Here is a 54,738-nt window from a genome sequence, read left to right as displayed (position 1 = left end):
GCTTCCGCGCGTCCTCCACGGCCTTCTCGGCCAGGGCCTTGTCGGCGTCCGAGGTGCCCTCGGGCAGCTCGGCCAGGGCCTTCTCGGCCTTCTTCAGCGCCTCGTCGGCGGCCGTCTTGGCCTCGGCGGCGAGCTCGGCCGCCTTCTTCGCGTTGTCGAGGGCGACGGCGAGCGGGTTGCCCGGCTTCTCGAAGTCGACCATGGCGCGCTGGGCGTCCGCGGCGGCCACGACCGTCTTGTCGTACTCGGCCTGCGCCTTGGCGACCGCCAGGCGCAGGCCCTCGATCTTGGCGCTGTCGGCGTGGGGCGCGGCGCCCTTGTCCTGCTTGGTGTCCTGCGTGGTGCCCGGCTTGGTGTCCGGCTTGGTGTCCGCGAACGCGGGGGCGGCGGACAGGAGCACGACCGGGGTGGTGACCGCGGCGGCCACGGCGGTCGCGAGAATGCGACGGAGCTTCAAAATGGTCCTTCTCCAGGTCGGACTGGGATGGGGAACGCGTGTGTGGGGGCCGCGCGCGCGGATACCTCACGCGGCGCGACGACCTCATGATCGTATGGCCGGAACCCGACCTGGAGTAGACCAGTTTCCGCGCCCGCCTCCCCAGAGCGAACGCACAGTGAACACACAGCGAGAGCAAAAGACTTAAACCAGGACAGTTGCCCACGGAGGCCGCACTTTCCGTGTGACTCATGTCATCCGCGCCTCGGCGCCCGCCCCGTAACGTGTCCCCCACACACCTGGAAAGCGAGGCAAGCACCGATGCCCGAGCAGAGCCCGCTCGACCTGGCCGAGGGCGATCCCTTCGGCCCGCACAACCTCCCGTACGGCGTCTTCAGCACCGCCGACGAGCCCGGCAGGCGGCGGCTCGGCGTCCGGATCGGCGGCCACGTACTCGACGCGGGCGCCGCGGCCCACGCGCTCGGCTCCCCGTACGCCGCGCTGCTCGCCCAGCCGAGCCTGAACCCGCTGCTCGCCGCCGGCCGCACCGCCTGGCGCGACGTGCGCCGCGCGCTCACCGGCTGGCTGACCGTGCCCGCGCACCGCCCGGTCGTCGAGCCGCTGCTGCACCCGCTGGACGCGGTCACCCTGCACCTGCCGTACGAGGTCGCGGACTACGTCGACTTCTACGCGAGCGAGCACCACGCCACCAACGTCGGCCACATCTTCCGCCCCGACGGCGACGCGCTCACCCCGAACTGGAAGCACCTGCCGATCGGCTACCACGGCCGCGCCGGCACCGTCGTCGTCTCCGGCACCGACGTGATCCGGCCGGCGGGCCAGCGCAAGGCACCCACCGACCCGGCGCCGGTCTTCGGGCCCTCCGTGAAGCTCGACATCGAGGCGGAGGTCGGCTTCCTCGTCGGCACCCCCTCCACCCTCGGCACCCCGGTCGCGCTCGGCGACTTCCGCGAGCACGTCTTCGGCCTGACCCTGCTCAACGACTGGTCGGCCCGCGACATCCAGGCCTGGGAGTACGTGCCGCTCGGCCCGTTCCTCGGCAAGTCCTTCCAGACCTCCGTCTCCGCCTGGGTCACCCCTCTGGAGGCCCTGGACACGGCCCGGGTCGCGCCCCCCGCGCGCGACTTCGGCCTGCTGCCGTACCTGGACGACGCCGCCGAGGAGGAGCCCGGCGGCTTCGACCTGCGGATCAGCGTCGCCATCAACGGCGAGGTGGTCTCGGAGCCGCCGTTCTCCACCATGTACTGGACCGCCGCCCAGCAGCTGGCCCACATGACGGTGAACGGCGCCTCCCTGCGCACCGGCGACCTCTACGGCTCCGGCACGGTCTCCGGACCCGAGGTCGGCCAGCGCGGCTCGCTCCTCGAACTCACCTGGAACGGCCGCGACGCCCTCGAACTGCCCGACGGCAAGCGCACGTTCCTGGAGGACGGCGACGAGGTCACGCTGACCGCCTGGGCCCCCGGCCCGGACGGCACCCGGGTCGCGCTCGGCGAGGTCACGGGCCGGATCGCGCCGAACGCGGGCTGAGACCCGGCGGCCCCGGGGCCCGGCTCAGGGGCCCCGGGGCCGCCGGCCCAGCCGCCCCGGGCCCCCGGCTCAGGCCGCCCGCCACAGGGCGGGCACCGCCGGCGGCTCCCAGCCGGGCTGGGCCGTGTGCGCCTGGAGGCACACATAGCCCCGGCCGCCGTAGGTGACCGCGTCCCCCGCCCGGTAGGCCCGGCCCACCGTCCAGGTGCCGCCCGGTGTGGTGGGGGTCGGGGTCGGCGTGGGCGTCGGGTTCGGTGTCTGCGGCACGTCCAGCACGAAGTCGAACGCCGCCTCCTTCGCCCCGCCCGCGTCCCGTACGGTCATCAGCAGCCGCGCGTCGAAGATCGAGTCCGTGTTGTTGCGCGGCTCCCCCGGGAAGTACAGCTGCGTGGTCAGGATCGGCCGGCCGGGGGCCTGCACCTTGACGTGGAGGTGCCGGGTGCGGCCCGGGTAGAGCCCCGGCACGATCGTGGTGAGCTTGAAGGAGCCATCCGCGCCGGTGAACTGGTGCCCCCGGAAGCGGAATCCCGTGTTGTCGTACGCGCCGTTGGTGTCGGCCTGCCAGAAGTCGAGCAGCGCGCCGGAGATCGGCAGACAGGCCCGCCCGAAGACATAGCCGCTGACGGTGAGCCGCACCCCGACCGTTCCCGACTCCAACAGGCTCGATCGCAGCGGGGAGTTGGGCTTGAAGTACGGTCCCTCGATCTGCTCGACGGTCGGGTGGTCGCCGTCGTCGCACTCCGGCGTGAGCGCGGGCGCGACCGGCCCGTCGCCGAGGGTACGGGCGAGCGCGGGAACGCCCACGAACGCCGTCGGCACCGCCATGCCGGCCGCGATCGCCGCGCGCAGCACCGCCTTGCGGGTGACGTGCCCGGTACTGGTCTCGCTGTCCATGCCTGCTCCTCGTGTGGGGGGCGGAACGATCGAGCAGAAACCTAGGCGGCTTACCGGTCCGCTTCGATGGACGCAGCCCGGTGGTCGTGGTGCTTTCGGAAGTCCCCCGGGCTGGTGCCGACCTCGCGGCGGAAGAAGCGGCAGAAGTACGCCGGATCGTCGAAGCCGGTCCGGGCGGCGACCTGGCGGACCGACAGCCCGGTGCGGGCCAGCAGCCGCTGCGCCTCCTGCACCCGGGCCTCGCGGAGCAGCGCGGCCGGGGTACGGCCGGTGGCGGCCCGGACCGCCTCGGCGAGGTAGCCGGGGCTGACCCCGATCCGCTCCGCGCACTCCCGTACGGAGCGGGGCGCGTCGGCGCCGGTCCGGGCGGCCAGCCGGGCGAACTCCTCGGCGACGGCCGCGTGCCGTCCGGGCGGCGGGCGGTGGCGGCCGGGCGCGCGGGCGCCGAGCCGGGCCGTGCGGACCAGGAACACGTGCAGCAGCGAGCGGAGCACCGTGGCGAAGCCGGTGTCCACCCGCCCGTACTCCTCGGTGAGTTCGGCGAGCAGCCGGGTGGTGCGGGCGTGTTCGGCCGGATCGAGGCGGAGCCAGGGGTGTTCGCCGAGGCGGCGCAGCAGTTCCCGGTCGTCGGGGTGGTCGAGCAGGAAGTCGGGGGTGAACAGGACGACGGTGCCGTCGAGGCCCCGGGCGTCCTCCCAGTGGTGGACCTGGCCGGGCAGGATCAGGCCCAGGTGGGGCGGGCGCAGCTCCCAGCGGGCCAGGTCCACGACGTGGGTGCCGGTGCCCCGGGTGACGTGGACGAACTCGTAGAAGGTGTGGCGGTGCGGGAAGGCGGCCCGGGACATCGGGCCGATGCTGTCGAAGCTGCCGACGGCGAAGGGGACGCCGTCGGGGAGCCGGACCTCCAGGCGGTGCAGGGGTAAGGCTCCGGGCTCGGGCGACGCGGTGGTCCCGCGCATGGCGCTGCCTCCCTCAACTGGTCGAGACCAATCCGGTCCCTCACGATGGCACAGCGCCCCCGATGGGTCACCCCACGTGCGCCCGCCCGCCGCCCGGGCGACGCTGCTGTCATCCCCCCGCGCACACCCGAGGAGCGCAGCATGACCACTGGATCCCGCCGGAACCGCCCGCTCATAGCCGGGGCCGGTCTCCTGGCCCTCGTCCCGTCCCTGCTGGCCGCGGGCCCGGCCCGGGCGGACGACGCCTCCGTGTCGCGCGACCTGGCGACGGCGTACGAGGTGACGGCGCGGTACGCCTACGAGCCGCTGGCGGTGAAGGACGGCTTCGCGCGCACCGGCACCTGTGTGGCGGACCCCGGCATGGGCGGCATGGGCGGGGCGGGCGGCATGGGCTACCACTACGTCAATCCGGCCAACGTCGGCTCGACCGACCCCCGGCGCCCCGCCGTGGTGATCTACGCGACGGGCGAGGACGGCAAGCGGCACCTGGTCGCCGTCGAGTGGGTGGTCCCGGCCACCGGGCAGCCCGCGCCGCGCATGTTCGGCCGGGACTTCGACGGCCCGTTCTCCAACGCGGTCCTGGGCAGGGTCTACGACCGGCACGTCTGGCTGTACAAGGACAACCCGGCCGGTCTCTTCGCCCGCTACAACCCGGACGTGACCTGCCCCTGAGCCGCGTCCCCGCGCACGCGGAGGGGCCCGGCCGCCCCTCGGCGACCGGGCCCCTCCGCGTCGTACGACGGCGGCGCTCCGCGCTAGCGCACGAACACGCCCGCCTGGTTGGCCAGGTCCAGGAAGTACTGCGGCGCGAAGCCGAGCACCAGCGTGACCACGACACCGGCGGTGATCGCCACCGAGGTGAGCCCCGAGGGCACGGCGACCGTGGGGCCGTCCGCCTTCGGCTCGCTGAAGAACATCAGCACGATCACCCGGATGTAGAAGAACGCGGCGATCGCCGAGGAGATCACGCCGACCACGACCAGCGCGCCCGCGCCGCCCTCCGCCGCCGCCTTGAAGACGGCGAACTTGCCGGAGAAGCCGGAGGTCAGCGGGATGCCGGCGAAGGCGAGCAGGAAGACCGCGAAGACCGCGGCGACCAGCGGCGAACGGCGCCCGAGCCCGGCCCACTTGGAGAGGTGGGTGGCCTCGCCGCCCGCGTCCCGCACCAGGGTGACCACGGCGAAGGCGCCGATCGTCACGAAGGAGTAGGCGCCCAGGTAGAACAGCACCGAGGAGACGCCGCTGGGCGTGGCCGCGATGACACCGGCCAGGATGAACCCGGCGTGGGCGATCGAGGAGTAGGCGAGGAGCCGCTTGACGTCGGTCTGGGTGATGGCGACGATCGCGCCGCCCAGCATGGTGACGATGGCGACGCCCCACATGACGGGCCGCCAGTCCCAGGTGAGGCCCGGCAGCACCACGTACAGCAGGCGCAGCATCGCGCCGAACGCGGCGACCTTCGTCGCGGCGGCCATGAAGCCGGTGACGGGGGTCGGGGCGCCCTGGTAGACGTCCGGGGTCCACATGTGGAACGGGACGGCGCCGACCTTGAACAGCAGCCCCATCAGCACCAGCGCGAAGCCGATGAGGAGCAGCACGTCGTTGCCCATGGTGTCGGCGAGCGCCGGGTCGATCCCGGGCACGTCGCCGTCGACGACGTCGGCGATCGCGGCGTACGAGACGGAGCCCGCGTAGCCGTAGAGCAGGGCGATGCCGAAGAGCAGGAACGCCGAGGAGAAGGCGCCGAGCAGGAAGTACTTGACGGCCGCCTCCTGCGAGAGGAGGCGCTTGCGGCGGGCGACCGCGCAGAGCAGGTAGAGCGGGAGGGAGAAGACCTCCAGCGCGATGAACAGGGTCAGCAGGTCGTTGGCCGCCGGGAAGACCAGCATGCCGGCGACCGCGAACAGGGCGAGCGGGAAGACCTCGGTGGTGGTGAAGCCGGCCTTGACGGCCGCCCGCTCCTGCTCGCTGCCGGGGACCGCGGCGGCCTCGGCGGCGAAGGAGTCGACCCGGTGGCCGTGGTCGGCCGGGTCGAGCCTGCGCTCGGCGAAGGTCAGCACCGCGACGACGGAGGCGAGCAGGATGGTGCCCTGGAGGAACAGCGCGGGGCCGTCGACGGCGATGGCGCCCATCGCCGCGAGGTGCGCCTTGGTGGTGCCGTAGCCCCCGGCGGCGAGGCCGACGACGGCCGCGAAGGCGGCGACGAGGGCCAGGACGCTGAGGAAGACCTGCGTGTAGTGGCGCCCCTTGCGCGGCACGAAGGCCTCGACGAGGACACTGAGGATCGCCGCGCCCACCACGATGAGGACGGGTGAGAGCTGGGTGTACTCGATGTGGGGTGCCGGGATCTTGTTGACCGGCTCGGCGGCCGTCGTCCACAGGGTGTGGACAGCGGGTGCGACGGCGAACGTGCTCACTTGGCCGCCTCCACTTCAGGCTGGGGGTCCTTCTGCTGGACATCGGACATGGTGTGCTGGACCGCCGGGTTGACGACGTCGGTCAGCGGCTTCGGGAAGACCCCGAGGAAGATCAGCACCGCGATCAGCGGCACGACCACGGCGAGCTCGCGCGGCCTGAGGTCCGGCAGCTCCCGCACCTCCTCCTTCACCGGGCCCGTCATCGTCCGCTGGTAGAGGACGAGGACGTACAGCGCGGCGAGGACGATGCCGGTGGTGGCGATGATCCCGGCCACCGGGTAGCGCGCGAAGGTGCCGACGAGGACCAGGAACTCGCTGACGAACGGCGCGAGTCCGGGCAGCGACAGGGTCGCCAGGCCGCCGATCAGGAAGGTCCCGGCGAGCACCGGGGCCACCTTCTGCACGCCGCCGTAGTCGGCGATGAGCCGCGAGCCGCGCCGGGAGATCAGGAATCCGGCGACCAGCATCAGCGCCGCCGTCGAGATCCCGTGGTTGACCATGTAGAGCGTGGCGCCCGACTGGCCCTGGCTGGTCATCGCGAAGATGCCCATGATGATGAAGCCGAAGTGCGAGATCGACGCGTAGGCCACCAGGCGCTTGATGTCCCGCTGGCCGACGGCGAGCAGCGCCCCGTAGACGATGCTCACCAGCGCCAGGGCGACGATCACCGGGGTGGCCCACTTCGACGCCTCCGGGAAGAGCCCGAGGCAGAAGCGGAGCATCGCGAAGGTGCCGACCTTGTCGACGACGGCGGTGATGAGGACGGCGACCGGAGCGGTCGCCTCGCCCATCGCGTTCGGCAGCCAGGTGTGCAGCGGCCACAGCGGGGCCTTCACCGCGAAGGCGAAGAAGAAGCCGAGGAACAGCCACCGCTCGGTGTTCGTCGCCATCTCCAGCGAGCCGTTGGCCCGCGCCTCGGCGATCTCCGTGAGGGAGAAGTTCCCGGCGACGACGTAGAGGCCGATGACGGCGGCCAGCATGATCAGGCCGCCGACCAGGTTGTAGAGGAGGAACTTGACCGCCGCGTACGAGCGCTGGGCCGCCGCGTTCTCGTCGGTGCCCGCGTGGGCGCGGTCGCCGAAGCCGCCGATGAGGAAGTACATCGGGATGAGCATGGCTTCGAACAGGATGTAGAAGAGGAAGACGTCGGTGGCCTCGAAGGAGAGGATCACCATCGCCTCGACCATGAGGATCAGGGCGAAGAAGCCCTGGGTGGGGCGCCAGCGCTTGGAGGACGACTCCAGGGGGTCGGCGTCGTTCCAGCCGGCGAGCACGATGAACGGGATGAGCAGCGCGGTGAGCGCGATGAGCGCCACCCCGATGCCGTCCACGCCGAGCTCGTAGCGGACGCCGAAGTCCTTGATCCAGGCGTGGGATTCGACGAGCTGGTAGCGCTCGCCGCCGGGCTCGAAGCGGGCGAAGACGACGCCGGCGAGGACCAGCGTGGCCAGCGAGACCAGCAGCGCCAGCCACTTGGCGGCGGTGCGGCGGGCGGCGGGGACGGCGGCGGTGAGGATCGCACCGACCGCCGGCACCGCGGCCGTCGCCGTAAGGAGCGGGAAGGACATCGGGATTACACCGCCCTCATCAGCAGGGTCGCGGCGATGAGCACCGCCGTACCTCCGAACATGGAGACCGCGTACGACCGGGCATAGCCGTTCTGCAGCTTGCGGAGCCGGCCGGACAGTCCGCCGACCGAGGCCGCGGTGCCGTTGACGACCCCGTCGACGAGGCTGTGGTCGACGTAGACCAGGGAGCGGGTGAGGTGGGTGCCGCCCCGGACGAAGACGACGTGGTTGAAGTCGTCCTGGAGGAGGTCGCGGCGGGCGGCCCGGGTGAGCAGCGAGCCGCGCGGGGCGACGGCCGGGACCGGCCGGCGCCCGTACTGGAGGTAGGCGAGGCCGACGCCGAGGACCATCACGGCGACGGTCGCCGCGGTGATCGCCCCGGCACTGATCGGCGGGTGCCCGTGCTCGAAGGAGGTGACGGGCTCCAGCCACTTCACGAAGCGGTCGCCGATGCCGAAGATCCCGCCGGCGAAGACGGAGCCGAAGGCGAGCAGGACCATCGGGATCGTCATGGACTTCGGCGACTCGTGCGGGTGCGGCAGCTCGCCCTTCTCGTCGGGCTGCCAGCGCTTCTCGCCGAAGAAGGTCATGAACATCACGCGGGTCATGTAGTACGCGGTGATGGCGGCGCCCAGCAGGGTGACCGCGCCGAGGATCCAGCCCTCGGTGCCGCCCTTGGCGAAGGCCGCCTCGATGATCTTGTCCTTGGAGAAGAAGCCGGACAGGCCGGGGAAGCCGATGATCGCGAGGTAGCCGAGGCCGAAGGTGACGAAGGTGACCGGCATGTACTTCCGCAGGCCGCCGTAGCGGCGCATGTCCACCTCGTCGTTCATGCCGTGCATGACCGAACCGGCGCCGAGGAAGAGCCCGGCCTTGAAGAAGCCGTGGGTCACCAGGTGCATGATCGCGAAGGCGTAGCCGATCGGGCCGAGGCCCGCCGCGAGGATCATGTAGCCGATCTGCGACATCGTCGAGCCGGCCAGCGCCTTCTTGATGTCGTCCTTGGCGCAACCGACGATCGCACCGAAGAGGAGCGTGACGGCGCCGACGACGGTGACGACGAGCTGGGCGTCCGGCGCCGCGTTGAAGATGTCGGCGGAGCGGACGATCAGGTAGACGCCGGCGGTGACCATGGTGGCGGCGTGGATGAGGGCGGAGACCGGGGTCGGGCCCTCCATCGCGTCGCCGAGCCAGGACTGCAGCGGCACCTGGGCGGACTTGCCGCAGGCCGCGAGGAGCAGCATCAGGCCGATCGCCGTCAGCTTGCCCTCGGAGGCCTCGCCGGTGGCCTCCAGGACCGGCCCGAAGGCGAAGGTCCCGAAGGTGGTGAACATCAGCATGATCGCGATCGACAGGCCCATGTCGCCGACCCGGTTGACCAGGAAGGCCTTCTTGGCGGCGGTGGCCGCGCTGGGCTTGTGCTGCCAGAAGCCGATCAGGAGGTACGAGGCGAGGCCGACGCCCTCCCAGCCGAAGTACAGCAGCAGGTAGTTGTCGGCGAGGACCAGCAGCAGCATCGCCGCGACGAACAGGTTGAGGTAGCCGAAGAAGCGGCGGCGCCGCTCGTCGTGCTCCATGTACCCGATCGAGTAGACGTGGATGAGCGTGCCGACCCCGGTGATCAGGAGCACGAAGGTCATCGAGAGCTGGTCGAGCTGGAACGCGATGTCCGCCTGGAAGCCCTCGACCGGGATCCAGGTGAACAGGCGCTGGTGCAGGGCCCGGTCGTCGGCGCTCTTGGAGAGCATGTCGGCGAACAGGGCGAGTCCGATGCCGAAGGAGACGGCGGCGAGCAGGGTGCCGAGCCAGTGCCCGGTCTTGTCGAGCCGCTTCCCGCCGCAGAGCAGGATCGCGGCGCCGAGCAGGGGCGCCGCGACGAGCAGCGCGATGAGGTTGTCCACGGTCAGCCCCTCACAGCTTCATCAGGCTGGCGTCGTCGACCGAGGCCGAGTGGCGGGCACGGAAGACGGACACGATGATCGCGAGTCCGACGACGACCTCCGCGGCGGCCACGACCATCGTGAAGAAGGCGATGATCTGGCCGTCGAGGTTTCCGTGCATACGGGAGAAGGTGACGAACGCGAGGTTGCAGGCGTTGAGCATCAGCTCCACGCACATGAAGAGCACGATCGCGTTGCGCCGGATGAGGACGCCCACCGCGCCGATGGTGAACAACAGCGCGGAGAGGTACAGGTAGTTGACCGGATTCACCGCGAAGCCTCCTCTGCGTCCCGGCCGAGCCGCTCCTCGGAGCGCTGTTCGAGGGCCTTGAGGTCGGCGATCGCCTCACCCGACACGTCCCGGATCTGGCCCCGCTTGCGCAGGGTCGAGATGACGGTGAGCTCGGCCGGGGTGCCGTCCGGCAGCAGGCCCGCGACGTCCACCGCGTTGTGCCGGGCGTAGACGCCGGGGGCGGGCAGCGGCGGGAGGTGCTTGCCCTCGCGCACCCGCTGCTCGGCCAGCTCGCGCTGGGTGCGGGCGCGTTCGGTGCGCTCGCGGTGGGTGAGGACCATGGCGCCGACGGCAGCGGTGATGAGCAGCGCGCCGGTGATCTCGAAGGCGAAGACGTACTTGGTGAAGATGAGGGCGGCGAGGCCCTCCACGTTCCCGCCGGAGGCGGTGTTCGCGGTGCCCAGCCCGTTGAACTCGGTGAGCGAGGCGTGGCCGATACCGGTGAGCAGCAGGACGCCGAAGCCGGCGCCGCACAGGGCGGCCCACCAGCGCTGCCCCTTGATGGTCTCCTTCAGGGAGTCCGCGGCCGTGACGCCGACCAGCATGACGACGAAGAGGAAGAGCATCATGATCGCGCCGGTGTAGACGACGATCTGCACGATGCCCAGGAAGTAGGCGCCGTTGGCGAGGTAGAAGACCGCCAGGACGATCATGGTGCCGGCGAGGCAGAGCGCGGAGTGGACGGCCTTGCGCATGAGGATCGTGCACAGCGCGCCGAGGACGGCGACCGTGCCGAGCACCCAGAACTGGACGGCCTCACCCGTGGACGTCGTGTAGGCGGCGAGGGTCGTGGCGCTCATGCGTCCGCCCCCTCCGGCTCGCCCTTCTCGCCCTTGGACTCCGCGACCTGGCGCACGGTGCCGGGCGCCGCCTCGGTGACCAGGCCCCGGTAGTAGTCCTGCTCGTCCATCCCGGGGAAGATCGCGTGCGGGGTGTCCACCATGGTGTCCTCAAGCCCCGCGAGGAGCTGCTCCTTGGTGTAGATCAGGTTCTCGCGGGAGGAGTCGGCCAGCTCGAAGTCGTTGGTCATCGTCAGCGCGCGGGTGGGGCACGCCTCGATGCACAGCCCGCACAGGATGCAGCGGGCGTAGTTGATCTGGTAGACGCGGCCGTAGCGCTCGCCTGGGGAGTAGCGCTCCTCCTCCGTGTTGTCCGCGCCCTCCACGTAGATGGCGTCGGCGGGGCAGGCCCAGGCGCACAGCTCGCAGCCGACGCACTTCTCCAGGCCGTCCGGGTGGCGGTTGAGCTGGTGCCGGCCGTGGAAGCGGGGCGCCGTCGTCTTCTGCTGCTCCGGGTACTGCTCGGTCAGCCGCTTCTTGAACATGGCCTTGAAGGTCACGCCGAAGCCGGCCACCGGATTCTGGAAATCAGACACCGTCCGTCTCCCTTCCGTCACTCTCTGTAGCAGTATCGGGGCCGCCACTGACAATGAGCTCCCTCTCGGCGCGAGGCCTGCGCCTCGGCACGGCCGGCAGCGTCTGTCCGGGCTTGGGCGGTACGGGGAAGCCGCCCGCCATCGGGTCGAACGGCGCGGCCTCCGCGGCCTCCTCGGCCGCCGCCTTGCCCTTCTTGTCGCGGAAGACGTCGAACACGAAGGACAGCAGCAGCACGCCGAGCACGGCCCCGGCCACGTACAGCACGATGGTCTGGAAGTCGTAGTTCTCGTTGCGCAGCGCCCGGACCGTGGCGACCAGCATCAGCCAGACCACGGAGACCGGCAGCAGCACCTTCCAGCCCAGCTTCATCAGCTGGTCGTAGCGGACGCGGGGCAGCGTGCCGCGCAGCCAGATGAAGAAGAAGAGCAGCAGCTGCACCTTGAGGACGAACCAGAGCATCGGCCACCAGCCGTGGTTGGCGCCCTCCCAGAAGCCGGAGATCGGCCACGGGGCGCGCCAGCCGCCCAGGAACAGGGTCACGGACACCGCCGAGACGGTCACCATGTTCACGTACTCGGCGAGCATGAAGAGCGCGAACTTGATGGACGAGTACTCGGTGTTGAAGCCGCCGACCAGGTCGCCCTCGGACTCCGGCATGTCGAAGGGGGCGCGGTTGGTCTCGCCCACCATGGTGACGATGTAGATGATGAAGGAGACCGGCAGCAGCAGGACGTACCAGCGGTCGGCCTGCGCCTCCACGATCGTCGAGGTCGACATCGAGCCGGAGTAGAGGAAGACCGAGGCGAACGCGGCGCCCATGGCGATCTCGTACGAGATCATCTGGGCCGCCGAGCGCAGCCCGCCGAGCAGCGGGTACGTGGAGCCCGAGGACCAGCCGGCGAGCACGATCCCGTAGATGCCGACCGAGGCGACCGCGAGGATGTACAGCATCGCGATCGGCAGGTCGGTCAGCTGCATCGTGGTGCGCTGACCGAAGATCGACACCTCGTTGCCGGCCGGGCCGAAGGGGATGACGGCGATGGCCATGAAGGCGGGGATGGCGGCGATCACCGGGGCGAGGACGTAGACGACCTTGTCGGCCCGCTTGACGATCAGGTCTTCCTTCAGCATCAGCTTCACGCCGTCGGCGAGCGACTGGAGCATCCCCCAGGGGCCGTGCCGGTTGGGGCCGATGCGCAGCTGCATCCAGGCGACGACCTTGCGCTCCCACACGATGGAGAAGAGCACCGTCACCATCAGGAACGCGAAGCAGAAGACCGCCTTGACGAGGACGAGCCACCAGGGGTCGCGTCCGAACATCGACAGGTCTTCGGCGGCGAGCAGCGTGTTCATGCCTCCACCTCCGTGAGGCCGGCGGGGCCGATGCGGACCAGGTCGCCGGGGCGGGCGCCGGTGCCGGCGAGGACGCCGCGCCCGGCCGAGTTGAGCGGCAGCCAGACCACCCGGTCGGGCATCTCGGTGACCTGGAGCGGGTAGCGGACCGCGCCGGCGGGCCCGGTCACCTCCAGGGCGTCGCCGTCCTTGACGCCGGTGGCGGCGGCGGTCCCGGCGGAGAGCCGGGCGACGGCGGCGTGCCGGGTGCCGGCCAGCGCCGTGTCGCCCTCCTGGAGCCGCCCGAGGTCGAGCAGCAGCCGGTGTCCGGCGAGGACGGCCTCGCCGTCGCCGGGCCGGGCGGCGGCCTGGCCGGGCTCGGCGGGCTCGGAGGCCCGCTCGCCGGTCCAGCCGCCGAGGCGGTCCAGCTCGCGGCGGGCCGCGCGCAGGTCGGGCAGGCCGAGGTGGGCGTCCATCGCGTCGGCCAGCATGTGCAGCACGCGGGCGTCGGCGGGCGGCAGCGTCCGGGTCATCTGCTCCGGCTTCAGCGCGGCCTCGAACAGGCGCGCGCGGCCTTCCCAGTTGAGGAAGGTGCCGGGCTTCTCGGCGACCGCGGCGACCGGCAGGACCACGTCGGCGCGCTCGGTGACCGCGCCGGGCCGCAGCTCCAGCGAGACCACGAAGGCCGCGTCGAGGGCCTGGCGGGCGCGCGCCGGGTCCGGCAGGTCGTCGACGTCGACGCCGCCGACGAGCAGGGCGCCGAGCTCGCCGGTGGCGGCGGCCTCGACGATCTGGCCGGTGTCGCGGCCGTAGCCGTGCGGGAGTTCGCGGACGCCCCAGACGGCGGCGACCTCCTCCCGCGCGCGCGGGTCGGTCGCGGGCCGCCCGCCGGGCAGCAGCGCCGGGATGGCGCCCGCCTCGACGGCGCCGCGCTCGCCGGCCCGGCGCGGGATCCACACCAGCGCCGCACCGGTGGCGGCGGCGGTCCGCAGGACGGCGGTGAGCGCCCCGGGCACGGCGGCGAGCCGCTCGCCGACGGCGATGACGGCGCCGTCCTGGCGCAGCGCCTCGGCGGCGACGGCCCCTTCGGCGGAGAGCCCGACCCGGGAGGTGAGGGCGTCGAGCCACTCGGTCTCGGTGCCGGGGGCGGCGGCGAGCAGGGTGCCGCCGGTCTTCTCCAGGCCCCGGGTGGCGAACGCGGCGACGGCGAAGGTCCGCTGGCCGTGCTTGCGCCAGGCCTTGCGCAGCCGCAGGAAGACGCCGGGGGCCTCCTCCTCGGACTCCAGGCCGACGAGGAGCACGGCGGGCGCGGCTTCGAGCGAGGTGTACGTGACGCCCGTGCCGTCCAGGTCGCGGCCCCGTCCGGCGACGGCGGAGGCCAGGAAGTCGGCCTCCTCGCCGGAGTGGACGCGGGCCCGGAAGTCGACGTCGTTGGTGTCGAGGGCGACCCGGGCGAACTTGGCGTACGCGTAGGCGTCCTCGACGGTCAGCCGGCCGCCGGCCAGGACGCCGGTGCGCCCGCGCACGAGTCCGCGCGCGGCGGCTTCGAGCGCCTCGGGCCAGGAGCTCTCCTCCAGGGCGCCGGTCTCGGGGTCGCGGACCAGGGGGACGGCGAGCCGGTCGCGCTGCTGCGCGTACCGGAAGCCGAACCGGCCCTTGTCGCAGATCCACTCCTCGTTGACCTCGGGGTCCTCGGCGGCGAGCCGCCGCATGACCTTGCCGCGCCGGTGGTCGGTGCGGGTCGCGCAGCCGCCCGCGCAGTGCTCGCAGACGCTCGGCGTGGAGACCAGGTCGAAGGGGCGGGAGCGGAAGCGGTAGGCGGCCGAGGTGAGCGCGCCGACCGGGCAGATCTGGATGGTGTTGCCGGAGAAGTACGACTCGAAGGGGTCGCCCTCGCCGGTGCCGACCTGCTGGAGGGCGCCGCGCTCGACGAGCTCGATCATCGGGTCGCCGGCGACCTGGTTGGAGAAGCGGGTGCAGCGGGCGCAGAGCACGCAGCGCTCGCGGTCGAGCAGCACCTGGGTGGAGATGCCGACCGGCTTCTCGTAGGTCCGCTTCTTCCCCTCGAAGCGGGACTCGGACTGCCCGTGGGACATGGCCTGGTTCTGGAGCGGGCACTCGCCGCCCTTGTCGCAGACCGGGCAGTCCAGCGGGTGGTTGATGAGCAGCAGCTCCATCACGCCGTGCTGGGCCTTCTCGGCGACCGGGGAGGTCAGCTGGGAGCGGACCACCATGCCGTCGGTGCAGGTGATGGTGCAGGACGCCATCGGCTTGCGCTGGCCCTCGACCTCGACGATGCACTGGCGGCAGGCGCCGGCCGGGTCGAGGAGCGGGTGGTCGCAGAAGCGGGGGATCTCGATGCCGAGCTGCTCGGCGGCGCGGATGACCAGGGTCCCCTTGGGGACGGAGATCTCGATGCCGTCGATGGTCAGCGTGACGAGGTCTTCCGGCGGCACGGCCGCGGCCCCGCCCCCTCCCGGGGCGGACGTGGTGACGGTCATGCGTTCACCTCCCGGTGCTTGTCCGCCCAGGCGGTGGACTTGGCGGGGTCGAAGGGGCAGCCCTTGCCCGTGATGTGCTGCTCGTACTCGTCGCGGAAGTACTTCAGGGACGAGAAGATCGGCGAGGCGGCGCCGTCGCCGAGGGCGCAGAACGACTTGCCGTTGATGTTGTCGGCGATGTCGTTGAGCTTGTCGAGGTCGCTCATGACGCCCTTGCCGGCCTCGATGTCGCGGAGCAGCTGGACCAGCCAGTAGGTGCCCTCGCGGCAGGGGGTGCACTTGCCGCAGGACTCGTGGGCGTAGAACTCGGTCCAGCGGGTGACGGCCCGGACCACGCAGGTGGTCTCGTCGAAGCACTGGAGCGCCTTGGTGCCGAGCATGGAGCCGGCGGCGCCGACGCCCTCGTAGTCGAGCGGCACGTCGAGGTGCTCGTCGGTGAACATCGGGGTGGAGGAGCCGCCGGGGGTCCAGAACTTGAGCCGGTGCCCGGGGCGCATCCCGCCGCTCATGTCGAGGAGCTGGCGCAGGGTGATGCCGAGGGGGGCCTCGTACTGGCCGGGCGAGGTGACGTGCCCGCTGAGCGAGTAGAGCGTGAAGCCGGGGGACTTCTCGGTCCCCATGGAGGTGAACCAGTCCTTGCCCCGCTGGAGGATCGCGGGAACCGAGGCGATGGACTCGACGTTGTTCACCACGGTGGGGCAGGCGTACAGACCGGCGACCGCGGGGAAGGGGGGACGCAGCCGGGGCTGGCCGCGGCGCCCTTCGAGCGAGTCGAGCAGCGCGGTCTCCTCGCCGCAGATGTACGCGCCGGCGCCGGCGTGCACGGTGATGTCGAGGTTCAGGCCGCTGCCGAGGATGTCCCGGCCCAGGTAGCCGGCCTCGTAGGCCTCGCGGACCGCCTCGTGCAGGCGGCGCAGGACGGGCACGACCTCGCCGCGCAGGTAGATGAACGCGTGCTCGGAGCGGATCGCGTAGCAGGCGATGATCATTCCCTCGATGAGGGAGTGCGGGTTGGCGAAGAGGAGCGGGATGTCCTTGCAGGTGCCCGGCTCGGACTCGTCGGCGTTGACGACGAGGTAGTGCGGCTTGCCGTCGCCCTGCGGGATGAACTGCCACTTCATCCCGGTGGGGAAGCCGGCGCCGCCCCGGCCGCGCAGGCCGGACTCCTTGACGTACGCGATGAGGTCGTCGGGTGTCATGGCGAGCGCCTTGCGCAGGCCCTCGTAGCCGTCGTGCCGCCGGTACGTGTCCAGGGTCCAGGACCCGGGCTCGTCCCAGAAGGCCGACAGGACGGGCGCCAGCAGCTTCTCGGGGCTGCTGTTGTTGATCTCGGCCGCCAAGGTCATCACTCCCCCTCCTCACGGGCCGACTCGCTCCGCGGGTGGCCGATCCGGCGCTGGGGGGTCTCCCCCTTGGCCAGGCGCAGTCCGACGAGCGAGGCGGGGCCCGCCCCGCCGGTGGCCTCGACGGCGCCCTCGCGCTCGTCGGGGAAGCCCGCGAGGATGCGGGCGGTCTCCTTGAAGGTGCACAGCGGCGCCCCGCGGGTGGGGGCGACGGGGCGGCCCTCGCGCAGGTCGTCCACGAGCCGCTTGGCGGACTCGGGCGTCTGGTTGTCGAAGAACTCCCAGTTGACCATCACGACGGGCGCGAAGTCGCAGGCCGCGTTGCACTCGATGTGTTCGAGGGTGACCTTGCCGTCGGCGGTGGTCTCGTCGTTGCCGACGCCGAGGTGCTCCTTGAGCTCCTCGAAGATGGCGTCGCCGCCCATGACCGCGCAGAGCGTGTTGGTGCAGACGCCCACCTGGTAGTCGCCGGACGGCTTGCGCCGGTACATCGTGTAGAAGGTGGCGACGGCGGTGACCTCGGCGGTGGTCAGGCCGAGGGTCTCGGCGCAGAACCGCATCCCGGTGCGGGTGACGTGCCCCTCCTCCGCCTGGACGAGGTGCAGCAGCGGCAGCAGCGCGGAGCGGGACCCCGGGTAGCGGTCGATGATCGCCTTGGCGTCCTCGTCCAGCCGGGCGCGGACCTCGGCGGGGTAGTCGGGCGCGGGCAGTTGGGGCATCCCGAGACTGGTGTGTCCGTCCGTCATCGGTCGACGCCTCCCATCACGGGGTCGATGGACGCGACGGCGACGATGACGTCGGCGACCTGGCCGCCTTCGCACATCGCGGCCATGGCCTGGAGGTTGGTGAAGGACGGGTCGCGGAAGTGGACCCGGTAGGGGCGGGTGCCGCCGTCGGAGACGACGTGCGCGCCGAGTTCGCCCTTGGGCGACTCGACGGCCGCGTAGGCCTGCCCGGCGGGGACCCGGAAGCCCTCGGTGACCAGCTTGAAGTGGTGGATCAGGGCCTCCATGGAGGTGCCCATGATCTTCTTGATGTGGTCGAGGGAGTTGCCGAGCCCGTCGGGGCCGAGGGCCAGCTGGGCGGGCCAGGCGATCTTCTTGTCGCCGACCATGACCGGGCCGGGGGCGAGCCGGTCGAGGCACTGCTCGACGATCCGCAGGGACTGGCGCATCTCTTCCAGGCGGACGAGGAAGCGCCCGTAGGAGTCGCAGCTGTCGGCGGTGGGGACCTCGAAGTCGTAGGTCTCGTAGCCGCAGTACGGGTCGGCCTTGCGCAGGTCGTGCGGGAGGCCCGCGGAGCGCAGGATCGGTCCGGTGGCGCCGAGCGCCATGCAGCCGGTGAGGTCGAGGTAGCCGACGTCCTGCATCCGGGCCTTGAAGATGGGGTTGCCGGTGGCGAGCTTGTCGTACTCCGGCAGGTTCTTCTTCATGGTCTTCACGAACTCGCGCACGGCGTCGACGGCGCCGGGCGGCAGGTCCTGGGCGAGGCCGCCGGGGCGGATGAACGCGTGGTTCATGCGCAGACCGGTGATCAGCTCGTACAGGTCCAGGATCATCTCGCGGTCCCGGAAGCCGTAGATCATGATCGTGGTGGCGCCGAGCTCCATGCCGCCGGTCGCGATGCAGACCAGGTGCGAGGAGAGCCGGTTGAGCTCCATGAGGAGCACCCGGACGACGCTGGCCCGGTCGGGCACGTCGTCGGTGATGCCCAGCAGCTTCTCCACGCCGAGGCAGTACGCCGTCTCGTTGTAGAACGAGGTGAGGTAGTCCATGCGCGTGACGAAGGTGGTGCCCTGCGTCCAGGTCCGGTATTCGAGGTTCTTCTCGATGCCGGTGTGGAGGTAGCCGATGCCGCAGCGGGCCTCGGTGACGGTCTCGCCGTCGATCTCCAGGATGAGCCGGAGCACGCCGTGGGTGGAGGGGTGCTGGGGGCCCATGTTGACGACGATGCGCTCGTCGTCGGCCTTGGCGGCGGACTGGACGACCTCGTCCCAGTCGCCGCCGGTGACCGTGTAGACGGTCCCTTCCGTGGTCTCCCGCGCGGAGGCGTTGGGGGTGTTCACGAGTACGACCTCCGCTGGTCCGGAGCCGGGATCTGGGCGCCCTTGTACTCGACGGCGATGCCGCCGAGGGGATAGTCCTTGCGCTGCGGGTGGCCCGGCCAGTCGTCCGGCATCATGATCCGGGTGAGGGCGGGGTGGCCGTCGAAGACGATGCCGAAGAAGTCGTACGTCTCGCGCTCGTGCCAGTCGTTGGTCGGGTAGACCGGGACCAGCGACGGGATGTGCGGGTCGCCCTCGGGGGCGGAGACCTCCAGGCGCAGCAGCCGGCCGTGGGTCAGCGAGCGCAGGTGGTAGACGGCGTGCAGCTCGCGGCCCTTGTCGCCCGGGTAGTGGACGCCGGAGACGCCGGTACACAGCTCGAAGCGCAGGGCGGGGTCGTCGCGCAGGGTGCGGGCGACCCGGACGAGGTGCTCGCGCTCCACGTGGAAGGTGAGCTCGTCCCGGTCGACGACCGTCTTCTCGATCGCGTTCTCCGGGACCAGGCCCTGCTCCTCCAGGGCGCCCTCCAGCTCGTCGGCGACCTCGTCGAACCAGCCGCCGTACGGGCGGGAGGCCGGTCCGGGCAGCCGCACCGAGCGGACCAGGCCGCCGTAGCCGGAGGTGTCGCCGCCGTTGTTCGCGCCGAACATGCCGCGCTGGAGGCGGACCTCCTCGCCGTGTTCGCCGCGCTGTCCCGGGAGGTTCTGCGCGTTGAGCTCCCTCTCCGGGTTCGGGGTGTCGTCGCTCACCGGAGCAGACCCTTCATCTCAATGGTGGGCAGCGCCTTGAGCGCCGCCTCCTCCGCCTCGCGGGCCGCCTCCTGGGCGTTCACGCCGAGCTTGGAGCCCTGGATCTTCTGGTGGAGCTTGAGGATCGCGTCCATCAGCATCTCCGGGCGCGGCGGGCAACCCGGCAAATAGATGTCAACCGGAACAATGTGGTCAACGCCCTGCACAATTGCGTAATTGTTGAACATTCCGCCCGAAGACGCGCAAACCCCCATGGAGATGACCCACTTGGGGTTCGGCATCTGGTCGTAGACCTGCCGCAGGACGGGCGCCATCTTCTGGCTGACGCGGCCGGCCACGATCATCAGGTCGGCCTGGCGCGGCGAGCCGCGGAAGACCTCCATGCCGAAGCGGGCCAGGTCGTAGCGGCCGGCGCCGGTCGTCATCATCTCGATGGCGCAGCAGGCGAGGCCGAAGGTCGCCGGGAAGACGGACGCCTTCCGGACCCAGCCCGCGGCCTGTTCGACGGTGGTCAGCAGAAAACCGCTGGGCAGCTTCTCTTCGAGTCCCATGGGTGCTCCTCAGCCCCTCAGTCCCATTCCAGGCCGCCGCGCCGCCACACGTAGGCGTAGGCGACGAAGACGGTGAGCACGAAGAGCAGCATCTCCACGAGCCCGAAAAGCCCCAGGGCGTCGAAGGTGACGGCCCAGGGGTAGAGGAAGACGATCTCGATGTCGAAGACGATGAAGAGCATCGCCGTCAGGTAGTACTTGATCGGGAAGCGGCCGCCTCCGGCCGGAGTGGGCGTCGGCTCGATGCCGCACTCGTAGGCCTCAAGTTTTGCCCTGTTGTACCGCTTTGGCCCGATTAGCGTGGCCATGACCACGGAGAAGATCGCAAACCCCGCACCCAGGGCACCGAGCACGAGGACGGGCGCGTACGCATTCACGCTCCTCGCTCCTTCCAGTCGTCCTTGACCGTTGGACCGCACTGCCGGACGCTCCCCGGCACGGAAGATCGCTCCCATGTGAGGCAGTTCACAAGCCCGGCTGCCCCGCATCTTAAGCCCGCCCCTCTGTGATCTGCGACACGGGGTACGCCAACTAGTTTGTGATCTCCACCACCTGACGAACGATCATGAAGTCGGATGAGCGGTGATCTTGCCACGCGAAGCGCCCAGGTGATCACCAGATGTGACATCCGCACCGGAAAACGCTGGTCGGAGGGGGTGGCGCACTATCAAGACATGGGCAGTACAAGCAAATTGGCGACGAGACGCACACGGGTGATAAAGGATCCGCCCATCGCCCGGTCGGGGGGTCGGGCGTACCGGGGTGGACGCGTGCGCCCGTTCACGAGCCCTGATGTGACCTGCGCCACATCGAGAACCGGCCGAAAGAACGGGGCTTGGCCACCGAGGTGAAGAGGTGGTAGGTGACGGGCAATTCGGACTTTTCATTGAAAACACGTGATCAAGGCCCGATCGGACCGTGCCCGTTTTGCCCGTTACGGCGTCAATAAAGGCGCCAAGGAAGCGGATTATGGGCTTCCGAACGTAACTGTGGCGCAACCCACGTTTCTTGAAGGGAACCGGGAAGCCCTGATAGCGGTTGTACCCATGTCCCACACCGCTCACATACCCAGCCACCGGAAGCCCCGCCGCAGTGGCTCGAAGATGGCGCTCCGCGCCAGCGTCGCCACCGGCGTCTTCAGCACCCTCGCGGTGGCCGGCGCCGCTGCCCCGGCGAACGCCGAGCCGGTGACCGAGACGACCCTGGAGATGCCCACCCTGGGCTCGCTCGACGCCGACCTCGTCAGCGCCGTCTCCGCCTCCGCCGAGGCCAGCCAGCAGGAGGCCCTGGCGCAGAGCCTGGAGACCCAGGAGAACGCCGCCCTCAAGAAGGCCGCCGCCGACGCCAAGAAGGCCAAGGCCGAGGCCGACCGCAAGGCCGAGGCCGAGAAGGCCGAGAAGGCCCGCGCCGAGGCCCAGGAGCGCGCCTCCCGCACGGCGTCGCGCACCTCGCTCTCCGCGACGAAGTCGTCCAGCGGCTCCTCCGCCGCCGTCGGCGGCTCGTCCTCCTCGTCCTCCAGCGGCAACTCGCAGGTCGCCACCGGCTCCGCCGCCGCGATCGTGGCCTTCGCCAAGGCCCAGGTCGGCGACGCGTACGTGATGGGCGGCACCGGCCCGAACTCGTGGGACTGCTCGGGCCTCGTCCAGGCCGCCTACCGCGCCGCCGGCATCGACCTGCCGCGTATCTCCGGCGACCAGTCCAGCCGCGGCACCGCCGTCTCGCTGAGCAGCCTCCAGCCGGGCGACATCCTCTACTGGGGCAGCCGCAGCGGCTCGTACCACGTCGCCATCTACGTCGGCGGCGGCAAGTACGTCGGCGCGCAGAACCCGTCGACCGGTGTCGTCGAGCGCTCCCTCGACTGGGACACCCCCTCGGGCGCCGTCCGCATCCTCTGATCGCGGCGCGCCACCCGCACGCGCGAAGGGCCGTCACTCCTCGGGGGAGCGACGGCCCTTCGGCACGCTTTCGGCCATCTTCTACTTACGGAAGACCTCGATCATCCGGGCGTAGCTGTCGCCGCCGTGCCCGGCGGCCACCATCTCCTTCATCATCTCCAGGTGCAGCCTCGGCAGCCGGCCGTCCACACCGCGCTCCTCGCCGGCGTGCAGCAGGTGCGCGACCGACGCCACGTGCACGTCGAGGGTCGCGTCGTCGCCCGGGTACTCCCCCGCGTCGATCTGCTCGGCGTACGTCGTCATGAACCAGGCCATCGTGGTCAGCGAGCGCACCGCCACCGCCGTGAACTCCTTGGCGGACACCCCGTCGGCGCCGGCGACCGCGGTGGAGTGCAGCCAGCCGCCGAAGATCGACCACATCAGGCCCAGCACCCCGGCGTCGTACAGCGAGGCGAGCCCCGCGTCCTCGCCCAGGTCGACCGGGTCGGCGAGGAGCTCCAGGGCCTCGCGGTGCCGCGCGAGGAGGCCCGGACCGCCCGCGTAGAGGATCATGTTGGACCGGTCGCCGATGCCGGGCGGCGTGGTCATGATGCCGCCGTCCAGGTAGCCGATGCCGTGTCCGGCGGCCCAGGCGGCCTCCTCGCGGGCCTGCTCGGGCGAGCCGGAGGTCAGGTTGACCACGGTCCGGCCGCGCAGTTCGGCGGCGACGGGGTCCAGGAGGGTCCGGACCGCCGGGTAGTCGAGGACGCAGACCACGACCAGGTCGCTCGCGGCGACCGCCTCGGCGACGGTCGCGGCGAGGACGGCGCCGCGCTCGACGAGCGGGGCGGCCTTGCCGGGGGTGCGGTTGTAGACGGTGGTGGGGTGGCCGGCGTCGAGGAAGGCGGCCGCGAGGGCGGCGCCCATCTGCCCGAGGCCGATGACGGTCACTGGAGTGCGCTTCGTGCTCATGGCTCCACGCTCTCAATGGCCGGATCCGGCCGACAGGACCAGGACCGCCGCCGTGCGCACGATTCCTGCCATAGGCTCGCCGGCATGAGCATCGGAGTCGTCGCTGTCGTCCTCCACCCCGACGAGCAGGGCCGCATCACCCCCTACGACCTGTACGAACTCTCCACGGTCTCCATGGTGTTCGGAATGCCGCACACGGATCTCGCCGACCCCTGGTACGAGCTGCGGGTGATCGGCCCCGCCCCGTACGGGACCCACGGCCTGGACACTCCCCCGGCCTTCGGCTGGGGGGACGCCCATCTCGCCGCGCTCGCGGGCGCGGACACCGTGATCGTGCCCTCGGTGCCGGACGAGATCGCCGACGGGCGCCGGGAGGTGCCGGCCGAGCTGGTGGCGGCGCTGCGGGCGGCGGACGCGGCCGGGGCGCGGATGGTGTCGATGTGCACGGGCGCCTTCGCGCTGGGCGCCGCCGGGGTGCTGGACGGGCACCGGGCGGTCGTGCACCGGAACTACGCGGCCGCGCTCGCCGCCCGGTATCCGGGGATCACCGTCGACTCCTCGGTCCTCTACACCGACGAGGGCCGGGTGTTCACCGGCGCGGGCGCCGCCGCCGGCCTGGACCTGTGCCTGCACCTGGTGCGGAAGGACCTCGGCGCGGCCGTCGCCGGGGCGCTCGCGGACCGGCTGGTGCTCGGGGCGCACCGCGCGGGGGACCGCCCGCAGTCGGTGGAGGCGCCGCTGCCGCCCGCCGAACGGCCGGACGAGCTGGGCCCGGTGCTGCACTGGGCGCTGGAGCACCTGCACGAGCCGCTGACGGTGGACCGGCTGGCGCGCCGGGCGCGGATGAGCCCGCGCACCTTCCACCGGCGGGTGCGCGAGGCGCACGGCACCACCCCGCTCCAGTGGCTGCTGGAGCAGCGGGTGGCGCGGGCGCAGTCGCTGCTGGAGTCGACGGACCTGCCGGTGGAGCGGGTCGGCGAGCAGAGCGGGCTGGGTTCGGCGGCCAATCTGCGCCGCCACTTCACCCGGACGGTCGGGGTGTCCCCGACCGCCTACCGGGCGGGCTTCACGCCTTCGGGGCCACCTTCGAGAGCCCGTTGATGATGCGGTCCATGGCGTCGCCGCCGGTCGGGTCGGTGAGGTTGGCCAGCATCTTCAGCGTGAACTTCATCAGCAGCGGGTGGGTGAGGCCGCGCTGGGTGGCGATCTTCATGACCTTCGGGTTGCCGATGAGCTTCACGAAGGCGCGGCCCAGCGTGTAGTAGCCGCCGTAGGTGTCCTTGAGGATCTTCGGGTAGTTGTGCAGGGCCAGTTCGCGCTGGGCCGGGGTGGCGCGGGCGTGCGCCTGGACGATGACGTCGGCCGCGATCTGGCCGGACTCCATGGCGTACGCGATGCCCTCGCCGTTGAACGGGTTGACCAGGCCGCCGGCGTCGCCGACGAGCAGCAGGCCCTTGGTGTAGTGCGGCTGGCGGTTGAAGGCCATCGGCAGGGCGGCGCCGCGGATCGGGGTGGTCATGTTGTCCGGGGTGAAGCCCCAGTCCTCGGGCATCGAGGCGCACCAGGCCTTGAGGACCTCGCGCCAGTCCAGCTCCTTGAAGGCGGAGGAGGAGTCGAGGATGCCGAGGCCGACGTTGGAGGTGCCGTCACCCATGCCGAAGATCCAGCCGTAGCCGGGCAGCAGCCGGTCCTGCGGGCCGCGCCGGTCCCACAGCTCCAGCCAGGACTCCAGGTAGTCGTCCTCGTGCCGCGGGGTGGTGAAGTACGTCCGGACGGCGACGCCCATCGGGCGGTCCTCGCGCCGGTGCAGGCCCATCGCGAGGGAGAGCCGGCTGGAGTTGCCGTCGGCGGCGACGACCAGCGGGGCGTGGAAGGTGACCTCGCGCTTCTCCTCGCCGAGCTTGGCGTGGACGCCGGTGATCCGGCCGGTGCGGTCGTCGATGACCGGGGCGCCGACGTTGCAGCGCTCGTAGAGCCGGGCGCCGGCCTTCTGGGCCTGGCGGGCGAGCTGCTCGTCGAAGTCGTCGCGCTTGCGGACCAGTCCGTAGTCCGGGTAGGAGGCGAGATCCGGCCAGTCGAGCTGGAGCCGGACGCCGCCGCCGATGATCCGCAGGCCCTTGTTGCGCAGCCAGCCGGCCTCTTCGGAGATGTCGATGCCCATGGCGACGAGCTGCTTGGTGGCGCGCGGGGTGAGGCCGTCGCCGCAGACCTTCTCGCGGGGGAACGCGGTCTTCTCCAGGAGCAGGACGTCGAGTCCGGCCTTGGCGAGGTAGTACGCGGTGGTCGAGCCGGCCGGGCCCGCCCCGACGACGATCACGTCTGCGCTGTGCTCGGAGAGGGGCTGCTCGGTCACGGCGGATTCTCCCGGAGACTCGACGATGGAGGGCGGTACGGACGTACCGGGGCAGTCTATGGGGGGACGGGAAACGACTGGCTGATGGGCCACCCCCCAGGGCAAGATCACCCCCCGTGACTTCAATTCGCACACACATACGGAGGGGAACGCTGCTCGCGGCCCTCCTCGCGCTGCTCGGCACGGCGTTCCTCGTCCTGCCCGGGAAGGCCGACGCCGTCACCTTCCCCGACTGCCCGGCCGAGCGGTTCTGTCTCTACGAGGGCAGCGGCGGCACCGGCACCCGCACCGACGTCGCCGAGGGCGCCAAGGCCGAGCGCGACGCCGGCACCGTCCTGTCCGTCCAGAACAACACCGGCATGTGGGCCTGCGCCTACGGCAGGGCCGAATACGGCGGCGGCCTCCAGACCGTCAAGCCGGGCGGCGGCGACGAGTACGTCACCGACGGCACCCGCTGGGTCGTCGGCTCGTACAAGCTGGTCCCCACCCGCGCCCTCTGCTTCACCGGCTACGAGCGCTGCCAGAACGGCCAGGTCTGCACCTTCGCCGAGCGCAACGGACGCGGCGCCATGACCGTCCACGAGCCCCGGCTCGACACCGCGACGCGGAACTACGGCAGCAGCTACGGCCCCGAGGCCGCACCCGCCTCCGTGTTCAACCGCACCGCCAAGCACCTCTGCTTCTACCCGAACGCCGACTGGACCGGCGACTGGACCGACGGCGGGCGCGCCTACGGCGCGTACGTCGTGCTGCGCGGCCTCAGCGTCACCGTCCCCAAGCCCTTCGCGGGCACCTTCCGCTCCCACGAACTCGTCGACGGAACCTCGGAGTGCCAGTGACCACGCCCCTGCGCCCGGCCCTCGCCGTCGCCGCCGCCCTCACCGCGACCCTCGCGCTGACCACCTCGAACGCCCCCGCCACCAGCGCGGCCGACCCCGTGCGCACGTTCGCCGAGACCTGGCGGCAGGTCCCGGTGCCCGGCGCCGAGACCCTGCCCGCCGGCATCACGGTCACCAACTGGACCGAGATCGACCCGGGCAAGGACAACCGGACCAGACCCCGGCTGCTGCAGACCGTCGAGATCGACCCGACCACCGCCCCGCTCGACCTGTCGAGCACCGTCGGGGCGGGCGACGGCCTGGCCGAGACGGTCGCCCAGCAGCTCGCCGGGGTCAGCCCGAAGACCGCCCGGCACCCCGTGGCGGGTGTCAACGGCAGCCTGTTCAAGTCCGAGGCGCCGCACCCGGACCTGGCCGCCGCCGGGCCCTCCACCCTCCAGCACATGGGCGTCTCGGTCACCGACGGCGTCCTGCACAGCTCCAGTTGCTGGGGGCGCGGCCAGGGCACCTCGGGCGCCGTCATCCAGTACGGCGTCCCGTACATCACCACGCTGCGCACGGACCTCGGCCTGACCGCGTCCGACGGCTCCACCATGCGCCTCGACGACATCAACCGGGACCCGGGCCGGGCCCGCGGCTGCGGCCGGGACGCGGACGACAAGCTGATGCCCGAGAAGGACGTCAACGGGCAGCGGGGCGTCTACACCGACCCCGACGAGATCGTCCTGTTCACGCCCGACTACACGTACCCGGTGCCCAAGCCCGGCCTCGACGCGTACGTCTCCACCGACGACGACAAGGGCTACGAGGTCGTCCTCGACGCCGCCGGGAAGGTGACGGACGCCCACGAGGACCGCGGCGGCGGCAAGGGCGACCCGAAGGAGGTCATGGTGCCCTCCGGCGGGCGCATCCTCCAGGGCGTCGGCACCGGCGCCGCCTGGCTGCGCGCCCACGCCCCGCGCGACAGCACGCTCAAGGTCTCCCAGACGCTCACCGACACCCGGTTCGACCGGCCGGTCCCGCTGGACCCGTCGGTCGACGTGGTGAGCTCCTTCCACCAGCTGCTGCGCAACGGCGAGATCCCGGCCGGCCTGGCCAACAGCTGCGGGGCCGCCAGCCCCGGCTCCGCCCCGGGCACCGAGATCTGCACCGACTCGCGGGTCGCCCTCGCCACGAACACGCGCGGCCACACGGTCCTCGTGACCCTGACCGGGCAGGTCCAGCCGACCAACGCCACCACCCACGAGGACGGTGCCTGGCTGCCCGCCTTCGCCGCGATCCTGGACGCCGAGGAGCTCGGCCTGATCGACGCGCTCAACCTGGACGGGGGCGGATCGGCGACGCTGATCACCGCGACCACCGCCGGAACCGCGGAGACCGCCACCGTGCGCACCCCGCCGACCGACCGGGCGGGCACCACGTACGTGCACCGGCCGGTGTCCGACGCCGTGTACGCCGGGATCAGCGGCTACGGCATGTACAAGAAGTAGCCGCCGAGAAGGGGCCCGGGGGCTAGGCGTCCTTGAACCCGCGGTGCATCGCGACGATCCCGCCGCTCAGGTTCCGCCAGGCCACCCGCGACCAGCCGGCCTTCCGCATCATGCCCGCGAGGGACGGCTGGTCGGGCCAGGACCGGATGGACTCGGCCAGGTACACGTACGCGTCCGGGTTGGAGGAGACGGCCCGCGCCACCGGCGGCAGGGCGCGCATCAGGTACTCCTCGTACACCGTGCGGAACGGCTTCCAGGTGGCGTGCGAGAACTCGCAGATGACGACCCGGCCGCCGGGCTTGGTCACCCGGTACAGCTCGCGCAGCGCCTGGTCGGTGTCCTGGATGTTGCGCAGCCCGAAGGAGATGGTGACCGCGTCGAAGACGTCGTCGCGGAACGGCAGCTTCGTGCCGTCGCCCGCGGTGAACGGCATCCACGGGTGGTTCCTCTTGCCGACCCGCAGCATCCCCAGCGAGAAGTCGCAGGGCACGACGTACGCCCCGGCGCGCGCGAAGGGCTGCGAGGAGGTCGCGGTGCCGGCGGCCAGGTCCAGGATCTTCTGCGCCGGGCGCGCGTCGACCGCCTTGGCGACCTCCTTGCGCCAGCGCCGGTCCTGACCGAGTGACAGGACGTCGTTGGTGAGGTCGTAGTTCGCCGCCACGTCGTCGAACATCGAGGCGACTTCGTGCGGCTGCTTGTCCAGGGTGGCGCGGGTCACCGGCGTTCGCCTCACTTGGTTCGTTTGGTTCGGTACGGGTCTGCGCTGTGCGCTGTCGTTACGCCCGCATTGTCGCAGGACGCGGGGGTCCGCCGTCAGCGGGCCCGGTAGACCAGCCGCCCGGCGATGACCGTGGCCACGCAGGTGGCGGGGCCCCGCCGGACCAGCTCCGCCCGGTCGGCCACGTCGAAGACGGCGAACCGGGCCGGGCCGCCCGCCCGCAGCGCGGGCAGCAGCACCAGCGGGCTCGGGGTGAGCGACGGCGGCCCCGGCAGGCTCGGCGGGCGCTGCCCCACGGCGAGCCCGGCCCTGCGCACCGCGTCGGCGGCGGCCCGGCTCCGCAGCTCCCCGCCGACGGCGACCGCGCCGTGCGCGAGCAGCCGCTGCACGCCCCGGCGCGCCGAGGCGCCCCGGCGGGCGGGGTCCGACTCGAAGAGCTCGTGCGCCCGCTCCCCCGTGATCGGCTCGGTGCCGAGCGACCCGGCCTCCCGGGGGTCCGGGTGGTAGGTCGCCTCCAGCAGCTCGGGCCCGTACGGGTTGAGCAGTCCGGGCGTGAGGATGCCGGGCCAGCGGCGCAGCCGGGCGTCCTGGTGCGCCTCGGCCAACTCCTCGTACGGGCCGACGGCCGCGATGACCGGGCCGTCGACGAGGACGGCGAGCTCGGGGGAGGCGTCGGCGGCGTGCAGGGTGGGCATCGGGGCCCTTCTCAGCGGGCGTCGAGGAGCTTCAGCTCGGGGTGGGCCGTGCCGCCCTCGATCGCGATGGACGAGATGTGCGAGGCCACGCGCTCGTCCACCGGGTCGTTCGCCGGGTCGTCGTGGACGACCAGGTGCTCGTACGTGGTGGAGCGCTGCGCGGGGACGCGGTCCGCGGTGCGGATCATGTCGATCATCTCGCGCAGGTTGGAGCGGTGCTTGGCGCCGGCGGAGGACACGACGTTCTCCTCCAGCATGATCGAGCCGAGGTCGTCGGCGCCGTAGTGCAGCGTGAGCTGGCCGATCTCCTTGCCCGTGGTGAGCCAGGAGCCCTGGATGTGGGCCACGTTGTCCAGGAAGAGGCGGGCGATCGAGATCATCCGCAGGTACTCGAAGAGGGTCGCCTGGGTGCGCCCCTTCAGGTGGTTGTTCTCGGGCTGGTACGTGTAGGGGATGAAGGCCCGGAAGCCGCCCGTCCGGTCCTGCGTGTCGCGGATCATCCGCAGGTGCTCGATGCGCTCGGCGTTGGTCTCGCCGGTGCCCATGAGCATGGTGGAGGTCGACTCGACACCCAGCCCGTGGGCGATCTCCATGATCTCCAGCCAGCGCTCGCCGCTCTCCTTCAGCGGGGCGATCGCCTTGCGCGGGCGGGCCGGCAGCAGCTCGGCGCCGGCGCCCGCGAAGGAGTCGAGGCCCGCCGCGTGGATGCGGGTGACGGCCTCCTCGACGGAGACCTTGGAGATCCGGGCCATGTGCTCGACCTCGGAGGCGCCGAGGGAGTGGATGACCAGCTGCGGGAAGTCCTTCTTGATGGCGGCGAAGTGCTTCTCGTAGTACTCGACGCCGAAGTCGGGGTGGTGGCCGCCCTGGAACATGATCTGGGTGCCGCCGAGCTCCACGGTCTCCGCGCAGCGGCGCAGGATGTCGTCGAGGTCGCGGGTCCAGCCCTTGTCGGTGTCCTTGGGGGCCGCGTAGAAGGCGCAGAAGCGGCACGCCGTCACACAGACGTTCGTGTAGTTGATGTTGCGCTCGATGATGTACGTCGCGATGTGCTCGGTCCCCGCGTAGCGGCGGCGGCGCACCGCGTCGGCGGCGGCGCCCAGCGCGTGCAGCGGCGCCGAGCGGTACAGGTCGAGCGCCTCCTCGGGGGTGATCCGGCCGCCGGCTGCGGCACGGTCGAGAACGGACTGGAGCGCGGCCTTCTCGGTCACCGGGTGTCCCTTTCGGAGGCTGCGCCCGCGCGGGCGGGCGCGGGCGGGTACGGACCGAACCAGCCTACGTCAGCCTCTTCCGGCGGATTCGTGCCGGTCCCGAGCCAACCGAACGCGCGTCGGAACCCTCTCCTTCTCCGGAATCCACCCGAAGCACCGGAGCCCGCCATGAACCGTCGCAAGCTGTCCAGGACCCTCACGGCCGTCCTCGCCGTCGGCGCCGCGCTCTCGCTGGTCGCCGGCTGCTCCGACGAGGGGGACCCGATCTCCTTCGACACCCCGCGCAGCGACAAGCCCGCCCAGCGCCAGGCCGTCCAGCGGCACAAGCCCGGCCAGGGCATCGGCACCGCCGTGCCGGAGACCGTGTTCCCCACCGGGCCCACGTCCTCCTTCACCGTGCAGCGGGACCTGCCGGACGGCACCAAGATCGCCCTCACGGAGCTGCACGGCGAGAAGTCCGGCTTCACCGGCCGGGTCTGGGTGTGGGCGCCGAAGCAGTATTTCGACCCCGCCTACGCGAACAGCGGCTTCCCCGTCCTGATCGCCCTCCCGGGTGGAAAGGGCTTTCCCACGAACTACTGGACGGGTAAGGGGATCGATCTCCCGGGGCACATCAGCACCTGGGTCGACGAGGGAAAGAGCAAGCCGTTCATCGTCGTGATGCCTGTTCTCAATCCGGACGCCCAGTTCTACTACGACGGAAGTGATATTCCGGGCCAACCGAAAATGGGCACCTGGCTGACCGAGGACGTGCCGGATTTCGCGCGGGCGAATTTCCGCACCTTCAAGTCGCGCGACGGCTGGGCCTTCATGGGGTCCTCTTCGGGCGGATTCGCCGGACTCAAGGCGGTGCTCCAGAAGCCGGACAAGTTCAAGGCGGTCATCGCCTCCGGTCCCGACACCGTGCCGGACTCCCCGTTGTGGAAGGGGCACGCCAAGGAGATGCGGGAGAACAACCCCGAGCTGCTGGCCGCCGCGCTCGGACAGAAGCCGGACATCCCGGCGAACCAGGTCTTCATCGGCTTCCAGATCGGCACGAAGGAGTCGGGCATGAGGAACCTGCGCTCGTTCATGCACCGCTTCGGCAAGGGGCCGGTGAAGACCCGCCTGGAGGTCATCCAGGACGGCGAGCACAACGCCCGCTCCTACATGCGGGGCATGGACGACGGGACGATGGCCTGGATCAGCGAGCGGATCCAGGGCCCCATCCCGTCGACGGTCTGAGTCAGCGGCTCCCGAGCAGTTCCACCCGTACGTCGGCGGGGAAGCCGGTCGTCGGGCCGGTCCTGCGGGCGAACTCGCGCACGCCGGCGAGCTGCTCGGGCCCGAAGCGGAAGTCCAGGGTGCGGAAGTAGCGCTCCAGGAGCTCCGCGTCGAACGCCTCCCAGCGGGCCGCCTGCTCCGCCACCTTGGTGACCTCCTCCAGGGAGAGGTCGCGCGAGGCGAGGAAGGCCCGGTGGACGTCCCGCACGGTCTCCGGCTCGCGGGCCAGGAAGTCCTTGCGGGCCGCCCAGACGGCGAAGACGAACGGCAGGCCCGTCCACTCCTTCCACATCAGGCCCAGGTCGTGGACCTGGAGCCCGAGCCGGGGCGCCTCGTGCAGGGAGGCCCGCAGGGCCGCGTCGCCGATCAGCACCGCGGCCTCCGCCTCCTGCATCATCAGGCCGAGGTCGGGTGGGCACGTGTAGTAGTCGGGGCGCACCCCGTAGCGGTCGGCGAGCAGCAGCTGCGCCAGGCGCACGGAGGTGCGCGAGGTGGAGCCGAGGGCGACCCGGGCGCCGTCCAGCCGGTCCAGGGGCCGCTGGGAGACGATCACGCAGGACATCACGGGTCCGTCGCAGCCCACGGCGATGTCGGGCAGGGCGACCAGCTCGTCCGCGTGGCGGAGGTATTCCACGAGGGTGATCGGGCCGATGTCGAGATCGCCCCGCACGAGCTGCTCGCTGAGCTTCTCCGGGGAGTCCTTCGTCAGCTCCAGGTCGAGGAGGGTTCCGGTACGGGCCAGGCCCCAGTAGAGGGGCAGGCAGTTCAGGAACTGGATGTGCCCGACGCGGGGCCGGCTGCGCTGGTGGTCATCGGTTGCATTGTCCACATCGCGAGACTAGTCCCGTCCCGCCGGAAGTGCGGCGCCGGGGCGGCCCGGCCGTCCGTCTCGGACATCCGTCCGAGACCTCGTGGAACCTTCGTGGATCTCCGCGTCAGCACGTCAGGGGGTTTCAAACATGCGGGTGACGTGATCTCTCCCTCTATCGCCGCGAGCACTCTGCGTGCTAAGCTCAACGCAAGTTGCAGTTTGGTTTCCCTTGCAGTACAGAGCCTGCGGAGCATGTAACCCGCAGGCTTTTGTAGTTTTCAGACTTGGTTGCAGGTTCTGGAGCAGGGCGACCCTTTGGCCCATAGGAGGGCTCATGGCTACCGGAACCGTCAAGTGGTTCAACGCTGAAAAGGGCTTTGGCTTCATCGCCCAGGAAGGCGGCGGCCCGGATGTCTTCGTCCACTACTCCGCGATCAACGCGTCTGGCTTCCGCTCCCTCGAGGAGAACCAGGCCGTGAACTTCGACGTCACGCAGGGCCCGAAGGGTCCGCAGGCGGAGAACGTCACCCCGGTCTAAGTGACCCGGGTCGACTAATCGCGATCTCTAGAGCTGTACCCAAGGAGCCCCGCTCCGTGCGCGCGAGCGCACGGAGCGGGGCTCCTGCCGTTTCCGGCGGCTTCGGACGGCGCAGCCGTACGCTGGACACATGACCGAACGGAAACCGCCTGGAGTCAGCTTCGAGTCGTTCGTGGACAAGCAGATCCGCGAGGCGACGGAGCGCGGGGAGTTCCGCGCACTGAAGGGCTTCGGAAAGCCGCTGGAGGACGACACCGCGCCCTACGACGCGCTGTGGTGGATCAAGCAGAAGATGCACCGCGAGGGCGCCGCCGTGCTGCCGCCGGCGCTGGCCCTGCGCAAGGAGGCCGAGGACGCGGTGGAGGCGGCGCGGGCGGCCGTCTCCGAGACGCAGTTGCGGCGGATCCTGGGCGAGATCAACACGAAGATCGCCGAGGCCCTGGTCCGCCCGCCGGCGGGCCCGCCGCTGAACCTGAAGCCCTTCGACGTCGAGGCGATGGCGGCGGAGTGGCGGACGGGGCGCCCGCCCGGAGGCTCGTGAACCGCACCGGGAGCGTGCGGCTCCTCGCGGACCTGGAGGGCCGGTTCGCGTGACGCGCGCCACCGCGCGGACACCCCCCAGGTCCATGCCCCCCGCAACCAAGTGGGCGCCCCACGCGTCCACTTGACGCGTACTCATCTACGCTGAGCGCGACAGGCACAGGGGCACACGCATACGACCTGGGGGAGTCGGACCGCATGAGCGAGAGCGCCAAGCGCGACGGGGGCGGCAAGCGCGACAGGAACGCCGGCGGCATGGAGCCGCTCGGCTCCGGGGACCCCCGGCAGATCGGGCCGTACCGGCTGCTGGGGCGGCTCGGCGCCGGGGGCATGGGGCGGGTGTTCCTGGCCCGCTCCGAGGGCGGCCGGACCGTGGCCGTGAAGGTCGTGCACGAGGAGCACGCGCAGGACCCGCAGTTCCGGGCCCGCTTCCGGCGCGAGGTCGAGGCCGTGCGGAAGGTCGGCGAGCACTACACCGCGCCGGTCCTCGACGCCGACCCCGAGGCCGAACGCCCCTGGGTGGCCACCGGCTTCGTGCCGGGCCCCTCCCTGGAGCAGGTCGTACGCGACCACGGGCCGCTGCCCGCCGACTCGGTCCTCGCCCTCGCCGGGGGGCTGCTGCGGGCCCTGGAGGGCATCCACGGGGCGGGCATCCTGCACCGGGACCTCAAGCCGTCCAACGTGATGCTGACCGTCGAGGGCCCCCGGGTCATCGACTTCGGCATCGCGCGCGCCCTGGAGCCCTCCGTCGAGTCGCTGCTCACCAGCACCGGCATGGTGGTCGGCTCCCCCGGCTTCATGGCCCCCGAGCAGGTCCGCGGCGAGTCCCTGGGGCCCGCCGCCGACGTCTTCGCGCTCGGCTGCGTGCTGATGTACGCGGCCACCGGGCGGCTGCCCTTCGGGCACGGGGCGAGCAACCAGCACGCGATCATGTTCCAGATCGTGGAGGCCGAACCGGAGCTCGACCGGATCGCCTCCGAGCCGCTGCGCGCCTTCGTCGGGCGTTGCCTCACCAAGGACCCGGCCGCCCGGCCCGGCATCGACGCCCTGCTCGCCGACCCCGCCCTGACGGACGGCGCGGCGGAGGCGGCCCTGGCCGGGGACGACTGGCTGCCGCCCGCGCTGGTCGCCCGCCTCGCCCGCCAGGCCGCCCGGCTGCTGGACGTCGAGGCGCTCAGCGAGGAGCTGGCCCAGGAGGCCCAGGAGGCGGAGGCGCGCGCGGCGGGGGCGCCGGACACCGGGACCCTCGGGCTGCTGCCCGAGTCGGGCACCTCCGGCACCCCCGGCACCTCCGGAGCGGCCACCCCGCCCGGCACACCCGTCACACCCGTCACACCCGTCGCCTCCCCCGGTCCCCGTCGCGCCTCCCGGGTCTGGGCCGTCGTCGCCGCCGTCTTCGTGGTCCTCGGCGTCAGCGGCACGGTCGTGAAGCTGATCGACGACAACGCCAGGGCCCGGGACCTCCAGGGCGCCCCCGGCACGAGCGGCAGCACCCCGCCCGGCACGGCCGGCGGCCCCTCCACCGGAGCCACCTCGACCGGGCCGGGCACCGGCACGGGCCCGGCGACGACCGCCCCGGCCACCGGCACCCCGACCCAGGCCGTCCCGCCGCCCGGCGGGCCCGGGGGCGGCGCGGGCGGGGCCGGAGGCGCGGGCGGCGCGGGCGGCTCCTCGTCCGGCGGCTCCTCCGGCGGCTCCTCGGGAGGCTCCTCCGGCGGCTCCTCGGGAGGCTCCTCCGGCGGCTCTTCGGGCGGCTCGTCCGGGGGCTCCTCCGGCGGGTCCTCGGGCGGTTCCTCCGGCGGTACGGCGACCAAGCCGCCCGCCACCACCACCGCGCCCAAGCCGAAGCCCCCGGCCACCGTCGACAACCGCGTCCCGTCGGCCTTCGTCGGCACCTGGAAGTACACCGCGCAGTTCAACATCAACCAGCCCCACACGGTGTACATCTACCGGGTCGCCCCCGGCCAGATCGCGGCGAAGCTGATCACCGACATACAGAACGGCGTGCACTGCGAGCAGGTGGCCCGGCTGGTCTCGGTCAGCGACGGCGGCAGCCGGATCAACCTCGGGACCGCCGTCCTGGACCAGGCGCGCTCCAACAGCCTCTGCCAGGACGACGACCCGTCGTTCTTCGCGCTCACCGCCCCGACCGGCATCCGCCACGACGTGGGCCCCGCGCACGGCGACGGCTACCACTACGAGCGGACCGGCTGACCCTCCGGCTCCGGCGGCCGAGCGGCCGCCCGGACCCGACACCCGTACCGTCCGGCTCCGTCCGGGTGAATTCCGCCCGTGCGGCGCCGGTCGGGGCCGGGGCACGCGGCGGCGGGGCGGAGGGTGGCCCCATGAAAAGCTCCGACCTGCTGCTCGACGCGTTCGTCCGGATCCAGGAGACCGTGCACGAGGCCGTCGAGGGCCTGACGGAGGAGGAGCTGGCGGTCCGGCCCGACGCCGACGCCAACTCGGTCGCCTGGCTCGTCTGGCACCTGGCCCGCATCCAGGACGACCACGTCGCCGACGCCTTCGGCACCGCGCAGCTGTGGTCCGCCGAGGGCTGGGCGGACCGCTTCGGCCTGCCCTTCCCCGAGGCGGACACCGGTTACGGGCACGACCGCGCGCAGGTCGCCGCCGTCCGGGCCCCGGCGGAGCTGCTGCTGGCCTACTACGACGCCGTGCACGCCCGCACGGTCGCCCACGTCGGCTCGGTCACCGCCGCCGAGCTGGACAGGGTCGTGGACACCCGCTGGGACCCGCCGGTCACGCTGGGCGTCCGGCTGGTCAGCGTGCTGACGGACGACAACCAGCACGCGGGCCAGGCGGCGTACGTCCGGGGCCTGGTCGAGCGGCGCTGACGGAGCCGACGGCGCTCGCGGGCGCCCCGTGCGCCCCTCCCTCTCCAGGGTCACCTTCCGTGACCGATCACGCCGCACGGCCGTTGGCCGGGCGTGAACACCACGGTCCCCCGCGCGTTCGCCGCCGCCCAGGCTCCGGCCCGGACGGCCTAGACGGCAGGACGTAAGGAAGGCCGAACGGCCGGACACCACGAGGGCGGTGTCCGGCCGTTCGGCCGCGCGCGCGGAGTTCTCGGCTTTCCCCGGCCGTCCTCAGTCGCCCTCCGGGGCGCCGACCGCGCCCATCAGGGCCTGGATCGCGTCGACCGCGCTGCCGTCGTGGTCGCTGCCGACGGTCCCGGTCCCGCCGAACTGGAAGTTGGCCGCCCGGTCCACCTCCAGGATCGAGTCCGCCTGCGAGTTGTCGATGACGGTCACCAGGCTGCCGGCCATGGCGGGCGCGGCGGTCGCCGCCAGCAGGACGGCGGCCAGCCCGAGCGCCTTCGGTACGGCGCGGATCACGCGCCCACCCGCGCGGGGGCGTCGTGGTGGCGGCTGATGTTCCGTTCCAGCAGCCGGGTCGAGGCGGCGACGCCGATGCCGTCGGCCGGGTCGAAGGACGGCAGCCGCCCGTCGGCCGCCTTGAGCTCGGCGAGCGCCGAGTCCATCGCGCGGTGCGCCGCGAACAGGCAGGGGGTGCTGTAGATGGCCACGTCCACGCCGAGCTCGGAGAGCTCCGGGAGCGACAGGCGCGGGGACTTGCCGCCCGCGATCTGGTTGAACAGCAGCGGCTTGTCCCCGACGACGTCCCGGATCCGCCGGATCCACTCGACGCTCCGCACCCCGTCCACGAGGACCACGTCCGCCTCGGTCGCCGCCAGCGCCTTCGCCCGCCGCAGGATGTCCGCCTCGTCCGTCGCGTCCGTACGGGCCACCACGACGAGGTCCCGCCGGGTGGCCAGCACCATCTCCAGCTTGGCCAGGTACTCGTCCAGCGGCAGCACCTGCTTGCCGTCCGCGTGCCCGCAGCGCCGGGGCCGCTTCTGGTCCTCCAGGATCACCCCCGACGCCCCGATCCGCTCCAGCCGCTCCACGACGTGGCAGGCGACCTCGGGGTCCACGTAGCCGTCGTCGATGTCCACCAGCAGGTGCTGCCCCGGGAACGCGCCGCGCAGCCGCTCCACGAAGGCGACCATGTCGGGCCAGGCGATGAAGCCGATGTCCGGCAGCCCGTAGTACGAGGCGGCGAAGCCGAAGCCGGAGACGAACATCCCGTCGTAGTGGTCGGCGGCGACCGACGCCGAGTACATGTCGTACACGCCGATCAGGGGTGTCGTCCCGGGCGCCGCGATCTGTTCGCGCAGAAGACTTCCGTAGCTGTTCAAGGTCGTGCTCCTCGTCATCTCGGGGAAAACGGCAGAGGACGGGGCGTCGTCGCAACACGACGCCCCTTTACCAAACCCTGATGATTTCCTGAGACTTCCGAGAAGATCCCTATACTCCTGCTTTACTCACTCTCCAGGCGTAGCGCTTTCACCACAGAAACGTCACTGGACCCGGACCCCGCCCCCGGGCGAGAGCGCCACGAGCTCCCAAGCGACCATGCCCGAAGCCCCCTTGGCGCCGGTGATGTCCAGCGCCAGCTCCTCCGGGGCGTCCGCGACCCGCTGCCCGACCGGCTGCCCGTCGCAGGCCACGCGCCGCGCGGGAGCACCCGCGACGGCGACGTTCACCGCGCCCTCGCCGACGCACGACACGTAGACCTGATAGACGCCCTTCTTGAGCATCGACAGGTTGCGCACGCCCTCGGCGACCCGGGCGATCCCCGACTCGACGAACTCCGGCTCGTCCGGCTCCTCCGCGATGTCCGCCGGCCCCGGGGCCACCCGCTTCAGCCGCGCCTTGGCGAGCGCGCCCTGCGCCACCTCGTCCGGCCGCGCGGGCTCGGACGCCGTCAGCTCCGTCGGCGCCGCGACCGACGGGGCCGACGCCCTCGGCGCCGCCCCCTCCGTGCACCCGGTCACCAGCAGCCCCAGGGCCACCAGGGCGGTCCCCGTCACCAGCTTCACGGCACGCCGATCAGCGATACCCATCGTTCCCCCCGAACCCTTGAGCGTTGCGCAGACCGTAACCGCGCGCGGCGGGCCCGATCGAGCGGAGCTCGCGATCTCAGAGGAAGAATTGAGGTAGCGCGACCGCCCTCACCTGGGGACGGCCGCCCACACCGTCTTGCCGACCTCCCGGCCGCTCACCCCCCACGCCGTCGCCAGCGCGGACACCAGCAGCAGCCCGTAGCCGTGCTCGTCGGGGCACGGATCGGGCGCCGGCCCGCGCTCGCCCCGCGCGTCCGACACCTCCACCCGTACGTGATCGGCCGCCAGCACCAGCCGTAACTCGAAGTCCCGGCCCTGCACCAGCCCGTGCGTCACCGCGTTGCTCGCCAGCTCGGCCACCACCAGCTCCACCGCGTCGACCGTCGCCACGCCCCACTCGTGCAACTGCCGCACCGCCAGCAGGCGCGCCAGGCGTGCGCCCCGGCGCGTTGCGGAGAAGCGTTGCGCGAACTCGCCACCCGACTCACCGGTTGGGGTGGTCGAGGAGGTCATTTCCGTCTTCATGGCCCCGAGCCTGGCCCGCCAGCCCTACGCTGACCAGGGGCTTCACCACGACGCTGAGTAGCGGTACTAGCACGCCAAGAAGGCGGTACGGATGTCGGTGGGCAAGGAGGAGCGGCCGGAAAGGCCCTCCGAAGTAGACGGTACGGCGTACTTGTTCAAGGCGCTGGGGAAAATCATCAAGGTGCTGCGCAAGAACTCCGGCATGAGCCAGGCGGAGCTCGCGACGGCCACGCACTGTAGCGAGGACCTGATCTCGTCCGTCGAGCGCGGCGTACGGACCCCGCAGCCCGACTTCCTGATCCTGGCGGACCCGATCCTGGGCGCGGACGGCATCCTCATCGCCGCCGTGGACGACGTACGCGAGGCGCTGGCGAGGGCGCGGGTGCGGCACCCGGACTGGTTCCGGGACTTTGCCGACGAAGAGGCGAAGGCGGTGGCGCTGCACTACTACGAGGTGCAGGCCGTACCGGGTCTCTTGCAAACGCGGCCGTACGCGGAGGCCGTTTTCCGTCACCGCCGCCCGCTGTACGACGAAGAGATGCTGGAGAAGCGCATCTCCGACCGGATCTCCCGGCAGGCGATCTTCGACAAGTGGCCCGCCCCGACGATGAGCTTCGTCATCGAGGAGAGCGTGCTGCGTCGGCCGCTGTGCGGCCGGGACGCCTTTCGAGAGCAGTTGCGTCGCTTGGTCGAGGTCTCCCGGCTGCGCACGGTGCACCTCCAGGTTCTTCCCTTCGGCTGCGTGGAACACCCCGGACTTGAAGGCGCGTTCACGCTCCTCACTCCCAAGGGGCGGCGGGAGGTCGCGTACATCGAGAGCTACGGTCACGCCCGGCTGATCACCGATCCGGAAGAGGTGCGCACGTACGCCGAGCGCTATGGGATCATCCGGGCACAGGCACTCACGCCCCTTGAGTCCCTGGACTTGATCGAGAAGATGCTGGGAGAGCTATGAGCACCGCGGATCTGGCCTGGTTCAAGAGCAGCTACAGCGGCGGCGAGGGCGGCGAGTGCGTCGAGATCGCCTACGACTGGCGCAAGTCCAGCTACAGCGGCGGCGAAGGCGGCAACTGCGTCGAGGTGGCCGCTCACCCCACCACGGTCCACGTCCGCGACTCCAAGAACCCCGACGGCCCGCAGCTCGCCGTCACCCCCGCCTCGTGGGCCGCGTTCGTGGTCGTAGCATCTGGCGCGTGACCAGCAAGGACTTCGTTCTCTTCGACGTGGACGGCACGCTCATGGACGCCGTCGCCAACCAGCGGCGCGTCTGGCACGAGTGGGCCGGGCGGTACGGGCTCGACGGGGACGAGGTGTACGCGGTGGCGCTGCGGACGCGGCCCGTCGAGACCTTCGCGGCCGTGGCGCCGGGCGCCGATCCGGCGGAGTGCCTGGCGCTGCTGCACGCGCTGGAGGACGAGGACGTGCGCTCGGGAACGTACGACGCCTTCGCGGGCGCGGCGGGGCTGCTCGCCGCGCTGCCCGAGGGGCGTTGGGGGCTGGTGACGTCGAACTACGCGCACCGGGTGCGCGGGCGGTTCGAGCGGACCGGGCTGCCGGTGCCGGAGCTGCTGGTGGACGCGGCGGCGGTGAGCGAGGGGAAGCCCTCGCCGGTGCCGTACCTGCGGGCGGCGGAGCTGCTGGGGGCGGACCCGGCGGAGTGTCTGGTGATCGAGGACGCGCCCTCGGGCGTGCGCGCCGGGCGGGCGGCCGGGATGACGGTGTGGACGGTCAACACGGCCGAGCCCGCCGAGGGTTCGCAGCGGCACTTCGCGACGCTCGCGGAGGCGGCGCCGGAGATCCTGGCGCGGGCGGGGGTCAGGCCCTGACCGTCGCCGCGTCGATGACCTCGTCCAGGACGTCACGGGAGCGGACGAGGTCGAGGATCATGCGGTCGATGCGGTCGCGCTCGACGATCAGCTCGTCGACGAGCCCGCCGGTGGTGAGCGGGGTCGGGCCGCCGTCGGCGTCCCTCATGCACGGGAGCAGCAGGGCGATCTTCTTGCTGCCGAGGCCGGCGGCGTACAGCGCCTGGATGCGGATGACGCGGTCCACGGCCCACTCGCCGTAGGCGCGGTGGCCGCCGGGGGTGCGCTCGGAACGGAGCAGGCCCTGCTGCTCGTAGTAGCGCAGGGAGCGCTCGCTGACTCCGGCCCGCCGGGCCAGTTCGCCGATCCTCATGTGCCGCCCCCGTAACCGCCGTTCAGGCTTGAACCTGACACTGATGTCACCTTCTACGGTACCGGCATGACGAACGAAGCGAGCCTCTTCGAGCCCACCCGCCTCGGCCCCCTGGCCCTTCCCAACCGGCTGGTCATGGCGCCGCTGACGCGGAACCGGGCCGAGGGGGACGGCGTGCCGAGCGCGCTGATGGAGACGTACTACGCGCAGCGGGCGACGGCCGGGCTGATCATCGCGGAGGCGACGACGCCGAACGCGGTGGGGCAGACGTACGCGAACATCCCCGGGCTGTACGCCGACGCTCACGTGGCGGGGTGGCGGCGCGTCACCGACGCGGTACGGGCCTCGGGAGGGAGGATGTTCGTGCAGTTGCAGCACGGCGGACGGGTCGGCCACCCCGACACCAGCGGGCTCGTCCCCGTCGCCCCTTCGCCGGTCGCGCTGCCCGAGGCCGTGCACACGGCGGACGGGCCGCGGCCGGCGGTGGTGCCCCGGGAGATGGACGCGGCGGAGATCGGGCGGACCGTGGCGGACTTCGCCGCCGCCGCCCGGCGGGCGGTCGAGGCGGGCTTCGAGGGCGTGGAGGTGCACGCGGCCAACGGCTATCTGCTGCACCAGTTCCTGGCGAAGAACACCAACCTGCGCACGGACGGGTACGGGGGGCCGGTGGCGCACCGGATCCGGTTCGTGGTGGAGGTGGTGCGGGCGGTCGCGGAGGCGGTCGGGCCGGAGCGGGTCGGGGTGCGGATCTCGCCCGGGGTGGGCGTGAACGGCGTCGAGGAGGGCGACACGGAGGCCCTGTACCCGGCGCTGGTGGCGGCGCTGGCGGAGCTGGGTCCGGCGTATCTGCACGTGGTGTTCGCGGACCCGGAGCAGCCGCTGTTCCGGGAGATCCGGCGGATCTGGCCGGGCGCGCTGATCGCCAACCCGGTGCTGGGCTGGGGCGGGCCGCTGCCCGCCGACGGCGGCCGGGCGGCGGGCGAGCGGCTGCTGGCGGCGGGCGCGGACCTGGTCTCGCTGGGCCGCTCGTTCCTCGCCAACCCGGACCTGGTGGCCCGGCTGCGGGACCGCGCGCCGCTGAACCCGGTGCGGGAGCGGGGGCTGATGTACGCGGGCGGGGCGGAGGGGTACACCGACTATCCGGCGCTGGGGGCGGGTGCGGGTGCGGGTGCGGGTGCGGGTGCGGGTGCGGGTGCGGGTGCGGGCGGCGCGGTCGTGGACGCCGGTGCGGCGCGGGCGGCCTAGGCGCGCGCGCCGCCCGCGCTCCGCTCCGCGGCTCCTAGCGGCGTCCGGCGGCGGCCTCGCCGGGCATCTCGCCGGGCATCTCGCCGGGTGTCTCGCCGGGTATGAGGAGCAGCTTGCCGGTGGTGCGGCGGGCCTCCAGGTCGCCGTGGGCCCGTGCGGCCTCGGACAGGGCGTAGCGGCCGGTCACGGTGACGTCGAGCGTCTTCGAGCGCACCCACTCGAAGACGTCGGCGGCCCGCCGGAGCAGCTCGGTCCGGTCGGCGACGTAGTCCCCGAGGCTGGGCCGGATCAGGGTCAGCGAACCGCCGCCCGCGAGCCGCATCGGGTCGAACGGCGGCACGGCGCCGCTCGCCGCGCCGAAGAGCACGAGGTGGCCTCGGGGGCGCAGGCTCGCGAGGCTCGCGTCGAAGGTGTGCGCGCCGACGCCGTCGTAGACGACCGGCAGTCCCTGACCGCCGTTGAGCCGCCGCACCTCGGCCGCGAGGTCGTCGACCGAGGAGGAGAGGATCACCTCGGCGGCCCCGGCGCCCTTCGCGCGTGCGGCCTTCTCCGGGGTCGACGCCGTGCCGATCACCCGGCCGCCGAGCCGGGTGACGAGCTGGGTGAGCAGCAGCCCCATGCCACCGGCTGCGGCGTGCACGAGGACCGTGTCGCCCGCCCGGACCGGGTAGGCGTCCTTGACGAGGTAGTGCGCGGTCATGCCCTGGAGGAGCACGGAGGCGGCCGTCTCGAAGCCGATGTCGTCGGGCAGCGGCACCAGCCGGGCGGCGTCCACGACGGCCCGCTCGGCGTACGAGCCGGGGATCTCCGCCCAGCCGACCCGGTCCCCGACCGCGACGTCGGTGACGCCGGGGCCGACCTCGACGACGGTGCCGGCGCCCTCGGAGCCCGGGGTGAAGGGCAGCGGGAGGCTGTAGCGGCCTTCGCGGTGGTAGACGTCGAGGAAGTTGACCCCGGACGCGGCGACCGCCACGACCGCCTCGCCCGGACCCGGCGTCGGCTGGTCCACCTCGGCCTCGCGCAGCACCTCGGGACCGCCCGCTTCGTACACCTGTATCGCTCGCATGACTCTCCGATCAACCGTCACTCCCCCCGCCAACCCCGTCGGCGGCGCCCCGATTCCCGGCCCCGACGCGGCCGACGTGGGTCAGGACCGTGCCCGCGCCGTCCTCCGCGGCGAGGGCCCGGGACAGGGCCCGCGCGCGGGTGCGGAGGGCCGGGTCGGTGGTGGCCTCGGTGAGGGCGGCGGCGAGAGCGTCGGAGGTCAGGTCCGCGAAGGGCAACGGGCGTGGGGCGACGCCGAGTTCACGGAGGCGGCGGGCCCAGAAGGGCTGGTCGGCCATGACGGGGACGGCGACGGCGGGCACCCCGGCCCGCAGGGCGGCGCCGGTGGTCCCGGCGCCCGCGTGGTGGACGACGGCGGCGGTGCGCGGGAAGAGCCAGTCGTGCGGGACGTCGCCGATGGGGAGGAGGTCCGGACCGGCGGCGGTGAGCTCCGCCCAGCCCGCCTGGACCACGGCGCGGACGCCCGCCTTCCGGACGGCCTCCGTGACGAGCGCGCCGAGGCGGTCGCCGGTGCCGGGGGCCATGCTGCCGAAGCCGAGGAAGACGGGGGGCGGGCCCGCCGCGAGGAAGTCGGCGAGCTCGGGGGGCGGTCGCCAGCCGTCGGGGCGGGCGGGCCACCAGTAGCCGCAGACGCCGACGTGGTCGGGCCAGTCGTCCGGGCGGGGCAGGACGTGGGGGCTGTAGCCGTGGAAGACGGGGTGGGCCCCCCGTCCGGGGGGCGGCTCCGGCGGCAGGTCCAGGGCCGCGCGCAGCCGCGCCTCCGCGCCCGCGAACGCGCCCCCCGCGCGGCGCACCACGTCCTGACCTGCGGCGAGGTTGCCCGCCGAGGTGTCGCGGGCGGTGGGCAGCGCGAAGCGGGCGGTGGCGACGGACGGGGTGAGATAGGTGCCGACGACGGGGACGCCGTACGCCTCCCCCGCCGCCCGCGCGAGGGGCGCCGGGCCGAAGGCGGTGAGCAGGAGGTCGGTGCCGGACGCCGCCGCTGCCGCCACGCCGTCGGCGACCCCGTCCGCGTACGCCCTGGTCAGCGCCTGGACCTCGGCGCGGGAGGCGGCGCGGGACCAGTCCTCGATGAGCCGCCGGGGGTCGCCGGGGACGGGGCGGAAGCCGAGGCCGCAGCCCTGGACGAGGGGGCGGAAGCACGCGTGCGCGGCGAGGGCGACCTGGTGGCCGGCGTCCTGGAGGCGGCGGCCGAGGCCGGTGAAGGGGGCGACGTCTCCCCGTGAACCGGCGGTGAGGATCAGGATGCGCATGGCGGCGATTCTCCCGGGCGCGCCGCCGCCCGCGCCCCTGTCCGGGCGGTCCTGGCCGGCCTGGCCGTCCGGGCCGTCCGGGCCGTCCGGGCCGTCCGGGCCGTCCGGGTCAGGACAGCCGGGTGTCCGCGTACACGTGCATCGCGTCCCGCTGGTACTCCGCGAGGCCGGCCGCGATCTTCTCGAAGTTCTCGCGGAAGCGCGGGTCCTCGACGTACATCGCGGCGAGGCCCTTGTACGCCTCGGCGTTCGGCGTCCAGAAGCGGCTGACGTTGCGGTGGTGGGCCCCGACCTCGGCCTGGACGGCCGGGTCGTCGACGGGGGTGCCGGCGGCCATGAACTCGGCGAAGCGGATCATCTGCGCCGTGACCTCGCGCTGCCAGTGCTCCATGTCGGCGGGGGTGACGCCCTCCGTCGCGCGCCGGGACTCCTCGTACGCGGCGGGCCAGCGGCGCTCGGCCTCGGCCTCCAGCCCGGGGTCGGGCTCGAAGCCCTCGAAGAGGTTCTCGGGCCGGTTGATCTTCACCATGGGGTGTTCCTCCAGTTCGGTGATGGTGCGGGCGACGGTGCGGGCGAGGGTGCCGAGCCGGTCGTACTCCGCGAGGAGCCGTTCGTGGTGCTCGCGGAGGACGGCGACCCGGTCGGCGCTGCTGTCCAGGACGGCGCGGATCTCCTTGAGGCCGACACCGAGCTCGCGCATGAGCAGGATCTGCTGGAGGCGCAGCAGCTCGTCCTGCTCGTAGTGGCGGTGCCCGTTGGAGGCGGTCCAGGCCGGCGGCAGCAGTCCGATCTCGTCGTAGTGGCGCAGGGTCCGGGAGGTCACCCCGGACATGCGGGCCACGTCCGCGATCGACCAGGCCATGGCGGTGTCCTTCCGTCGCCGGGGCCGGTCCGTCCGGCCCCCACACCACGACCGTAGGAGTTGACGCGGCGGCAAGCGCAAGCCCCGTCGGGCCCCGGGCCGCGCCCGCGCCGGCCCCGGCCGTCCCCCCGATCGTTCCGGGCAGGGATCGTCGGGTCCTGGCAGGGTGGCCCTTCCTACGGTGGACACATCAGGAGGAAGGAACCGCACCCGTGCTCGACCGGCTGAACCAGGCCCTCGACCACATCGAGTCCCGTCTCGACGGCGAGCTCGACGTGGCGGAGCTCGCCCGGACCGCGATGACCTCGGAGTACCACTTCCGGCGCCTGTTCTCGGCGCTCGCCGGGATGCCGCTGTCCGTGTACGTGCGGCGGCGCCGGATGACGCTGGCCGGGGCCGAGGTGCTGGCCGGGGAGCGCACGCTGCTCGACGTGGCGGTGCGGTACGGCTACGGCTCGGGCGAGGCGTTCGCGCGGGCGTTCCGGTCGGTGCACGGTATCGGGCCGGGCGAGGCGCGGCGCACGGGCGCGGCGCTGACGGCGCAGCCGCGGATGTCCTTCCGGGTCGTCATCGAAGGGAGCAGCACCATGCGGTATCGGATCGTCGAGAGGGAAGCCTTCCGGTTCGTCGGCCGGAAGGCCCGGATCCCGCTCGTCCACGAGGGGGTCAACCCGGCCGGGGCGGCGCTCGTCGCGAGCCTGGAGCCGGGGGAGATCGCCCGGATGAAGGAGCTGGCGGACGGGGAGCCCTCGGGCGTCCTGTCGGCGGCGGTGCACCTGTCCGAGAGCCGGGAGGAGGGCACCGAGCTGGACTACTGGATCGGTGTGGTGACCCCGCCCGGCACGCCCGCCGGGGAGCTGGAGGCCCTGGAGGTCCCGGCCGGGACCTGGGCGGTCTTCGACGACCGGGGGCCCTACCCGGCCGCCCTCCAGGAGCTGTGGCGGGACGTCTTCACCCAGTGGTTCCCGTCCGGCCCGTACGCGAGCCGCCCGGGCCCGGAGCTGCTGCGGACGGTGCCGGTGGAGATCGGCGCGGAGACGGACTCGCAGCTGTGGATCCCGGTGGAGCGGAGCGGGACGGCCGCCGGGGCCTGAACCGGGGCGGGCGGACCGGTCCGGCCACCACGGCCCCGGGCGAGCGGGCCGGTCCGGCCACCGCGGCCCCGGGGCGGTCCGGCCGCCGCGGCCCCGGGCGGGCGGATCAGTCCGCCGCCCGCGGCCTGAACACCGGCACCCGTACCTCGCCCTCCGGGCGGAAGGCGACCTCCAGGTCCATGCCGACGCGGAGGGCCTCCTCCGGGCAGTCGACGACCTCGGTCATCATGCGGGGGCCCTCCGCCAGGTCCACCACCGCCGCCGTGTACGGGACCCGCTCGCCGAAGGGCGGGAGGTCGTTGCGGTGGACGACGGACCAGGTGTAGAGCGTGGCGCGGCCGGAGGCGGGGCGCCATTCGACGGCCTCGCTCCAGCAGTGCGGGCAGAACTCGCGCGGGTAGTGGTGCGGCCGGTCGCAGGCGGTGCAGTGGCGGAGCAGGAGGCGGCCTTCGGCGGCGGCGTCCCAGTAGGGGCGGGTGGCGGTGTCGATGTCGGGGGTGGCCGTCATCAGAAGAGTCCGATCGCGTGGTCGAGGGACCAGGTCTGCCAGGACATCGCGAAGAGGGCGACCAGCGAGATCAGCGCCATCATCGCGTTCTGCCCCTGCTCGGCCCAGTCGTGGATCATCAGGGTGAGGTAGAGGAGGTTGAGGAGCAGGCCCCCGACGAGGGCGACCGGGGTGAGGAAGCCGCTGACCAGGCCGAGGCCGAGGGCGAGTTCGGCGTAGACGACGACGTACGCCATGAGCTTGGGGCGCGGCGCGACGACGGCCTCGAAACCCTTCTTGACCTGCGGCCACTTGTGCTTGCCTGCCACGTCCGCCGCCCACGCGATGCCGGTGCCGCGCTCGAACCAGCCCTTCTTGTCCTTGTGCCGCCAGCTCTCCAGCCACCACAGGCCGAGGCCGATGCGGAGGACGGCGAGCCATTCGGCGCCGGTGAGCCAGATCGTCTGCATGTGGTCCGTCCGTCCTTCCCGGGATGAATCTGACGTGTCGTCAGTTCCTGCGTCAGTTCAGCGGATCGGGCGGGGCTCCGCAAGACCCCCGCACGCGTGACCGATTCGCAACCGAACCCCCTCTTGACCGAGACCCACGGCGTGTCCACGTCATTACGCTCGGCGTTCATGACCACCCCCCAGACCCACCCCGTCTACGTCATCGGCGGCGGCCCCGGCGGCCTCGCCGTCGCCGCGGCCCTGCGCGCGCGGGGCGTGCGGGCCGTCGTCCTGGAGAAGACGGACGCCGTGGGCGCCTCCTGGCGCCGCCACTACGCCCGGCTGCGGCTGCACACCACCCGCCGCCTCTCCGGGCTGCCCGGACTGCGGATGCCCCGCTCCTTCGGGCGCTGGCCGGCCCGCGCGGACGTGGTGCGGTACCTGGAGAAGTACGCCGAGTTCCACGACCTGGAGATCGTCACCGGGGTCGAGGTGGACCGGATCGAGCGCGCGGGGGCGGACCCGGCCGACGGGGCGCCGGGCGGCGGCTGGGTGCTGCACGCCACCGGCGGGCGGCGGCTCACCGGCTCCGCCGTCGTCGTCGCCACCGGCTACAACCACACGCCCCGGATACCCGGCTGGCCCGGCCTCGACGCCTACCTCCGGGACCGGGACCTCGTGCACGCGAGCGCCTACCGCGAGCCCGGGCCGTACGAGGGCAGGGACGTCCTCGTCGTCGGCGTCGGCAACACCGGGGCCGAGATCGCGGCGGACCTCGCCGAGGGCGGCGCCGCCCGGGTGCGGCTCGCCGTGCGCACCGCCCCGTACATCGTGCGCCGGGCCACGGCGGGCTGGCCGAGCCAGCGCACCGGCATCCTGGTGCGGCGGCTGCCGGTGCGGCTGGTGGACCGGATCACCACGCTGCTCGGGCCGCTGCTGACCCCCGACCTCTCCGCGCACGGGATGCCCCGGCCGGCCGGCGGGCTCTACTCCCGGGTGCGGCAGGGCGCGATCCCGGTGCAGGACGTCGGGCTGGTCGCCGCGGTGAGGTCCGGGGCGGTGGAGCCGGTCGCCGCCGTGGCGTCCTTCGACGGGGACGCCGTGGTGCTCGCCGACGGCTCGCGGATCACCCCGGACGCCGTCATCGCCGCCACCGGCTACGAGCGGGCCCTGGAACCGCTGCTCGGGCATCTCGGCGTACTCGACGGGAACGGGCGGCCGGTGGCACGCGGGGCGCGCTGCCCGGCCGGGGCGCCGGGGCTCTACTTCCAGGGCTTCACCAATCCGATCAGCGGGATGTTCCGTGAGATGGCGCTGGACGCCGAGCGGATCGCCCGGCGGATCGCGCGGGCGGGCGGGAGCGCCGGACTCGTCGAATGAGCGGGCCGGGGCGGGCCGCGCCGCGCCGCACGGTGACCGGCGCCCGCCCGGTCCCGTCCGGTCCCGCCCGGTCCCGCCCGGTCCCGCCCGGTCACAGTTCGCTGCACGGGCATTCCTGACTCCCCGTCAGTTCTGTAATCTGACTATGCGTCAGGGACGAGACGGCGGACGGACGGGCGGAGCTACCACGATGCTTGGATCGACTCACGGCACCTTCACCACGGACCTCCGCGCTCGCGTCGTCGCCTGCGGCGAGGAGCCCGCCCGGACCGCCGTCCACGGCGTCACCGCCGTCGAGGGCGACACGGACGTCAGCGGGCGCCCCCTGCACGCGCCGGTCCCCGACCTCGACCGGTTCTTCCGGCCCGAGGTGGTGGCCGTCGTCGGCGCCTCGGACACCGAGGGGCGGCCCAACACCGGGATCACCCGCCAGCTCCTCGACTGGGCCGGCCGGGTCGGCGCCCGGGTGGTGCCCGTCCATCCGACCCGTACGAGCGTCTTCGGCATCGACTGCGTCGCCTCCGTCACCGAGCTCGGCGCGCTCGGCGCGGGTGTCGACCTCGCCGTGCTGCTGGTCGCCGACCCGCTGCCGGTCATCGAGCAACTGGCCGAGGCCAAGGTGCGGTTCGCCGTCGCCTTCGCCTCCGGCTTCGCCGAGACCGGGGAGGCGGGCGCCGCCGCGCAGGAGCGGCTCGCCGCCGCCGTGGGCCGCTCCGGGCTGCGGCTGCTCGGCCCCAACACCAACCTCAACGCCTTCGAGCGCTTCCGCGAGGACCTGGACGGCCCCGCCGTCGCGCTCATCACCCAGTCCGGACACCAGGGCCGGCCCGTCTTCACCATGCAGGAACTGGGCGTCCGGCTCTCGCACTGGGCGCCCACCGGCAACGAGGCCGACCTGGAGACCGCCGACTTCCTCTCGTACTTCGCGCACCGGCCCGAGGTCGGCGCCATCGCCTGCTACGTGGAGGGGCTCAAGGACGGGCGCTCCTTCCTGCTCGCCGCCGACCAGGCCGCCCGGCGCGGGGTGCCGGTCGTCGCCGTCAAGGTCGGCCGCACCGAGGCGGGGGCCCGGATGGCCGCCTCCCACACCGGCAAGCTGACCGGGGCGGACCAGGTCGTGGACGCGGCCATGCGCCAGTTCGGCGTCATCCGGGTCGACGGGCTCGACCAGCTCCAGGACACCGCCGCGCTGCTCGCCCGGGCCCGCAGGCCGCTCGCCGACGGGGTCGTCGTCTACTCCATCTCCGGCGGCACCGGCGCCCACTTCTCCGACCTCGCCACGGCGGCGGGGCTCAGCCTGCCGACCCTCTCCGAGGAGAAGCAGGACGAGCTGCACCAGTGGATCCCGCCGTACCTGAGCGTGGCCAACCCGGTCGACAACGGCGGCCACCCGGTGGGCGACTGGCGCGGCCGGAAGATCATCGACGCGATCCTCGCCGACCCCGAGGTCGGCGTCCTGATCTGTCCGATCACCGGCCCCTTCCCGCCCATGAGCGACAAGCTGGCGCAGGACCTGGTGGACGCGGCCGAGGCGACCGACAAACTGGTCTGCGTGGTGTGGGGCTCGCCGGTCGGCACCGAGGACGCCTACCGGACCACGCTGCTCGGCTCCTCCCGGGTCGCCACCTTCCGCACCTTCGGCAACTGCATCGGCGCCGTGAAGGCCTACCTCGACCACCACCGCTTCACCACCGGCTACCGCTCCCCCTTCGACGAGGCCCCGCGCACCCCCTCGCCGTCCTTCCGCAAGGCGCAGGCCCTGATGCGGCCCGGCCACCGGCTGAGCGAGCACGCGGCGAAGCAGCTGCTGCGGGCGTACGGGATCCGGGTGCCGCGCGAGCAGCTGGTGACCAGCGCGGCGGCGGCCGTGCGGGCGGCGGGGCTGGTCGGCTACCCGGTCGTCATGAAGGCCTCGGGCGCGCAGCTCGCCCACAAGACGGAGCTGGGCCTGGTGAAGGTCGGGCTGACCTCGGCGAGCCAGATCCGCGACACGTACCGCGAACTCACCGACATCGCCCGCTTCGAGGGCATCGACCTGGACGGGATCCTGGTCTGCCAGATGGTGCCGCGCGGGGTCGAGATGGTGGTGGGCGTGACCCGCGACCCGCTCTTCGGGCCGACCGTCACCGTCGGGCTCGGCGGCGTCCTGGTGGAGGTCCTCAACGACGCCGCGGTGCGGGTGCCGCCCTTCGGCGAGCGCGAGGCCCGGGACATGCTGGACGAACTGCGCGGCCGGGCCCTCCTGGACGGCGTACGGGGAGCCCCGGCGGCCGACGTGGACGCGCTGGTGGAGGTGGTGCTGCGGGTGCAGCGGATGGCCCTCGAACTGGACGGCGAACTCGCCGAGCTGGACATCAACCCGCTGATGGTGCTGCCGAGGGGCCAGGGCGCGGTGGCCCTGGACGCGCTCGCGGTGTGCCGGTAGGCGGCAGGCCCGAAGGGGAACCCATGTCGCAGGACGTCCTGCACGCCGTGACGAACGGCGTCGCGTGGATCACGCTCAACCGGCCCGAGGCGATGAACGCGGTCACCTGGGACCAGCGGGAGCGGATCATCTCGCTCCTCGCCGACGCCTCCGCCGACCCGGCGGTCCGGGCGGTGGTGATCACGGCCACCGGGCGCGGCTTCTGCGCGGGCGCGGACCTGCGCGGCGGCCCCGCCGCCCCGGCGGGCGAGCGGGTGCAGGGAGACGTGGCCCGGATGATCCGGCGGGGCGCCCAGCGGTTCATCGCGGCGGTCATGGACTGCGAGAAGCCGGTGATCGCGGCGGTGAACGGCACGGCGGCGGGGATCGGCGCGCACCTCGCCTTCGCCTGCGACCTGGTGCTCGCGGCGGACTCCGCGACGTTCGTGGAGGTGTTCGCCCGGCGCGGGATCGTGCCGGACGGCGGCGGGGCGTACCTGCTGACGCGGCTGGTCGGCCCGCGGCGGGCGAAGGAGCTGATGTTCTTCGGCGACGCGGTCCCGGCGGAGCAGGCCCGGGAGCTGGGCCTGGTGAACCGGGTGGTGCCGGCCCCGGAGCTGGAGAAGACCGCCCGCGAGTGGGCCGAGCGGCTGGCCGAGGGCCCGACGCGGGCACTGGCGCTGACCAAGCGGCTGGTGAACGCGTCCCTGGACGGCGACCGGGCCTCCGCCTTCGCGGCGGAGGCGGACGCCCAGGAGCTGTGCATGACGACGCGGGACGCGCAGGAGGGGGTGGCGGCCTTCGTGGAGCGCCGCACCCCGGCGTACGAGGGGCGCTGAGCCCCGGCGGAGGGGCGCGCCCGATGCCCGCGCTTCTGGTGTCCCGGTCCGTCTCGCGTGCGTGGGGAACGGCGGGAGTCCCGCGCGGGGTGCTGCGGGCAGGTGCGGCAGGTGCGGCAGGTGCCCGGTCGTGCTGCGCCGTGGGCTTCGTTTTCCATGGTTTCTCAGCTTCTTGGTGCCGTTCCGGGAACCTCGCTGGGTGTGCGGAGAGAGAAGGTGATACGGCCCGGTGCGGGCGTGAGTGAGGAGATGGGATGCGGGAGCGGATACGCGCGGGCGATCGCGAGGCGTTCGGCGAGCTCTATGAGCGGTACGCGAAGGCGGTGTACAACCATGCCTTCCGGCTGACCGGCGACTGGTCGGTGGCCGAGGACGTCATGTCGGCGACGTTCCTGGACGCCTGGCGGACGAGGGAGAAGGTCGGAGAGGAGGGGGGATCGCTGCGGCCGTGGCTGCTGGGGATCGCGACGAACAAGGCGCACAACGCCAGACGCGGTGTCCGCCGGCGTTTCGCCTTCCTGGCCCGGGTGCCCGCCCCGGAGCCGGTGGAGGACTTCGCGGACGAGGCGGCCGGGCGGATCGACGACGCCCGTCGCCTGGACGCGGTTCACCGGGCGGTGCGGGGCCTGCGCCGTCAGGAGAGGGAGGTGCTGGCGCTGTGCGTGTGGTCGGGGTTGGACTACCAGCAGGCCGCTGACGCGCTGGGGGTACCGGTGGGCACTGTGCGCTCGCGCCTGTCGCGCGCCCGGGTCAGGCTGCGGGACCTGACCGACCGGCGACTGGCCGAAGAAAAGCGGGAACCGCGTCCGGGGCGCGGAGAGGTAGAGAGTGAGGCCGCGTTCGCGGCCCTGTCCGTCCAAGAGGGAGCCCGATGAACGCCACCCCGTACCGGCCCGACCAGGCCGAGCGCGAGGAGACGGCCCGGCTGCTGCCGGCCCCGGCCGAACGGGACCTGCCGCCGGGCCGCCACCTCCACCACAAGGAACTCCTCATGCGACAGATCGACCAGGACACCACCCACACCTCCCACCAGCCGGGCGGACCACGCCGGCGCCTGGCCGACGCGGCCGCCCCCGGCCGCCCCCGGCGCCGACTGGTCCTCGGGGCGTCGCTGGCCGCGGGGGCGATGGCCGCGGTCATCGCGGTGGCCGTGGTCGGTTCCCAGGCCCCGACCACGGTCCCTCCGACGGCCAGTGCTCCGGGCGGCTCGGCCGGCGAGCGCGGGCCCGGCGGCGCGTCACCCCAGGCCGTCCAGCTGCTGACCCGCATCGCCGCCGTCGCCGCCGGCACCCCTGCCCCGCAGGTCCGTGACGACCAGTACATCTACATCGCCAGCCAGGTCTACGGCGTGAGCAAGAAGATCGGCGCCGACGGCGACGGCGCCAAGGCCCAGTACAACGACGACGGCACCGGGACCACCCACCCCCGACAGGCATGGTTCTCCGTCGACGGCAGCCGCGACGGTCTCCTCACCGAACGGTCCGGTGAGGGAGGCGCCAACCTCGGCAAGAACACCGAGCCCTCCCTCCAGCTGCCCACCTACACGTACCTGGCCTCCCTGCCCACCGACCCCGACGCCCTGCTGACAGCCGTCTACGCCCAGAACACCGGCGTGGACAAGAACCTCAACCCCGACCAGGAAGCGTTCCAGACGATCGGCGACGCGCTGCGCGAGTCCCTGATGCCCCCGCGGATCGGGGCGGCACTCTACAAGGCCGCGGCCAAGATCCCCGGGGTGAACGTCGTGGACGACGCCGTGGACGCGTCCGGCCGGCACGGCGTGGCCGTCAGCCAGGACCACGGCAACCGGCGCACCGAATGGATCTTCGACAAGGACAAGCTCACCTACCTCGGCGAGCGGACCGTCCTCATCGACGACGACAGCGCCGGTGGCAAAGCCGGACGCATCCTCGTCAGCACCGCCGTGACCGAACGCGCCGTCGTCGACAAGGCCGGCCAGAAGCCCTCTCCCGGTACAGCCGGCTGACCTTCGGCACCGGTCCCGCCACAGCCATGCGAGCGCGGGGTCAGAGAGGGCGCCGCAGGGCTTCTCATCTGACGGTTCGTCAGCTTCACTGTTCCGCATGATGGGACACGCTGGGATGGCGGCCACCGCCGTCCGATACCTCAGGTCGGCCGGTGCGCCCACGGCCGTGGAACCCCTGCCCCTCCCCCGGCCCGCGCTGCGCGCCGTGCGGGACGACGAGCGGCTGCCGGTGGATCCCGCCGAGTTCCGGCGCGTGCTCGGGCACTTCGCGAGCGGGGTCACGATCGTGACGGCCCTGGACGCCGAGGGACCGGCCGGCTTCGCCTGCCAGTCCTTCGCCTCGCTCTCGCTGGACCCGCCGCTGATCGCCTTCATGGTCGCCCGCACCTCGACGACCTGGCCCAGGATCGCCCGCGCGGGCACCTTCTGCGTCAACGTCCTGGGGGCCGAGCAGGGCGGGCTGTGCCGGTCCTTCGCGGTGAGCGGCGCGGACAAGTTCGCGGGCGTGGACTGGGTCCCCGCCCCGACCACCGGATCCCCCCGGCTGCCGGCCGCCCCGGCGTGGCTGGACTGCACGATCGCCACCGTCCACACGGGCGGCGACCACCTCATCGTGGTCGGCCGCGTGGACGCCCTGGGCGCCACGGACGGCACGGCGGACCCGCTGCTGTTCCACCGGGGGCGGTTCGGGCGGTTCGCCGACCAGGAGCCGTCCTAGGGGGCGGCCGGGCCCGGGGTGGCGGGCACCCCGCTCCGGCGGATCACCAGGGCCATCAGGGCCGCCGCCGC

56 protein-coding genes (2 of these 56 cut by a window edge) are annotated in these 54,738 nt (G+C 72.5%); 22 read left to right on the top strand and 34 right to left on the bottom strand.

The features are described from left to right. Window positions 1-457: the 5' end (the start) of an LPXTG cell wall anchor domain-containing protein gene (locus ACZ6J5_RS01750; protein WP_469386608.1), read on the bottom strand. Its footprint begins 863 nt before the window's first position; the window shows 457 of its 1,320 coding nt (coding positions 1-457); the start codon lies at window positions 455-457; its stop codon lies off the left edge, out of view. 300 nt (window positions 458-757) lie between these two features. On the opposite strand from ACZ6J5_RS01750, the gene fahA reads away from it, so the two are divergent. Then, window positions 758-1,987, top strand: coding sequence for a fumarylacetoacetase (gene fahA, locus ACZ6J5_RS01745; protein ID WP_469386606.1), 1,230 nt, complete (start codon window positions 758-760; stop codon window positions 1,985-1,987). Between the two features lie 69 nt (window positions 1,988-2,056). Here fahA and ACZ6J5_RS01740 read toward each other — a convergent pair whose 3' ends face one another. After that, window positions 2,057-2,881 (bottom strand): dioxygenase family protein, encoded by an 825-nt coding sequence (locus ACZ6J5_RS01740; RefSeq protein ID WP_469386605.1) that lies wholly within the window; start codon window positions 2,879-2,881, stop codon window positions 2,057-2,059. Window positions 2,882-2,931: 50 nt separating this feature from the next. Next, window positions 2,932-3,840 carry a helix-turn-helix transcriptional regulator gene (locus ACZ6J5_RS01735; RefSeq protein ID WP_469386603.1) on the bottom strand — a complete coding sequence of 303 codons (909 nt, stop codon included), beginning with the start codon at window positions 3,838-3,840 and terminating at the stop codon, window positions 2,932-2,934. A 141-nt stretch (window positions 3,841-3,981) separates the two neighbouring features. Between ACZ6J5_RS01735 and ACZ6J5_RS01730 the strand changes: the two genes are divergently transcribed. Continuing rightward, window positions 3,982-4,512: a hypothetical protein gene (locus ACZ6J5_RS01730; RefSeq protein ID WP_469386601.1), complete on the top strand. Its 531-nt coding sequence runs from the start codon at window positions 3,982-3,984 to the stop codon at window positions 4,510-4,512. Window positions 4,513-4,595: 83 nt separating this feature from the next. Here the strand turns inward: ACZ6J5_RS01730 and nuoN are convergent, their stop codons facing one another. From nuoN to ACZ6J5_RS01660, 14 genes are read right to left on the bottom strand one after another with little or no spacing between them, the layout of a single operon-like run. Beyond that, on the bottom strand, window positions 4,596-6,257 hold the full coding sequence (gene nuoN / locus ACZ6J5_RS01725; RefSeq protein ID WP_469386599.1) for an NADH-quinone oxidoreductase subunit NuoN: 1,662 nt from the start codon (window positions 6,255-6,257) through the stop codon (window positions 4,596-4,598). Beyond that, on the bottom strand, window positions 6,254-7,825 hold the full coding sequence (locus ACZ6J5_RS01720; RefSeq protein ID WP_469386597.1) for an NADH-quinone oxidoreductase subunit M: 1,572 nt from the start codon (window positions 7,823-7,825) through the stop codon (window positions 6,254-6,256). Before ACZ6J5_RS01720 ends, nuoN begins: the two co-directional genes overlap by 4 nt. A 5-nt stretch (window positions 7,826-7,830) precedes the next feature. Continuing rightward, entirely contained in the window at window positions 7,831-9,726 is a 1,896-nt protein-coding gene (gene nuoL / locus ACZ6J5_RS01715) for an NADH-quinone oxidoreductase subunit L (protein WP_469386595.1), read from the bottom strand. Between the two features lie 10 nt (window positions 9,727-9,736). Then, window positions 9,737-10,036 (bottom strand): NADH-quinone oxidoreductase subunit NuoK, encoded by a 300-nt coding sequence (gene nuoK / locus ACZ6J5_RS01710; RefSeq protein WP_046908839.1) that lies wholly within the window; start codon window positions 10,034-10,036, stop codon window positions 9,737-9,739. Further along, window positions 10,033-10,857 (bottom strand): NADH-quinone oxidoreductase subunit J, encoded by an 825-nt coding sequence (locus ACZ6J5_RS01705; protein ID WP_469386593.1) that lies wholly within the window; start codon window positions 10,855-10,857, stop codon window positions 10,033-10,035. Before ACZ6J5_RS01705 ends, nuoK begins: the two co-directional genes overlap by 4 nt. Beyond that, window positions 10,854-11,432 (bottom strand): NADH-quinone oxidoreductase subunit NuoI, encoded by a 579-nt coding sequence (nuoI, locus tag ACZ6J5_RS01700; protein ID WP_469386591.1) that lies wholly within the window; start codon window positions 11,430-11,432, stop codon window positions 10,854-10,856. The genes ACZ6J5_RS01705 and nuoI overlap by 4 nt, the downstream gene beginning before the upstream one ends. After that, entirely contained in the window at window positions 11,425-12,786 is a 1,362-nt protein-coding gene (gene nuoH / locus ACZ6J5_RS01695) for an NADH-quinone oxidoreductase subunit NuoH (protein ID WP_469386589.1), read from the bottom strand. Before nuoH ends, nuoI begins: the two co-directional genes overlap by 8 nt. Then, window positions 12,783-15,266 carry an NADH-quinone oxidoreductase subunit G gene (locus ACZ6J5_RS01690; RefSeq protein ID WP_469386587.1) on the bottom strand — a complete coding sequence of 828 codons (2,484 nt, stop codon included), beginning with the start codon at window positions 15,264-15,266 and terminating at the stop codon, window positions 12,783-12,785. Before ACZ6J5_RS01690 ends, nuoH begins: the two co-directional genes overlap by 4 nt. Then, window positions 15,263-16,612: an NADH-quinone oxidoreductase subunit NuoF gene (nuoF, locus tag ACZ6J5_RS01685; RefSeq protein ID WP_362468339.1), complete on the bottom strand. Its 1,350-nt coding sequence runs from the start codon at window positions 16,610-16,612 to the stop codon at window positions 15,263-15,265. Before nuoF ends, ACZ6J5_RS01690 begins: the two co-directional genes overlap by 4 nt. Continuing rightward, a complete protein-coding gene (gene nuoE / locus ACZ6J5_RS01680; protein WP_469386584.1) occupies window positions 16,612-17,355 on the bottom strand; it encodes an NADH-quinone oxidoreductase subunit NuoE in 744 nt (247 codons plus the stop codon). The genes nuoF and nuoE overlap by 1 nt, the downstream gene beginning before the upstream one ends. After that, the gene (locus ACZ6J5_RS01675) at window positions 17,352-18,674 is read right to left on the bottom strand and encodes an NADH-quinone oxidoreductase subunit D (protein WP_469386583.1); all 1,323 of its coding nucleotides are present in this window, start codon (window positions 18,672-18,674) and stop codon (window positions 17,352-17,354) included. The genes nuoE and ACZ6J5_RS01675 overlap by 4 nt, the downstream gene beginning before the upstream one ends. Next, the gene (locus tag ACZ6J5_RS01670) at window positions 18,671-19,402 is read right to left on the bottom strand and encodes an NADH-quinone oxidoreductase subunit C (protein WP_469386581.1); all 732 of its coding nucleotides are present in this window, start codon (window positions 19,400-19,402) and stop codon (window positions 18,671-18,673) included. Before ACZ6J5_RS01670 ends, ACZ6J5_RS01675 begins: the two co-directional genes overlap by 4 nt. After that, window positions 19,399-19,953: a NuoB/complex I 20 kDa subunit family protein gene (locus ACZ6J5_RS01665; RefSeq protein WP_046908830.1), complete on the bottom strand. Its 555-nt coding sequence runs from the start codon at window positions 19,951-19,953 to the stop codon at window positions 19,399-19,401. Before ACZ6J5_RS01665 ends, ACZ6J5_RS01670 begins: the two co-directional genes overlap by 4 nt. 17 nt (window positions 19,954-19,970) lie before the next feature. After that, window positions 19,971-20,330 carry an NADH-quinone oxidoreductase subunit A gene (locus ACZ6J5_RS01660; RefSeq protein WP_019888619.1) on the bottom strand — a complete coding sequence of 120 codons (360 nt, stop codon included), beginning with the start codon at window positions 20,328-20,330 and terminating at the stop codon, window positions 19,971-19,973. Between the two features lie 669 nt (window positions 20,331-20,999). Between ACZ6J5_RS01660 and ACZ6J5_RS01655 the strand changes: the two genes are divergently transcribed. Continuing rightward, a complete protein-coding gene (locus ACZ6J5_RS01655) occupies window positions 21,000-21,848 on the top strand; it encodes a C40 family peptidase (RefSeq protein WP_469386578.1) in 849 nt (282 codons plus the stop codon). Between the two features lie 81 nt (window positions 21,849-21,929). On the opposite strand, the gene ACZ6J5_RS01650 is transcribed toward ACZ6J5_RS01655, so the two are convergent. After that, the gene (locus ACZ6J5_RS01650) at window positions 21,930-22,799 is read right to left on the bottom strand and encodes an NAD(P)-dependent oxidoreductase (RefSeq protein WP_469386576.1); all 870 of its coding nucleotides are present in this window, start codon (window positions 22,797-22,799) and stop codon (window positions 21,930-21,932) included. An 84-nt stretch (window positions 22,800-22,883) separates the two neighbouring features. Here ACZ6J5_RS01650 and ACZ6J5_RS01645 point away from each other — a divergent pair, with 84 nt between their 5' ends. Then, the gene (locus ACZ6J5_RS01645) at window positions 22,884-23,900 is read left to right on the top strand and encodes a GlxA family transcriptional regulator (protein WP_469386574.1); all 1,017 of its coding nucleotides are present in this window, start codon (window positions 22,884-22,886) and stop codon (window positions 23,898-23,900) included. Here ACZ6J5_RS01645 and ACZ6J5_RS01640 read toward each other — a convergent pair. After that, the gene (locus ACZ6J5_RS01640; protein WP_469386572.1) at window positions 23,866-25,152 is read right to left on the bottom strand and encodes a geranylgeranyl reductase family protein; all 1,287 of its coding nucleotides are present in this window, start codon (window positions 25,150-25,152) and stop codon (window positions 23,866-23,868) included. The two genes, ACZ6J5_RS01645 and ACZ6J5_RS01640, sit on opposite strands and share 35 nt — an antisense overlap. A gap of 116 nt (window positions 25,153-25,268) precedes the next feature. Between ACZ6J5_RS01640 and ACZ6J5_RS01635 the strand changes: the two genes are divergently transcribed. After that, window positions 25,269-25,991, top strand: a complete 723-nt coding sequence (locus tag ACZ6J5_RS01635) for a peptidase inhibitor family I36 protein (protein ID WP_469386570.1) — start codon at window positions 25,269-25,271, stop codon at window positions 25,989-25,991. Beyond that, window positions 25,988-27,481 carry a phosphodiester glycosidase family protein gene (locus ACZ6J5_RS01630; RefSeq protein WP_469386568.1) on the top strand — a complete coding sequence of 498 codons (1,494 nt, stop codon included), beginning with the start codon at window positions 25,988-25,990 and terminating at the stop codon, window positions 27,479-27,481. Before ACZ6J5_RS01635 ends, ACZ6J5_RS01630 begins: the two co-directional genes overlap by 4 nt. Window positions 27,482-27,503: 22 nt before the next feature. Here ACZ6J5_RS01630 and ACZ6J5_RS01625 read toward each other — a convergent pair whose 3' ends face one another. The 3 genes from ACZ6J5_RS01625 to mqnC form a co-directional block, all read right to left on the bottom strand. Continuing rightward, window positions 27,504-28,199 carry a demethylmenaquinone methyltransferase gene (locus ACZ6J5_RS01625; RefSeq protein WP_469386566.1) on the bottom strand — a complete coding sequence of 232 codons (696 nt, stop codon included), beginning with the start codon at window positions 28,197-28,199 and terminating at the stop codon, window positions 27,504-27,506. 95 nt (window positions 28,200-28,294) lie between these two features. Next, on the bottom strand, window positions 28,295-28,894 hold the full coding sequence (locus tag ACZ6J5_RS01620) for an imidazolonepropionase-like domain-containing protein (RefSeq protein WP_469386564.1): 600 nt from the start codon (window positions 28,892-28,894) through the stop codon (window positions 28,295-28,297). An 11-nt stretch (window positions 28,895-28,905) separates the two neighbouring features. Next, the gene (mqnC, locus tag ACZ6J5_RS01615; RefSeq protein WP_362468319.1) at window positions 28,906-30,105 is read right to left on the bottom strand and encodes a cyclic dehypoxanthinyl futalosine synthase; all 1,200 of its coding nucleotides are present in this window, start codon (window positions 30,103-30,105) and stop codon (window positions 28,906-28,908) included. A gap of 168 nt (window positions 30,106-30,273) precedes the next feature. On the opposite strand from mqnC, the gene ACZ6J5_RS01610 reads away from it, so the two are divergent. Next, the gene (locus ACZ6J5_RS01610) at window positions 30,274-31,329 is read left to right on the top strand and encodes an alpha/beta hydrolase (RefSeq protein ID WP_469386562.1); all 1,056 of its coding nucleotides are present in this window, start codon (window positions 30,274-30,276) and stop codon (window positions 31,327-31,329) included. Between the two features lies 1 nt (window position 31,330). On the opposite strand, the gene ACZ6J5_RS01605 is transcribed toward ACZ6J5_RS01610, so the two are convergent. Further along, window positions 31,331-32,197, bottom strand: a complete 867-nt coding sequence (locus ACZ6J5_RS01605; protein WP_469386560.1) for a menaquinone biosynthetic enzyme MqnA/MqnD family protein — start codon at window positions 32,195-32,197, stop codon at window positions 31,331-31,333. A 316-nt stretch (window positions 32,198-32,513) separates the two neighbouring features. Between ACZ6J5_RS01605 and ACZ6J5_RS01600 the strand changes: the two genes are divergently transcribed. The 4 genes from ACZ6J5_RS01600 (at window position 32,514) to ACZ6J5_RS01585 (ending at window position 36,109) form a co-directional block, all read left to right on the top strand. Further along, the gene (locus ACZ6J5_RS01600) at window positions 32,514-32,717 is read left to right on the top strand and encodes a cold-shock protein (RefSeq protein ID WP_100836743.1); all 204 of its coding nucleotides are present in this window, start codon (window positions 32,514-32,516) and stop codon (window positions 32,715-32,717) included. Between the two features lie 130 nt (window positions 32,718-32,847). Further along, entirely contained in the window at window positions 32,848-33,258 is a 411-nt protein-coding gene (locus tag ACZ6J5_RS01595) for a DnaJ family domain-containing protein (protein ID WP_469386558.1), read from the top strand. 197 nt (window positions 33,259-33,455) lie between these two features. Beyond that, window positions 33,456-35,471 carry a serine/threonine-protein kinase gene (locus ACZ6J5_RS01590; protein WP_469386556.1) on the top strand — a complete coding sequence of 672 codons (2,016 nt, stop codon included), beginning with the start codon at window positions 33,456-33,458 and terminating at the stop codon, window positions 35,469-35,471. 131 nt (window positions 35,472-35,602) lie between these two features. Beyond that, window positions 35,603-36,109, top strand: coding sequence for a mycothiol transferase (locus ACZ6J5_RS01585; RefSeq protein ID WP_469386554.1), 507 nt, complete (start codon window positions 35,603-35,605; stop codon window positions 36,107-36,109). Window positions 36,110-36,361: 252 nt separating this feature from the next. Here the strand turns inward: ACZ6J5_RS01585 and ACZ6J5_RS01580 are convergent, their stop codons facing one another. The 4 genes from ACZ6J5_RS01580 to ACZ6J5_RS01565 form a co-directional block, all read right to left on the bottom strand. After that, window positions 36,362-36,610 (bottom strand): hypothetical protein, encoded by a 249-nt coding sequence (locus tag ACZ6J5_RS01580; protein WP_469386553.1) that lies wholly within the window; start codon window positions 36,608-36,610, stop codon window positions 36,362-36,364. Then, window positions 36,607-37,473, bottom strand: a complete 867-nt coding sequence (locus ACZ6J5_RS01575; RefSeq protein ID WP_469386551.1) for an isocitrate lyase/PEP mutase family protein — start codon at window positions 37,471-37,473, stop codon at window positions 36,607-36,609. The genes ACZ6J5_RS01580 and ACZ6J5_RS01575 overlap by 4 nt, the downstream gene beginning before the upstream one ends. A 162-nt stretch (window positions 37,474-37,635) precedes the next feature. After that, window positions 37,636-38,181, bottom strand: a complete 546-nt coding sequence (locus ACZ6J5_RS01570; RefSeq protein WP_469386549.1) for a hypothetical protein — start codon at window positions 38,179-38,181, stop codon at window positions 37,636-37,638. A gap of 108 nt (window positions 38,182-38,289) precedes the next feature. Then, on the bottom strand, window positions 38,290-38,706 hold the full coding sequence (locus tag ACZ6J5_RS01565) for an ATP-binding protein (RefSeq protein WP_469386547.1): 417 nt from the start codon (window positions 38,704-38,706) through the stop codon (window positions 38,290-38,292). Between the two features lie 91 nt (window positions 38,707-38,797). Between ACZ6J5_RS01565 and ACZ6J5_RS01560 the strand changes: the two genes are divergently transcribed. From ACZ6J5_RS01560 to ACZ6J5_RS01550, 3 genes are read left to right on the top strand one after another with little or no spacing between them, the layout of a single operon-like run. Beyond that, entirely contained in the window at window positions 38,798-39,661 is an 864-nt protein-coding gene (locus ACZ6J5_RS01560; RefSeq protein ID WP_469386545.1) for a helix-turn-helix domain-containing protein, read from the top strand. After that, on the top strand, window positions 39,658-39,903 hold the full coding sequence (locus ACZ6J5_RS01555; RefSeq protein WP_469386543.1) for a DUF397 domain-containing protein: 246 nt from the start codon (window positions 39,658-39,660) through the stop codon (window positions 39,901-39,903). The genes ACZ6J5_RS01560 and ACZ6J5_RS01555 overlap by 4 nt, the downstream gene beginning before the upstream one ends. Window positions 39,904-39,944: 41 nt before the next feature. Beyond that, complete coding sequence (locus ACZ6J5_RS01550; RefSeq protein WP_469387412.1) at window positions 39,945-40,532, top strand: HAD-IA family hydrolase; 588 nt, start codon at window positions 39,945-39,947, stop codon at window positions 40,530-40,532. Here ACZ6J5_RS01550 and ACZ6J5_RS01545 read toward each other — a convergent pair. Beyond that, window positions 40,522-40,884 carry a MerR family transcriptional regulator gene (locus tag ACZ6J5_RS01545; RefSeq protein WP_469386541.1) on the bottom strand — a complete coding sequence of 121 codons (363 nt, stop codon included), beginning with the start codon at window positions 40,882-40,884 and terminating at the stop codon, window positions 40,522-40,524. The genes ACZ6J5_RS01550 and ACZ6J5_RS01545 overlap by 11 nt on opposite strands. A gap of 66 nt (window positions 40,885-40,950) precedes the next feature. On the opposite strand from ACZ6J5_RS01545, the gene ACZ6J5_RS01540 reads away from it, so the two are divergent. Continuing rightward, window positions 40,951-42,129: an alkene reductase gene (locus ACZ6J5_RS01540; RefSeq protein ID WP_469386539.1), complete on the top strand. Its 1,179-nt coding sequence runs from the start codon at window positions 40,951-40,953 to the stop codon at window positions 42,127-42,129. Between the two features lie 34 nt (window positions 42,130-42,163). Here the strand turns inward: ACZ6J5_RS01540 and ACZ6J5_RS01535 are convergent, their stop codons facing one another. From ACZ6J5_RS01535 to ACZ6J5_RS01525, 3 genes are all read right to left on the bottom strand, one after another. Further along, on the bottom strand, window positions 42,164-43,195 hold the full coding sequence (locus tag ACZ6J5_RS01535) for a quinone oxidoreductase family protein (RefSeq protein ID WP_469386537.1): 1,032 nt from the start codon (window positions 43,193-43,195) through the stop codon (window positions 42,164-42,166). A 10-nt stretch (window positions 43,196-43,205) separates the two neighbouring features. Further along, a complete protein-coding gene (locus ACZ6J5_RS01530; RefSeq protein ID WP_469386535.1) occupies window positions 43,206-44,447 on the bottom strand; it encodes a glycosyltransferase in 1,242 nt (413 codons plus the stop codon). A 109-nt stretch (window positions 44,448-44,556) separates the two neighbouring features. Next, a complete protein-coding gene (locus tag ACZ6J5_RS01525) occupies window positions 44,557-45,309 on the bottom strand; it encodes a MerR family transcriptional regulator (RefSeq protein ID WP_469386533.1) in 753 nt (250 codons plus the stop codon). A gap of 212 nt (window positions 45,310-45,521) precedes the next feature. Between ACZ6J5_RS01525 and ACZ6J5_RS01520 the strand changes: the two genes are divergently transcribed. After that, the gene (locus ACZ6J5_RS01520) at window positions 45,522-46,403 is read left to right on the top strand and encodes an AraC family transcriptional regulator (RefSeq protein WP_469386531.1); all 882 of its coding nucleotides are present in this window, start codon (window positions 45,522-45,524) and stop codon (window positions 46,401-46,403) included. Window positions 46,404-46,509: 106 nt separating this feature from the next. On the opposite strand, the gene ACZ6J5_RS01515 is transcribed toward ACZ6J5_RS01520, so the two are convergent. Beyond that, window positions 46,510-46,911 carry a Zn-ribbon domain-containing OB-fold protein gene (locus tag ACZ6J5_RS01515; protein WP_469386530.1) on the bottom strand — a complete coding sequence of 134 codons (402 nt, stop codon included), beginning with the start codon at window positions 46,909-46,911 and terminating at the stop codon, window positions 46,510-46,512. Further along, on the bottom strand, window positions 46,911-47,360 hold the full coding sequence (locus tag ACZ6J5_RS01510) for a DoxX family membrane protein (protein ID WP_469386528.1): 450 nt from the start codon (window positions 47,358-47,360) through the stop codon (window positions 46,911-46,913). The genes ACZ6J5_RS01515 and ACZ6J5_RS01510 overlap by 1 nt, the downstream gene beginning before the upstream one ends. Window positions 47,361-47,528: 168 nt before the next feature. Between ACZ6J5_RS01510 and ACZ6J5_RS01505 the strand changes: the two genes are divergently transcribed. The 6 genes from ACZ6J5_RS01505 (at window position 47,529) to ACZ6J5_RS01480 (ending at window position 54,667) form a co-directional block, all read left to right on the top strand. After that, a complete protein-coding gene (locus tag ACZ6J5_RS01505) occupies window positions 47,529-48,719 on the top strand; it encodes a flavin-containing monooxygenase (protein WP_469386526.1) in 1,191 nt (396 codons plus the stop codon). A 190-nt stretch (window positions 48,720-48,909) separates the two neighbouring features. Next, window positions 48,910-51,144: an acetate--CoA ligase family protein gene (locus ACZ6J5_RS01500; RefSeq protein WP_469386524.1), complete on the top strand. Its 2,235-nt coding sequence runs from the start codon at window positions 48,910-48,912 to the stop codon at window positions 51,142-51,144. Window positions 51,145-51,167: 23 nt separating this feature from the next. Further along, window positions 51,168-51,962: an enoyl-CoA hydratase/isomerase family protein gene (locus tag ACZ6J5_RS01495; RefSeq protein ID WP_469386523.1), complete on the top strand. Its 795-nt coding sequence runs from the start codon at window positions 51,168-51,170 to the stop codon at window positions 51,960-51,962. A 254-nt stretch (window positions 51,963-52,216) separates the two neighbouring features. Next, window positions 52,217-52,837, top strand: coding sequence for an RNA polymerase sigma factor (locus ACZ6J5_RS01490; RefSeq protein ID WP_469386521.1), 621 nt, complete (start codon window positions 52,217-52,219; stop codon window positions 52,835-52,837). Next, window positions 52,834-53,949: a CU044_5270 family protein gene (locus ACZ6J5_RS01485; protein WP_469386519.1), complete on the top strand. Its 1,116-nt coding sequence runs from the start codon at window positions 52,834-52,836 to the stop codon at window positions 53,947-53,949. Before ACZ6J5_RS01490 ends, ACZ6J5_RS01485 begins: the two co-directional genes overlap by 4 nt. 115 nt (window positions 53,950-54,064) lie before the next feature. Then, window positions 54,065-54,667, top strand: a complete 603-nt coding sequence (locus ACZ6J5_RS01480; protein WP_469387410.1) for a flavin reductase family protein — start codon at window positions 54,065-54,067, stop codon at window positions 54,665-54,667. Here ACZ6J5_RS01480 and ACZ6J5_RS01475 read toward each other — a convergent pair. Further along, a protein-coding gene (locus tag ACZ6J5_RS01475) for an MFS transporter (RefSeq protein WP_469386517.1) crosses the window boundary here: on the bottom strand, window positions 54,664-54,738 show its 3' portion. The gene runs 1,248 nt beyond the window's last position; 75 of the gene's 1,323 nt are visible here — the last part of the coding sequence; its start codon lies off the right edge, out of view; the stop codon is at window positions 54,664-54,666. The genes ACZ6J5_RS01480 and ACZ6J5_RS01475 overlap by 4 nt on opposite strands.

The organism is Streptomyces sp. NPDC042100, from assembly GCF_055582325.1.
Note: the sequence above shows the minus strand (reverse complement) of the source record. Positions and strands in the feature narration are given on the sequence as shown.

Bases quoted from the DNA above. Each gene is read 5' to 3' on its own strand.
- fahA (WP_469386606.1), top strand. From the start codon at position 758: ATGCCCGAGCAGAGCCCGCTCGACCTGGCCGAGGGCGATCCCTTCGGC.
- ACZ6J5_RS01740 (WP_469386605.1), bottom strand. From the start codon at position 2,881: ATGGACAGCGAGACCAGTACCGGGCACGTCACCCGCAAGGCGGTGCTG.
- ACZ6J5_RS01735 (WP_469386603.1), bottom strand. From the start codon at position 3,840: ATGCGCGGGACCACCGCGTCGCCCGAGCCCGGAGCCTTACCCCTGCAC.
- ACZ6J5_RS01730 (WP_469386601.1), top strand. From the start codon at position 3,982: ATGACCACTGGATCCCGCCGGAACCGCCCGCTCATAGCCGGGGCCGGT.
- ACZ6J5_RS01720 (WP_469386597.1), bottom strand. From the start codon at position 7,825: ATGTCCTTCCCGCTCCTTACGGCGACGGCCGCGGTGCCGGCGGTCGGT.
- ACZ6J5_RS01705 (WP_469386593.1), bottom strand. From the start codon at position 10,857: ATGAGCGCCACGACCCTCGCCGCCTACACGACGTCCACGGGTGAGGCC.
- nuoH (WP_469386589.1), bottom strand. From the start codon at position 12,786: ATGAACACGCTGCTCGCCGCCGAAGACCTGTCGATGTTCGGACGCGAC.
- ACZ6J5_RS01690 (WP_469386587.1), bottom strand. From the start codon at position 15,266: ATGACCGTCACCACGTCCGCCCCGGGAGGGGGCGGGGCCGCGGCCGTG.
- nuoF (WP_362468339.1), bottom strand. From the start codon at position 16,612: ATGACCTTGGCGGCCGAGATCAACAACAGCAGCCCCGAGAAGCTGCTG.
- nuoE (WP_469386584.1), bottom strand. From the start codon at position 17,355: ATGACGGACGGACACACCAGTCTCGGGATGCCCCAACTGCCCGCGCCC.
- ACZ6J5_RS01665 (WP_046908830.1), bottom strand. From the start codon at position 19,953: ATGGGACTCGAAGAGAAGCTGCCCAGCGGTTTTCTGCTGACCACCGTC.
- ACZ6J5_RS01655 (WP_469386578.1), top strand. From the start codon at position 21,000: ATGTCCCACACCGCTCACATACCCAGCCACCGGAAGCCCCGCCGCAGT.
- ACZ6J5_RS01650 (WP_469386576.1), bottom strand. From the start codon at position 22,799: ATGAGCACGAAGCGCACTCCAGTGACCGTCATCGGCCTCGGGCAGATG.
- ACZ6J5_RS01645 (WP_469386574.1), top strand. From the start codon at position 22,884: ATGAGCATCGGAGTCGTCGCTGTCGTCCTCCACCCCGACGAGCAGGGC.
- ACZ6J5_RS01620 (WP_469386564.1), bottom strand. From the start codon at position 28,894: ATGCCCACCCTGCACGCCGCCGACGCCTCCCCCGAGCTCGCCGTCCTC.
- ACZ6J5_RS01610 (WP_469386562.1), top strand. From the start codon at position 30,274: ATGAACCGTCGCAAGCTGTCCAGGACCCTCACGGCCGTCCTCGCCGTC.
- ACZ6J5_RS01600 (WP_100836743.1), top strand. From the start codon at position 32,514: ATGGCTACCGGAACCGTCAAGTGGTTCAACGCTGAAAAGGGCTTTGGC.
- ACZ6J5_RS01595 (WP_469386558.1), top strand. From the start codon at position 32,848: ATGACCGAACGGAAACCGCCTGGAGTCAGCTTCGAGTCGTTCGTGGAC.
- ACZ6J5_RS01590 (WP_469386556.1), top strand. From the start codon at position 33,456: ATGAGCGAGAGCGCCAAGCGCGACGGGGGCGGCAAGCGCGACAGGAAC.
- ACZ6J5_RS01585 (WP_469386554.1), top strand. From the start codon at position 35,603: ATGAAAAGCTCCGACCTGCTGCTCGACGCGTTCGTCCGGATCCAGGAG.
- ACZ6J5_RS01570 (WP_469386549.1), bottom strand. From the start codon at position 38,181: ATGGGTATCGCTGATCGGCGTGCCGTGAAGCTGGTGACGGGGACCGCC.
- ACZ6J5_RS01565 (WP_469386547.1), bottom strand. From the start codon at position 38,706: ATGAAGACGGAAATGACCTCCTCGACCACCCCAACCGGTGAGTCGGGT.
- ACZ6J5_RS01560 (WP_469386545.1), top strand. From the start codon at position 38,798: ATGTCGGTGGGCAAGGAGGAGCGGCCGGAAAGGCCCTCCGAAGTAGAC.
- ACZ6J5_RS01555 (WP_469386543.1), top strand. From the start codon at position 39,658: ATGAGCACCGCGGATCTGGCCTGGTTCAAGAGCAGCTACAGCGGCGGC.
- ACZ6J5_RS01550 (WP_469387412.1), top strand. From the start codon at position 39,945: ATGGACGCCGTCGCCAACCAGCGGCGCGTCTGGCACGAGTGGGCCGGG.
- ACZ6J5_RS01545 (WP_469386541.1), bottom strand. From the start codon at position 40,884: ATGAGGATCGGCGAACTGGCCCGGCGGGCCGGAGTCAGCGAGCGCTCC.
- ACZ6J5_RS01540 (WP_469386539.1), top strand. From the start codon at position 40,951: ATGACGAACGAAGCGAGCCTCTTCGAGCCCACCCGCCTCGGCCCCCTG.
- ACZ6J5_RS01535 (WP_469386537.1), bottom strand. From the start codon at position 43,195: ATGCGAGCGATACAGGTGTACGAAGCGGGCGGTCCCGAGGTGCTGCGC.
- ACZ6J5_RS01530 (WP_469386535.1), bottom strand. From the start codon at position 44,447: ATGCGCATCCTGATCCTCACCGCCGGTTCACGGGGAGACGTCGCCCCC.
- ACZ6J5_RS01525 (WP_469386533.1), bottom strand. From the start codon at position 45,309: ATGGCCTGGTCGATCGCGGACGTGGCCCGCATGTCCGGGGTGACCTCC.
- ACZ6J5_RS01515 (WP_469386530.1), bottom strand. From the start codon at position 46,911: ATGACGGCCACCCCCGACATCGACACCGCCACCCGCCCCTACTGGGAC.
- ACZ6J5_RS01510 (WP_469386528.1), bottom strand. From the start codon at position 47,360: ATGCAGACGATCTGGCTCACCGGCGCCGAATGGCTCGCCGTCCTCCGC.
- ACZ6J5_RS01505 (WP_469386526.1), top strand. From the start codon at position 47,529: ATGACCACCCCCCAGACCCACCCCGTCTACGTCATCGGCGGCGGCCCC.
- ACZ6J5_RS01500 (WP_469386524.1), top strand. From the start codon at position 48,910: ATGCTTGGATCGACTCACGGCACCTTCACCACGGACCTCCGCGCTCGC.
- ACZ6J5_RS01495 (WP_469386523.1), top strand. From the start codon at position 51,168: ATGTCGCAGGACGTCCTGCACGCCGTGACGAACGGCGTCGCGTGGATC.
- ACZ6J5_RS01490 (WP_469386521.1), top strand. From the start codon at position 52,217: ATGCGGGAGCGGATACGCGCGGGCGATCGCGAGGCGTTCGGCGAGCTC.
- ACZ6J5_RS01485 (WP_469386519.1), top strand. From the start codon at position 52,834: ATGAACGCCACCCCGTACCGGCCCGACCAGGCCGAGCGCGAGGAGACG.
- ACZ6J5_RS01480 (WP_469387410.1), top strand. From the start codon at position 54,065: ATGGCGGCCACCGCCGTCCGATACCTCAGGTCGGCCGGTGCGCCCACG.